The sequence below is a fragment of the Blautia sp. HCP3S3_H10_2 genome, from assembly GCF_052122375.1.
Classification (GTDB): Bacteria; Bacillota; Clostridia; order Lachnospirales; family Lachnospiraceae; genus Blautia_A.
The window spans coordinates 1-57,671 of record NZ_JBQKCL010000016.1 but is presented as its reverse complement, the minus strand read 5'-3'; the positions used below and the strand labels follow the sequence as shown (position 1 = coordinate 57,671).

Sequence of the window (57,671 nt, the reverse complement as noted above, 5' to 3'; positions counted from 1 at the left end):
CACAAAATGCTTTCTCATCTGCAACCGGTGATTTCACAAACAGATAGAATGCCCCCTGTGGTTTGATACATTCAAAACCAAGCTCTTTCAGACCATTATAAAGAGCCAGACGGTTCTTATCATATGCTGCCACATCCACCTCTGCATCCACGCAACGCGAAATTACTTTCTGGATCAGGGACGGTGCATTTACACAGCCGATGGTACGGTTTGCAATGGCTGCAGCCGCGATCAGCTCCTCGCTTCCATCCGCTTCATCCGGAATAACCAGATAACCGATACGCTCTCCTGGAAGAGAAAGTGATTTGCTGTAAGAATAACCTACAATTGTATTTGCATAATACTTTGTCAGATAAGGCACCTGCACACCATCATAAGCCAGTTCTCTGTAAGGCTCATCAGAAATCAGATAAATAACCGTTCCAAATTCTTTCTGCTTCGCTTCCAGAATTGCTGCAAGTTTTTTGATTGTTTCTTCTGAATAAACAACTCCAGTAGGATTGTGAGGAGTATTTACAATGACTGCTCGGGTCTTCGGTGTGATCTTCTCCTCAAATTCCTCCAGATTCGGCTGGAATGTAGTGGTATCCGGTGAGATTTCCACAAGCTTACCGTCATAATTGCGCACATATGCACCGTATTCCAGGAAATAAGGTGCAAAAACCACCACTTCTTCTCCTGGATTCAGGATTGTCTTAAATGCAACGTTCAACCCGCTTGCAGCGCCAACTGTCATGATCAGGTTCTTTGCTGCAAAAGAGGTTCCAAATCTGCGGTTCAAGGACTCTGCGATTGTCTGGCGTACATCTTCGAATCCAGCATTGCTCATATATCCGTGAAGAACCGTAGGTTCCTCCTCATTTACCAGATCAATAATAGCCTGCCGCACACAATCCGGTGCCGGAACACTTGGATTTCCAAGGCTGAAATCAAATACCTTCTCCGGTCCGTATATGGCACGAAGACGATTTCCCTCTTCAAACATCATACGGATTGCAGAATTATTTTTTACATAAGGTTTCATTTTTTCTGCTATCATTTCATTATTCCTCCAGGCTTCATTTTCATTGGAAACAAGAAAAAGGACCGGTTGACTCCGATCCTTTTTCTTGTTTCCCGGTACTTTATTGTACCGCCGCTGCACTTTTATGTCAACGTTTTTAAGTGTATCTTTAACTTTTCACACTAAGTCTCACCAGTGCCCTCTGCAGCTTGGCTTCCACGATCTTATACTCCTTATCGGAAAGCCCGCCCTGGGCCAGCTTCTCTTTGGCGCGTTCCTTCGCTTTTCCGGCACGTTCTGCATCGATGTCTTCCTGCCATTCCCAGGTTGTTGCAAGAAGACTGCAGCTTCCATCCATCACGGTAAGCATACCGCCAATACAGGCAGCACTGCGGCTGGTTCCATCCTCCAGTATCACATGGGCCTCGCCCATACCAAGAGCGGTACAGAAATTACAATGTCCTGCCAGTATTGCCAGATCTCCGGTAATACTCCGGCAGACTACCCGCTGTACCTCTCCCTCGAAAAGCAGACCGTCGGGGGTACCGATTCTAAGGGGAAATGTCCTCATAGGCAGCCTCCTTTACTGGTTCTGGTTATTCTTTGCTTTCTCAAATACATCATCAATAGTTCCGGCAAACAGGAAACAGCTCTCTGGAATGCTGTCGCACTCACCGTCCAGGATCATCTTGAATCCGCGGAGAGTCTCTTTCAGAGGCACATACTGTCCTGGCATACCGGTAAACTGCTCCGCAACAGAGAAGCTCTGTGACAGGAAACGCTGCACCTTACGGGCACGGCTTACGGTAAGCTTATCTTCCTCAGAAAGCTCATCCATACCCATGATAGCGATAATATCCTGTAACTCTTTATATCGCTGTAAAACCCTCTGTACTGCACGGGCAATTTCGTAATGCTCCTGTCCAACTACCTCCGGAGAAAGGATACGGCTGGTGGAATCAAGAGGATCCACTGCCGGATAAATGCCCTGGCTGGCAATCTCACGGGAAAGTACCGTGGTCGCATCCAGATGAGTAAATGTGGTAGCCGGAGCCGGGTCTGTAAGGTCATCGGCTGGCACATAAACAGCCTGAACAGATGTGATGGAACCTTTTCTGGTAGAAGTGATACGCTCCTGAAGAGCTCCCATCTCCGTAGCCAGTGTAGGCTGATAACCTACAGCCGACGGCATACGTCCAAGAAGTGCGGAAACCTCGGAACCAGCCTGTGTAAAACGGAAAATATTATCAATGAAGAGAAGCACATCCTGATTCTTCACATCACGGAAATACTCTGCCATAGTCAATCCGGAAAGGCCAACACGCATACGTGCTCCCGGCGGCTCATTCATCTGGCCGTAAACCAGTGCCGTCTTATCGATAACGCCGCTCTCCTTCATCTCATTATAAAGGTCATTACCCTCACGGGTACGTTCTCCAACACCGGTAAATACAGAAAGTCCGCCATGTGCCGTAGCAACATTGTGGATCAGCTCCATAATAAGAACTGTTTTACCAACACCTGCACCTCCGAACAGACCGATCTTACCACCCTTTGCATAAGGGCAGATCAGGTCAACAACCTTGATGCCGGTTTCCAGGATCTCTGTGGCAGGCATCTGCTCCTCATAAGATGGTGCCGGACGGTGGATTGCCCAGTGCTCCTTGGTCTTGGGCGCCGGAAGATTGTCTACCGGATCCCCCAGAAGGTTAAATACTCTTCCCAGACACTCTTCTCCAACCGGAACCTTGATGGGTTCACCGGTGTCTACAGCCTTGGTTCCTCTTACCAGACCGTCGGTGGAATTCATGGCGATACAACGTACCGTATTGTCACCGATCTGCTGGGCAACCTCTGCTGTGAGCTTAGTGCCTTCATGCTCAATTTCGATGGCATTGAGAAGTGCCGGCAGCTCGTCATGACCAAACCGGATGTCCAGTACCGGCCCGATTACCTGCACCACCTCGCCAATGTGTTTTTCGCTCATTTAGCAGTCTCCTTATATCGTAGAAGACAAGTTTTTGCCCTTATCTTCCTAAACTGACATGTCACCTGACAGTGACATTATTATTAAGAAAAGTCTTACGTAACAATCTCTGTACTCAGACTCCCTCTGCACCTCCAACAATTTCTGTGATCTCCTGCGTGATGCTTGCCTGACGCGCCCTGTTATAATGCAGGTTCAGCTTCTCGATCATTTCTTCTGCATTACTGGTCGCAGCTTCCATGGCTGTACGTCTCGCAGCCAGCTCGCTGGCAACACTTTCGCATACTGCACCATAGATCAGTCCGGCCAGATATTCCGGAACAATTGCCTCAAACACCTCAGACGCATCTGGTTCATATAGGATCAGATTCCGAATTCCCTTTGTATCCTGCTCCTTTGTCAGATCATTCAGCGGCAGTGCCGGAATCGCCGACGGCTGCTGGGAAAGCATGGAAACAAATCTGGTATAACACAGATCAATGTGCCCAAATTCTCCTTTCTGAAATGCCCCGCAGAGCAGGTTTGCCATTTCAAAACAATCTGCCACAGAAATATCTGCGATTTCAGCAAAGCTCTCTGTGACACAGGATAATCCGTTCCTCTTCGAATATTCCACAGCCTTTTTCCCAATGGGAAGAACCAGAAAATCCTGATCCTTAGAAGCTGCTTCCAGACATTTAAACAGGTTGGTATTATATCCGCCTGCCAGGCCACGGTCTCCGGCGATCAGCACATAACAGCGCTTCTCATTTCCCGATTCTCTGGCATATACAGAGGAAAAATCTGTATTCCCCTGTGCGATATCCGCCAGAGTCTGATGCATGGTCTCGAAATATGGCCGGCAGACCTCAGCCCTTTCTTTTGCTTTACGCAGTTTGGAGGATGCTACAAGTTCCATTGCCTTGGTAATCTGCATGGTGCTCTGAACACTCTTAATACGCAGCTTTACCGCTTTCATGTTTGCAGCCATAAAAAGATCCTCCTCGTCACAATTTATTTCTCAGGTCTTGTATTCACAAAATTCTCAGTGTACTGCTCCAGGGCGCTCTTAAGCTTGCCCTCTGTCTCTGCTGACAACGCGCCTGTAGAGCGGATTTCCTGCATCGCAGCAGCTCCCTGCGCATCGCTGTCAAGCCAGGTATAAAGTCCGGCTTCGTAGCTTCTTACATCCTCTGTGGCAACCTTGGAAAGGATTCCCTTGGTCACCGCATAGAGAATGGCAACCTGCTTCTCAACCGGAACCGGAGCATTCTGATTCTGCTTCAGGACTTCCACGATACGGGCGCCCTGCTCCAGTCTGGCCTTGGTATCCGCATCCAGATCGGAGCCGAACTGTGCGAAGCTCTGCAGCTCACGATACTGGGAGTAAATCAGCTTCAAAGTACCGGCAACTTTTTTCATTGCCTTAATCTGTGCATTACCACCAACTCGGGATACGGAAATACCAGGGTTTACAGCCGGCATAACACCGGAATGGAACAGCTCTGTCTCAAGGAAAATCTGTCCGTCTGTAATGGAAATAACGTTGGTCGGAATATATGCGGAAACGTCTCCTGCCTGTGTCTCAATGATCGGAAGGGCAGTCAGGGAACCACCTCCATGTGCCTCGTCCAGTCTTGCGGCACGCTCCAGAAGTCTGGAATGAAGGTAGAAAACATCTCCAGGATATGCCTCACGTCCCGGTGGACGGCGGATCAGCAGGGAAAGTGCACGGTAAGCAACCGCATGCTTACTCAGGTCATCATAAATGATCAGCACATCTTTGCCCTTGTACATAAAATATTCACCCATTGCACATCCGGAATACGGTGCAATGTACTGCAGCGGGCTGGCTTCTGACGCTGTAGCTGCAACTACAATGGTGTAATCCATAGCACCATTTCTGGTAAGAGTTTCAACCAGGGAAGAAACGGTAGATCTCTTCTGTCCAATTGCAACGTAAATACAGATTACATCTTTTCCTTTCTGATTGATAATGGTGTCCGCTGCCAGAGTGGTCTTACCAGTCTGACGGTCACCGATGATCAGCTCTCGCTGGCCCCTGCCAATGGGAACCATAGAGTCAATTGCCTTAATACCGGTCTGCAGAGGCTGGTTAACGCCCTGTCTCTCGCAGATACCTGGCGCCGGGCTCTCAATCGCCCGGTATTCACTTGTCACAACAGGTCCAGCACCGTCAATCGGCTGTCCAAGGGCATTTACAACTCGCCCGATCATCGCCTCGCCTACTGGAACAGATACAACCTTTCCAGTGCGCTTTACGGTCTGACCTTCGCCAATACCGGAATCATCACCAAATAATACGATAGATACGCTGTTCTCTTCCAGGTTCTGTGCCATACCGAAGCTTCCATCCTCAAATTCAAGAAGCTCACCTGCCATGCAGTTGATAAGTCCGCTGGCTCTGGCAATACCATCACCGACCATAAGAACCGTACCGGTCTCATTCTGTCTGATGGCGTTATCGTAATATTTGATCTGACTGCGGATGACTTTTGAAATTTCTTCAGGTTTAAGCTGCATTTTCTCTATCCATCCTTATACTATAAGCTCGTTTAATTTCCTGGAAAGACCATCCAGGCGGCTCTTTACCGTACCGTCCAGCTGTTTTCCCTCCAGCTCCACTTTAAGACCTGCCAGCACCGTAGGATCTGTTTTCTGGGTAAGGGCAATGGTCTTGCCGCTTAATTTCTCCAGCTTGTCCTTAAGTGCTGTCATCTGCTCCTCTGTCAGGGCAACCGCACTGGTCACTACTGCAGTGGCAATATTATGGTCCACATTGTACCGCCGTGTAAATTCTTCGCAGCACCCTGCATACTCTCCAAGGATTCCACGCTCACACAGCAGTTTGAGAAAATTCACAAGATACTGTTCTGCTTCTGCACCAAATGCAGCATCCAGAAGCTTCGTCCTCTCTTCTTTGGGAATGGAGGGCTCTGACAGCAATTTCACATAATCGGGATTTTCCCGGAAAAGCTGCCGGATCGTCTGCATCTGCTCCAATACAATATCTGTAAGCTGTTCTTCGGCAGCAAGGTCATACATGCTGCCGCCATACAATCTGGCAATCTGCGTCATGATGCCTCACCTACATTCGAAATAAACTCGTCGATCAGTTTCGCGTGATCCTCTTCTTTGATCTCACGCTCGATCACCTTGCAGGCAATCTCCATTGCCATGCCGCCGATCTCATTTTTCACTTCATTGACAGCTTTACGTTTCTCCTGGGCAATATCGCTCTCAGCCTTCTCCTTCATGGCACGGGCTTCCTGCGCTGCGCTCTTCAGGATCTCCTCACTCTGGAGGGATGCTGTCTTCTGTGCCTCTGTCACAATGTCACTGGCCTTCGCTTTGGCCTGCTGCATATTCTGCTCATACTCTGTCTTCATGGCAATTGCCTCTTCCTTTGCCTTCGTAGCGTCCTGAATCTGGGCATCTGCCATCGCTCTTCTCTTCTGAAGCATTTCATTGACAGGCTTGAACAGAAATCTTTTTATCAGATACATCTGGAGAAAAAGGTTGCAGATCTGTGCAACAAACGTCCACGGCACAATTCCTACAAGTTCCTGTACCTGCATGTTCTAACCTCCTGTTGTAACCCTCATTTATCAGCCAAGGAATTTCATAAAGGTACCAGGTGCCACGAAGATCAGAAGCAGACCAGTTACGAAACCATAAATACCGGTGGTCTCTGCGATTGCACAACCAAGAAGCATGGTAGAAGTAACATCACCTTTGCACTCCGGCTGACGTCCGATTGCTTCCAGAGCCTTCGCAACTGCGTTACCTTCTCCAATACCAGGTCCGATACCTGCGATCAGTGCAAGACCTGCACCAATTGCACAACCAGCCAGTGCGATACCTTTTGCCAATACTGTAAAATCCATAATCAAATCCTCCTGTTATTTATTATTTCTCTTTCTTTTTAATACAATTTCAGCTGACGGTTTCTAACAAAATTCTTTTACCATCAGAACAACCTGCCAGAAAAGTGAATTTCCTTTCAGGTTTTCCCTGCATTACTCTTCTGCTGCATTCGCAATATACATCACCGTCAGCATACAGAAAATAAACGCCTGCATGATTCCGGAGAACCAGTCAAAATAAACTGACAGAATTGCCGGAATACCAACATCCAGGAATGGGATCTTCGCCAATACATCGCCTACAATACCCGGAATCAGTCCGAACAGCTTGGAACTGGCCAGTGCCAGTGCCGCATAGATCAGACCATTGATAACCACACCGGAAAGGATATTTCCGAAATGTCGGCATGCCATACTGATCGGCGTTGCGATTTCAGAAAGAATATTAAACGGTGTCATGATCGGGATCGGGGTCGTAAATCCCTTCATATATCCACCAAGACCGTTTGTCTTGATCTTCTGTGCTGTGATCATGGTAAACACCACGATTGCCCATGCAGCCTCTGTGGAAAGATCTGCTGTGGGGCTTCGAAGTCCCACAAGACTGATCAGGTTGGATACCACACTTGTAGCAAACAATGCTGCCACAAAAGGAATCATATACCTGAATTTTTCGCCCATATTGCCAATAACAAATTTATCGGCTGTCTCCACCAGAAGCTCGGCTACCGCCTGCCTTTTGGATATCTTCTCCACCTTCAGGTCATGTGTCAGCCAGATGCAGAGCCCTGTGATCAGAAGCATGACCAGCCAGCTTACCACCAGTGTCTCCGTGATCTGAAATTTCCCCAGGATGGGAACCTCAAAGGGAAATGTATAGAATATCCTGCCACCGGTTATTTCTATGTCCATGTACTCTCACCTCCTGTCGCTATATATTTTGTTATCTGTTCAGAGCCAGCTTCCAAAATGCTACGCATTTCGTCGGTATGGCATATCTGCCAAATAGATTTCTATGCAGCCCGCTTTCCTCCGATTATTCCCACTGTCTTGATCACAATGTTCGGAAAAAGTAATGGAAGAAGGCCTGCCACAAACTGAAAGCAAGGAACTGCGATTGCCAGAATGCCCCAAAGGATCTGAAACGTCATTCTCTGGGTATAACTGGTCTTCATCTTCGCTGCTGCCTGCTTATCATCCTCCATGGATACCACCTTCTGTACAGTAAGTCCCATAAGGAAAAAATTCAGTACTGCTACGATGCCTCCCACAAAGCCTCCAAGAATCACTGTATAATCAAACGGAATCTGCTCCGGTGATATCAGATGTCCGATTCCAAATACAGCCCACATCAAAGCTACACATACAAATGTACCAATGGCAACCTTCCTGGTCTCTTTTTTCACCGCTGGCTGCACATCTGCAAACATTCTGCTCATATAAGTCTCCCTTCTAATGATGTCGGTTATCTCTTCTAATGATGCCGGTTAAATGAAACTTTATTCTTTTTTTTCTCCTTTTTCTGATGGCTGGTTACAGAAAGATAAAGTTTATAGGCTACTGTAAAGGAGCCACCCAGTCCGAAAAAAAAGCCAGGAAGGAAAATCCATTCCCCAATTCCCAGATTCGTGCTCATCCACCAGCAGATCAGAAGACACAGAAGAAGAGGAGTAATAAAAGACAGGCTAAATTGACTAAGGAGCGTCAAATTCTTGATGATATCTCCCCATTTTTTCATAAATCCCTCCTATCTAAAGTCTCATTTTATAGACAGATTTTAACACAATTTGCCGTGGATAGCAACTTTTATTGTGAAAATTGTTTAAAAACCAGTGTGGTTTTTATAGCATATCGTCAATTTTTTCACATTTTCAAAAACAACTTTATGCTAACAGATTTCTCTTTTTTTGTCTTTATACAATATTTTCGAATTGACTAAAATTTAGGCATTTTATGTTGCTTTGTCTAGAATCTGGTTAAAAAAGGTTCTAAATGACAAACAAAAAATTCTTATAAAAAAACTGCTCTGTATCAGCATTCCCATTCTTTGGTAAAATCATGCCATACAAAGCAGTTTCTCTTTTGTAAATTATCAATTCTAATACGAGTCAGCAGTCGACTAGTTTTTATCTGTTAACCTTTTTGCATTAGAGTCTGTTTAAAAAAAACATTCCTGCAATCTGCACACTCTAGTTCGCATACAGATAAGCGCTATATGCCGGATCATCAATGGTGGAAGCATCAATCCAGGCTGGATCAATCCGCACATTTCTGGTAATCTCCACACTTTTCTTCGGTGCAGTCGCCATAAGTGCAGTCCAGATGGTCTGATATCCCATAGCATAAGGCTGCTGGGAAACCACGCCTACCTCTTTATTATTGCGGATAGCTTCCTGCTGTTTCGCAGTCCCGTCAACACCAACCATCACAATCGGATCCTTGGTCTCATCTTTCGCCATATCCAGATACAGATCAGAAATATCTGCATTGGTGCAGAACACACCGTCCAGCTGTGGATTCTTATCAAGTACTTCCTGCATTGCCGCTACCATATCATCTACCTGATCCTGGTAAATTATGTCAACCACCTCAATATCCGGGTAATTGGCGATGTAATCTGTAAAGCCCTCTACACGCTCCTGCACACTCTGGGTTTTCTCCTGAGCGGAAAAGACAGCAACTTTCCCCATTTTTCCAATGGCAGATGCCAGCCTGTATGCTGCGATTTCTCCTACTCTTGTATTGTCTGTTCCTCGAAAAGCGCGGATCATCTTACTGTCACTTACGCCGGAATCAAAGGCTACAACCGGGATTCCATTTTCTTTGGCAGCTTCCAGCTGTGCCTGAAGGGAATCCATGTCACTTGCTGAAACACACAGAACATCCGGATTCTCTGCAATTACAGCATCCAGGGTATTTACCTGGCTCTCCACGTCCTTCTCATCGCTGGCTCCTTCGAAGGTCATTGTCACCTGATCGTCCTTCTCGAAACCATATGCCTGATTTACATCTGCAATCGCCTGCTCCATTCCCTGTCTTACCAGATTCCAGAATTCTCCGCTGGTGCTCTTGCTCACAACTGCCACACGGGCTCCTGTCTGGATTTCTACAGATGTATCAATTTCAGGAATAATGGGATCCTTTTCTTCCTGTGCTTCCTCTGTGGATTCTGTAGTCTGTTCATCTGCAACCAATGGTGCGATTACTTTCTCCACCTCTTCCTTCTTACATCCGGTCATCGTGCATAATGCAGCCAGAAGAACAACAGGTATCACTGCTACTTTTTTCATTTCATTCACTCCTCATCTGAATGCTTAAAGGCATTCTGCTCTCAAATACCTATACCAAACAATTTTCGCAGTCTTAATCTCAGTTTAATCTTGCTTTTACATTATACACATTTTCCGCTCCGCGTCCATAGTTTTCATTATTTTTTAACAAAATGATGTCAGAGCGTGTTTGAAAAAGTCAGCAAATTCAGCTCCTTCAGGTCTGGTTTCAAACTTCATCTCCTTACCGGTAACCGGATGGGAAAAGGTCAGGCTTGCTGCACACAAAGCCAGACCACCAGCCCCAATTGCCCCGTCGGTTCCGGCGCCGTACTTCCGGTCACCAGCCAGTGGCATTCCTGCATGAGCCATCTGCACCCGTATCTGGTGGTGGCGTCCTGTGTCCAGATGAATCCTCAATAACCATTTCTTGCTATCCGTTATTCTATCCCGGGCTTCATCCAGAACCTCATAGGAAAGCCGGGCACATTTCGCTCCTGGCGTATTTTTATCAACTACGGCAGAAGTATTGGATTTTCCGTCTTTTTTCAGATAATTTTCCAGAACCGTACAGTCATCTCCCAATGCTGGCGGCATCCCATAAGTTACCGCCAGATAAATCTTTTCCATTTTTCCCGCAGTAATCTGTGCACTTAATCCCTTTGCGGCTTTCGGCGTTTTGCCAAATACCAGTATTCCCTCTACCGGCTGATCCAGTCTGTGGATTACCGCAAGATAGGGAATACTCCTTCCCCCTGCTTTCACCGCCAGATAATTCTTAAGGCAGCTTTCCATATCCATTGCACCGATTCTGGCATTCTGTACTGCCAGTCCTGCTGGTTTCCGGCAGACAATAATATCTTTATCTTCAAAAAGAATATAATCTTCTATCTTTCCACTGAACATATCAATAACCTTTCTGTTCCTTCTAATTATTATGAGTGTTCCATGAATGAAAGCCTGAGCAATATCCATAAATCCGCCATGCAAGCATAGTGAATTCATGGCTGCCGCACAGGACTTTCATAGTAATTATAGAGGATGCCTTCTTTTTTTACAACAGAAAAAGACGGTCATCATTCTACTTATCTTCAAATGATGACCGTCCTAAAACTCTTCAGTATCCAATGGTCTCTACCTCGTTTTTCAAATTGTTTTCAATTTAATATTTACGTGGTCTATATTCAGTTGTTCTATATTTAGTTGTTGATTTTATTTAAAATATCTTATCTTATTCCCTGCTCATAAACGATATGATGTTTATCATTCGGTTTATTTAGAAGTTCTATAGATGGAAATTACAATTTCACTTATTATAATCTCATTTGCAGAAATACCGAATACACTTCTTAATGCCCTGAATCATTGATATAAACAATTTCAAACTTAAGATATTAAATCCAAAACCACTTACTGGTTCATCTGCTCTCTCATATATGATATATGATAAAAAGTATGGGCGGAAGTTCCTGATATATTTCTGACTGGAATATCAGATCTGATATTCATCTAATGCAAAGCTTCGATTCATATTCTAAAGGTTCAATATGGATCTCAAAATATCGTTCTTATCTAAGATAAGGGTTATATTCTCTGAAGAAATGTTTCTTTACACAAGTTTCAGATCTTTGTATTAGTGGTGGACAGTTATTCAATATAAGTAATCGCTTCTATATACCTTTGATACGTTTCTTAAGTATCAGCTGAATCAAGTGATACTTGCATTTATAGGAATCGAATCTTCGTATCAGGTCTTCTTGCAGGAAACGCGATTCCTGTCTCTCTTATATTGATTAGGAAAATTCTATGTTCCCATCGGAATCACTAAGCTCCTTTCTTTATGAAGTTGTTTGGTTTTTCTCTTGTTTTCTTTTGATGTGTTTATATTACCATTTCGCTTTCAATTTGTCAATGCTTTTCTGTGCATTTTTCATTTTATTTCTGTTTTATTTTCTATTCATGCGTATTAATTCTGTTTTTTGTATTAATTATTTTAATTATTCAGAATATTTATTTTATCTTAATTCGCACAGACATTGCACATTTTTGAAAAAAGTATGACGTAAGTAACGCAATACAAGAAAGAATCCTGCTTTGCAGGATTCTCTGCCTGCGGCGGGTCGCTCCATGCGACATCTACCGCTCCGCCGCAGTGCGATCCTGCCCGGCAGGGCTTTTTGTGTAATAGGAGATTCCAACGGAATTTCCTATTACATAAAAAATCAGGCCACTCTTTTTTGAAAGAATGACCTGACCTTAATTTTCTTATTCTGTTATATTATTTTCTGTTATAGTTGATAAGGCAACCCTTCAGAATGATTTCCCGCTCATCATCTGTCAGTTCCCCAAGTGTTACAGTAAATGGTACCATTCCACTCTCTTTCACCACATAGCCGGTAATGCTGTCAGCTTTTTCCTCAACGGCCTTGCGTATTTCCGGGAAAAACAGGTAATCACCGTTTGCAAACGGAAGGTCGCCTGACGGGATCAGGAATGGAAGCATTCCCCAGTTGATCAGGTTGGAGCGGTAACGTTTGGTAGCGTACTCATTGGCAATGTTTGCCCATCCGCCAAGTACCTTCTGACAGGAAGCAGCCTGTTCACGGGCGGAACCATCCCCTGGCTTCACGGCAAAAATCGTACTTCCTATGCCAAGATTTCCCTTTCCAACCTCAGGGTAATCCTTATGTACAATTTCCATAACTGGCTTTAACTCTGGAACTGCTTCTACCGGACATTCCCCATTCTCAATAGCATGCTCGGCCTTCTGAATCTCCTTAGCGCGTCCAACATAAGCCGGATCCTTTCTGGACAAAGTAAACTCAGCCAGACCAAGCGGATTGGAGCGGTAAGAAGAAGTCTCACCTGATGGGATCAGTTCATCTGTAGTCGTTACCGGATCATGAATCTCAGAAACTACTTTCAGCACCAGATTCTCAGCAAGTGCCGGCATCTTCGGCCAGTCCTTGATATTCGGGCCAAACTGGATCTCAACAGACGGATCTGCCACACCTTTGCTGTCAAATACACGGTTTGCGTAGATTGTTTTGTCAAAGAAATATTTCTGGCCTGTGTATTCACCGGTAAAATTCTCCGCAGATGTAAGGAAGCCTTTGTTTGCCGCAGTAGCTGCAATAGAACGGGCATCCATAAGCGCAACAGAGGAAATCTGTCCATTCTGAATCTTAGAGCCCTCACGGTTCGGGAAGTTTCTTGTGGTATGGCGGATACTGAATGCATTATTTGCAGGAGTATCACCTGCACCGAAGCACGGTCCGCAAAATGCAGTCTTCACAACAGCACCTGTAGCCAGCAGATCTGCCAGGACACCATTCTTAGCCAGTTCCATATAGATCGGAGTACTTGCCGGATATACACTTAATGTAAACGCATCTGCTCCGATACTGCTGCCGCGGAGAATGTCAGCAGCTGCACAGATATTTTCAAAGCCGCCGCCTGCACATCCTGCAATGATTCCCTGATCCACATAAAGTTTTCCATCTATTACTTTATTCCGGAGAGTAAACGGAATCTTGCCATCCAGACTTACCTGGGCTCTCTTCTCAACATCCGCAAGAATGTCGTCCAGATTTGCATTCAGCTCATCGATCGTATAGGTGTTGCTTGGATGGAACGGCATTGCGATCATTGGCTTGATCTCGCTAAGGTCAATTTCCACACATCCATCGTAATATGCCACATCGCCAGGCTTCAGCTCTTTATAGCTCTCTGCCCTTCCATGAATCTCATAGAACTCCTGAATCTTCTCATCCGTCTGCCAGATAGAAGAAAGGCAGGTTGTCTCAGTGGTCATAACGTCAATGCCAATACGGAAATCCGCACTTAAATTGGCAACGCCAGGTCCTACGAACTCCATTACTTTATTCTTCACATAGCCGTTTGCAAATACCTTGCCAATGATCGCAAGGGCAACGTCCTGTGGACCAACGCCCGGGCGTGGTGTACCTTTCAGGTAAATGGCAACAACCCCTGGCATATTAATATCATAAGTCTGGGAAAGCAGCTGTTTCACCAGCTCCGGTCCGCCTTCACCCATAGCCATGGTTCCAAGAGCACCATAACGTGTATGACTGTCCGAGCCAAGGATCATCTTGCCGCATTCTGCAAGCATTTCACGGGCAAACTGATGGATAACAGCCTGATGAGGCGGAACATATACCCCACCATATTTCTTCGCACAGGTAAGTCCAAACATATGGTCATCTTCATTGATGGTTCCGCCTACTGCACAAAGGGAATTGTGGCAGTTTGTCAGAACATATGGCACTGGGAAACGCTCCAGTCCTGAAGCACGTGCAGTCTGGATGATTCCTACAAAAGTGATATCATGAGATGTCAGCTTATCAAATTTAATCTGAAGCTTTTCCATATTGCCGGAAGTATTATGGGCACTCAAAATAGAATACGCAATGGTGTTTTTCGCTGCTTCTTCTTTCGAAACTGGAAAATTGGCATCAGCTTCAGGAATGATGGTCTGTCCGTTCTGCAGATACACACCGGTATCATATAATTTCATAACAAAAGATCCTCCTCATCTAAACGTAATTTATAAGTGACAAATATTACCGTTAATTATAGTAGATTTCTATGGAAGAATCAAGCTAAAACGCTTTAGTGTGCTAAAAACTGTTGCAACTTTTCCCAATCAGTGTTAAGGTAAACTTTACCAACAGCCACAATAAGAGGAGGTGTTCTAAAATGTTTCGACTTTGGGGCCGGATCTGGAAAGATAACCATATGCTAAAAGATACCGTAGTCTGTGATGACCGCCAGGAAACCAGGACTCATAAAATTTTTTACTGCCTGGAGCAGATCTGTTATGAACTGGATCTTGGAAATCCCATCTGGCTGGACACTACAGTCCGGGATTTTAAGAAACACAGCAAAACACGGTTTTACCAGGATAATTTCATTGAAGAAATTGACTTTGATTATCTGGAAATACAGGTACTTGAAGAAGATTAAATACTTTATTTTCCCCTTCTCTTACTATAGTTTCAAAAAGCTCCCGGAATCCCTTTACAGGATTCCGAGAGCTTTTTTTGCGAGCTGGTCAGCCATATCATTGTATTTATCATTGGAATGGCCTTTCACTTTTACGAAATGTACCTTTATTTTTTTTATTGCATCCTGGTAAAAAGACTGGTAGCCCTGGGTTCCCGCTTTATTTGCTTTCCATGCACCAGTACACCACTTGGCAATCCCCTCATAATCATGGTAGATCACGATCTCCGGGATATTATGATCCAGGGCATACTGCATAGCCGCTTCAGAGCCTTTGATCTCCCCGGCCACATTGTGCATCTGTGCCAGTTCCTTATCTGTCATTTTCTGGCCAAAGCAATGCTCCTCGCCATTTTGAAGGATTACCATTCCATAAGAGAATTCCCCGGTGTCAGAACGGTAACTGCCATCCACATAAGCGATCACATTTGCAGCTTCGGGCACAGTCCCCGAAGCGGGAGCTTCTTTACTGTTTTGATCTTCTGGTGCAAAAGTCTCTGTGCCAGTGCCAGAAAAAGCCCGGGCTTCTTCCATGGTAGGAAAGCTTTTAAACTCTGCCCCGGAAAATCCGGTCACCTGTTTCTGACATTCTGCCCAGGTCAGAAATACTCCTGTTTTTCTTCCTTTTCGTACTGCATAGTATTTTTTTGCCATGTAGTCTCCTCTTTATCTTATTCTTGCGAGACAGTCCGTCCCGGCTGATATCCCTATAAGGAGAAGTCCGTCTATCTGCGGCTTTCCACACTCTGCCGACTGTATCTGTAATCCTGGGTAATACTGGCTATCGCCTTTAATATACCCTGTTTACAGAATCTCCCTTTTGGAAACGCTGAATATTTTTCACCACCTCGTCTACCACACGGAACCGGGTTTCTTTCGCAGCCCAGGCAATATGAGGGGTAATGATCAGCTTGTTACTGTCCTGAATCTTAAGCAAAGGATTATCCTGATCCATCGGTTCTTTGCACAGAACATCCAGACCTGCACCAGCAATAGAGCCCTCTGTAAGAGCCGTATACAGATCCGCTTCATTTACAATGGCGCCTCTTGCAAGATTCAGAAAAATAGCTGTTCTCTTCATCTTACGGAATTTATCCAATGTCATCAGGTTCTCCGTATATTCATTCAATGGTGCATGCACGGACAGAATATCGGAACGTGAAAGAAGCTCATCCATACTTACCTGCTCATATTCTGTATCATATTTCTTTCCAGAAGCAGAATAGCAGATGATTTTACAGCCAAAAGCCTGCGCGATCTGGGCTACCTTGCGCCCAATCGCACCAAGGCCGATAATTCCCCAGGTCTTTCCATCCAGTTCAAAGAAATTCTGCCCAAAATGGGAAAAGCAGTTTCCTCTTGCATATTCTCCTGATTTTACATAATTATCGTAATAATTCAGTTTTTCCAGAACATAGAAAAGAAGGGCAAATGTATGCTGGGCTACTCCATTTGTGGAATATCCGGCAACATTGTAGGCTGCAATCCCACGTTTTTTCAGATAGTCACCATCCAGGTTGTTAAAACCGGTTGCAGTCAGGCACACCAGCTTCAGATTCCGGGCTTTTCCAATGGTGGACTCGCAGATCGGAACTTTATTCGCTACGATCACATCTGCATCCTTTGTCTTCTCTTCCATTTCTTCCGCAGTCGTAGTACGGTAGATCACAACCTCTCCAAGTGCTTCAAATGGTGTAAATACCATATCCTGGCCAAGACTGTCAGCCTCCAGAATTACAATCTTCATAATGTTCTCCTCGCTTTCTTCTGTGCCATTTCCCCCATCATGCCATAAATTCCCGGATGATCTCCCGCATGATTTTCTCTTCCTCAGGTGTAAGCATTTTACTAAAATGACTTCCTGCTGCAGCGGTCTGCCGGATACTGCTGGTGATCTTGTCCACCACTTCCTCCTGCAGGACCGGATCCGTTTTCTTAGATACCGGAATTTCTTCCACCCATGTCCGCATCTGCTCCACATAATCTGCCAGAGTATCCATAATCAGTTCCTCTTTGTAGGAAAAATCCAGCACCTGACGCAGCAGCAGAAGAGCTACCGGAACAGCTGTCCCTACATACAGATATGTCAGTGGAAGCCCTTCTTCCATTCTCAGAACTACAGAAAAATAGATAGCGCATCCCAGAAGCACCGTGGACAAAAGTGCCGGATACCACACCAGTCTGTTCATCCTGTGAAGAAGCCTGTCCCTTGTTTTCCACAGGTTCAGCCATTTTTCTTTCAGGTTGACTTTTGGGCTGCCTGTCCCTTTATTGATCTTGGTGCCGGTTATCTTACTTCCAGTACTTTTCAGCATTCTTCTGTAGGTGAGGTGTGTGGCTAGCATTCCAATTGCTCCCAAGGCCCCAAGGCCCGCCATACTGTAGAGCAATATATGCAGGTTCATGATTTTCTCCAGCATAATGTCCTCCCATATTTCTGAACTTTTACTATGAAAGTCCTGTGCAGCAGCCATGAATCCAGCATGCTTGCATGTTGGATTTATGGATATTGCACAGGCTAGACTGTATGAGTAAGTGGGGCGATAGCCCGGATTACGAATACAGTCGGCGATTGTGGGAGCGCCATAGGCGCGGAGCAATCGACTTTCATTTACGCGAGCAACGAGCCAAAGTTCGTGCTTGCACGAAACCTTGGCGACTGCCGCGATAATCATAAGAAACTCGCAATGCGTGTTTCTTATGATTTATGGTGATGTCTGCGTAAGCAGACATGTCCGTTTAAGAACATTATACTGCGGTATTATCTTATAGGAAACAGAAATCGTTCGTCAAATTCTTACATCTCCTGCAGCTTTGCAACAACCTTCTCAAACTGCATAAAATGAGATGCCTTTACCAGAATCGTATCTCCTGTCCGGACATAAGAATCCAGATGCGCCAGAAGACTGTCACGGTCTGGTTCTTCTATAACGGTAAGCTCTGGATTCTTTCTTGCCATCTTCGCTATATTGGCAGAAAGTGTGCCTGTGCAGATACATACATCAATTCCACATCCGGCAGCATGCTCTCCAACCTCTTCGTGAAGCTGTACTTCATTTTCGCCAAGTTCGCCCATGTCTCCCAGGATTGCAACTCTTCTGCCAGCACCATCCTTCAATACATCAAGTGAAGCTTTCATAGACATTGGATTGGCATTGTAGCAGTCATCTACGATAAGGAAACGGTCCGTTTCGATCATATGAAATCTTCCGCTGATTGCCTCCAGTGTCTCAATTCCGTGACGGATCTGCTCCAGAGTAAGACCATAAATACGTCCCACAGCAGTAGCGGCCAGGGCATTGTACACCATGTGTCGGCCAGGCATTGGGATATCAACGGTAAAAGAGTCCCCGCCCGCATGAATACGGCAGGTCATTCCTTTTAAGCCTCTGCTTACGATCTCATCTGCATAAATATCCTGATTCTCTTCCATGCCGAAAAAGACAGGCTTAATGCCTTCATATTCTTTTACGGTACAAAGTTTGTCGTCGTCTCCGTTTAATACAATGTGTCCATCTTTTTTCAGATACTTAAAGATCTCTGTTTTGGCCTTCAGCACCCCATCCCTGTCTCCCAGATTTTCCAGATGGCAGGTACCGATATTGGTGATCACACAGGTATCTGGTCTTGCGATCTTCGCCAGACGGGTCATTTCGCCGAAATCACTGATTCCCATTTCCAGAACTGCAATTTCGTCCTCATCCCGAAGGCGGAAAACGGTAAGCGGTAGTCCCAGCTCATTATTAAAGTTCCCCTGTGTCTTCAAAGTACGGTATTTTTCTTTTAGGACAGAGGCAATTACCTCTTTTGTACTTGTTTTTCCAACACTTCCGGTAATTCCCACAACCGGAATCTGAAGCTGCTGAAGATAAAACTCCGCGATGTCTTTCACCGCCTGAAGGGAAGACTCCACTTTGATATATGGGAAATCTGCATTCTCCAATGTACGCTCAGATAAAGTTGCCAATGCTCCTGCTTCCATTACCTGCGGGATAAATTTGTGTGCATCTACACGTTCACCCACAATGGGAACAAACAAGGTTCCTGCTTCTGCTTTCCGGCTGTCCGTTGTAATAGATGCGATTTCCTGATTCAGTTTCTCAGATGGTCCAAAATAAACACCACCACATGCCTTGGTCAGGTTTTCCAGAGTCAGATTTTTCATTTTTATTTTATGATCCTTTTACTATTTTTTATTTCTAACTTGTGGCACGGATTGTTCCGCAGCTACGCTGCTCCCACAATCCTTCAAACATTCGGAATCTGCTGATTTACTATGTAAATCGCTGCTTCCTCATATTTGGCGGGTTCCAAGGTCAAAAGCCTTATCGTGCAGGCACGAACAGCTTTCTGACCTTTTAACCCTGGCATTATTCATATTTTTTAAGGGAAATACGGATCAGTTCCTCACAAAGTGTAGGGTAATCCATTCCCAATACCTTGGCTTCCTGTGGAATCAGGCTGGTAGGCGTCATTCCTGGAAGGGTATTCGCCTCCAGACAGTACATGTCACCATTTTCCTTCATCATGAAGTCCAGACGGCTGTAGCCGGTAAGTCCCAGTGCTCTTGCCGCTTTTACTGCATTTTCCTGCATTTTCGCGGTAAGCTCAGGAGAGATCTCTGCCGGACAGGTTTCTACAGTAGAACCTGCCTGGTATTTGTTCTTATAATCATAAAAGCCCTGAATCGGCGCGATCTCAATGATCGGATATGCTTTGTCATCTACTACTGCAACGGAAAACTCCCGTCCTTTAATATATTCTTCCACTACAATATCTGCACCATACTGGCACGCATCAGCAAGGGCATCCTCATATTCCTTCTGGTCATTTACAATGTATACGCCTACACTGGAACCTCCACAGCTGGTTTTTACAACTACGGGGAACAAAAGACCATGGCTGGTAATATCCTTCTCCAGATTCTCTCTTGTCATCGTAAAACCGCCTGGTGTAGGGACATGGTTCATCAGGAAAACTTCCTTTGTGATACGCTTATCCATAGCCATGGCACTGCTGAGATAACCGGTTCCTGTGTAACGGATTCCCATCAGGTCAAATGCAGCCTGCACCTTGCCATCCTCACCGTTCGCACCATGGAGTCCAAGAAATACGATATCACATTTCTCACACAATTCCAGCACATTAGGACCGAAAAAGCTTCTTCTGGTCTTCTCCATCTCTTTGATCTGTGGATTAAAGCTCTTCATATACTCTGCTGCTTTCTCTACATCATACTCAGCAGGAAATGGGTTCTCCCAGTCAACATTCTCTACTCCGCAAAAAATATCTACCAGTATCGCCTCATGGCCCCTCTGCCGCAATGCGCCACAGATTCCTGTACCGGATACAATGGAAATCTCTCTCTCCGTACTGGTTCCTCCAGCCAAAACTACTATTTTCATAATTTTATCTCTCCTTGCTGCGCTAGAGCCTGCCCCCAAAATCATTCCTGCAATCTGCACGCCCCACTTTGCGGGATATTTTGCTGAAAGCCTTTTTCAAACACACTCTAAGCACGTTTTTTCTATGTTAATATTTTTATACACTTGCAACAATTCAGTCTGTGTGAATCCATCACACTGACAAAATGCCAGGCACTTTGGATGCTTCCTCTGGCCTCCTATTCGTATACAACAACCGGCATGCCAACCTCTATGTTCGCATAAATAGCCGCAGCCTTGTCATATGGAACATTTACACATCCGTGAGACCCTTCCCACAGATAAAGATTCCCGCCAAACTCGGAACGCCAGGAAGCGTCATGGATTCCCACATTTCCGGCAAAAGGCATCCAGTAAGTCACATTTGCCTCATAATCTTCCCCAGTAAGAACTGCCGGGGATTCCTTTGCATCCAGCGCATAGCACCCGGTTGGTGTGCCGCAGCCCTCTATATCCGGATTGCCGCTTACAATAGGGGTATCCACAATAGGAGTTCCTTTCTGGTAAAAAACAAGTCGCTGGTTTGTCAGATCTATCTCCACATAAGTGGAGCCAATATCATTGGTACCACGGCTGTAGCCTGAATACAGATAAACAGGCTCACGTACCTGGGTAACACCACTTTCAATGGCACTGATCAGGGCTTTTATTTCCTCATCCTGATCAATTACCCAGCCGTAATCGCCGCCTTTGATTTCCACTTCACGATTGTCATAGGTCAGAAACGTTCTTGTCTGTCCCATGGTATCATATTTCAGCCCAAGGTCTGCCACATACTGGCGTACCAGATTTTCATCCAGGATCACATTTCCATCCTCATCATAGCCGAACCAGTTCTTGATCACAGTCCGGTCTACTGTCTCTGTACGGTCTGCAAAGTCATAGGTTATGATCACCTTGCAAAGCTGATTCATTTTTTCACAATTGGATTTCAGCTGTTCATCCGTGCTGTATACAGTCGGCTTCCGGTAACAGCTCTCATCCTCCAGATTTACGGAAGTTCTTCCACGGAGCATTGCTGCCCCGATCACTTCTTCAGTCTTCGTACGATCCAGGGCATTTCCCACCACTTCCGGAATGATCTCAAAGGAATCTCCTGTATCCTGGATCTGTGCATCTACAGGCTGGACAATATTCTCTGCCTGCATACATTTCAGATCATCTACTGCCTGCTGCAGCATCTCCACGTTATAGCTGAGGGATTCTGAAATATCATAATTCTTTTCCTGGTTAAAAGCAAGAAACCAGGTAAAACGGTCCTGATCCTTGATCAGCTTTTTTACAATGCCTGTGGACACGTAGGAAAGATCCACATCCGCTGCAGAAATGGCTTCCTGTCCATTTTTCATAGTCTCCACAGCAAGAACATAAGCTCCCACACGCTGATTCAGAAGATCCTCTGTATCCTCAGACGTCATATAGGAACAATTGAAACCATTTACCATGGAGCCAGGAAGAAAATGTGCAGAAAAATAATAAACACCATACCCATATGCTCCTGCTGTAAGGAGCAGCAGCAAAACAACCAGCGAAATAACGATAATCCTTCCTGCACCTGCTTTTTCTTTATTTTTTGCCATAGATTCCTCCCTGCTTCTGCTGATTTCCTGTGGTTAGCGGTACAATACACCTCTGACTTCCTGTTATTTTTGCAACAAACGGGTAAAAACAACAAAAAGCAGATGTACTCTGCCTCTTTTTATATATGCCAGGTCAGAAAACGCCTGACCTGGCATGATTCCATTTTATGCTGGATTCCCGCTGTTATTGAACGGAAATCATAATACTTCATCCAGACAGTAACTGTACCGGTCTGATAAAGTACCAGCCTTTAGCCGAGAAGTTTTTCTACACTGACAAGCTTTACACAAAGTACGAATACCTGTGCTGCCTTGCCAAGGTCCTCAAGTGTAGGGAATGAAGGTGCAATACGGATGTTGGAGTCTTTCGGATCTTTTCCATATGGATAAGTAGCACCGGCTCCTGTCAGTACAACACCTGCCTCTTTTGCCCTGGCCACAATTGCTTTCGCGCAGCCTTCCATGGAATCAAAAGAGATAAAGTATCCGCCGTGAGGCTTTGTCCACTCGCCAATTCCCAGTCCGGAAAGTTCTTTATCCAGAGTATCCAGTACAAGTTCAAATTTCGGACGAAGGATATCTGCATGTTTTCTCATGTGTGCGTGAAGTCCGTCAAGATCCTTGAAGAATCTTACATGGCGCAGCTGATTCAGTTTATCATGTCCAATTGTCTGAATCTGCATGTATTTGCGGAAATCATCCAGGTTCGCCTTGGAAGCTGCTACTGCTGCAATACCAGAACCTGGGAAGCTTACCTTGGAAGTAGATGTGAATTTATAAACCAGATCCGGGTTGCCGGCTTTCGCACATTCACCAAGGATCTCAACCAGGAAGTCCTGATTATCATCATAAAGGTGATGGATACTATATGCATTATCCCAGTAAATACGGAAATCCGGTGCCGCTGGTTTCAGTCTCGCAAAGCGCTCTACAGTCTCCTGGGAATAAGTATATCCCTGTGGATTGGAATATTTCGGTACACACCAGATACCCTTAATAGCAGCATCTTCACTTACCAGCTTCTCTACCATATCCATATCCGGTCCTTGTGGAGTCATAGGAACATTGATCATCTCAATTCCGAAAAATTCCGTAATCTTAAAGTGACGGTCATATCCCGGTACCGGACAGAGGAATTTCACCTTATCAAGCTTGCACCACGGAGTATTTCCCATTACTCCCTGAGTCATGGAGCGTGCGATACTGTCAAACATAACATTCAGGCTTGAGTTTCCATAGATAATAATGTGTTCCGGATCTACCTCAGACATTTCCCCAAGAAGGCGCTTGGCTTCCGGAATACCATCGATCACACCGTAATTACGACAATCTACGCCAGTTTCACATTTCAGATCAGAATCTCCATTCAGGACATCCATCATTTCCATGGACAGATCCAGCTGTGCTGCACTTGGCTTTCCTCTTGACATATCAAGTGCAAGTCCCTGTGCCTTAATTTCTTCAAATTCTTTATCCAGCTCTTTTTTCAGCGCCAGAAGCTCTTCATGATTCATTTCGGTATATTTTTTCATAAGTTCCTCCTTTGGCTTGTGCCTTTTTGGTGTATCCTCCTCGTATATCTTTTCCATTTTAGTATGCTAAAGTGCAGGTTGTCAAGTGTTTGACTGTATTTTACTTATTTACTTTTCTTTTGTTATTTGTTCTGTTATTTATTCTGTTATTTCTAATGCCTTTATTGTGCATAACATCCCTGCAAATGTCAAGCAGGATAAAGACAAAATTGACGTGATTACTGTTTTCTGCTATCATAAGAATATATGGCTGCTCAAAGCCAGAGCCCTGACCTTCCGGCTCTGAATGGCCACCTAATATTATTCTGTATTTTTAATATATCAGAGCTAACTATCCTACAACATTTACATTACAAATACTATAAAACGAGGTTAATATTACTATGTGGATTGCAAATGGCTGGAAAGAATACGAAGTAATTGACACTTCCTGTGGCGAGAAGCTGGAAAGATGGGGGAAATATCTCCTTGTCCGTCCAGATCCGCAGGTTATCTGGGATACCCCCAAAACAGAGCCGGGATGGCGTAAGATGAATGCGCATTACCACCGCAGTTCCAGAGGCGGCGGTGAATGGGAATTCTTTGATCTCCCGCAGCAATGGGATCTTCATTATAAAGAACTTACCTTTCATCTGAAACCATTCAGCTTTAAGCACACCGGTCTTTTCCCTGAACAGGCAGTAAACTGGGACTGGTTCAGTGACAAGATCAAAAAGGCTGGAAGACCAATTAAAGTGCTGAATCTCTTTGCCTATACCGGAGGCGCCACACTTGCAGCCGCAGCTGCCGGTGCTTCTGTGACACACGTAGATGCTTCCAAGGGCATGGTTACCTGGGCAAAGGAAAACGCTGCTGCCAGTGGTCTCTCCGATGCTCCGATCCGCTGGCTTGTAGATGACTGCGTAAAATTTGTAGAACGTGAGATCCGTCGTGGCAATCACTATGATGCCATCATCATGGATCCTCCCTCCTACGGCCGCGGTCCCAAAGGTGAAATCTGGAAAATCGAGGATGCGATTCATCCACTGATCAAACTTTGTACCCAGATTCTCAGTGATAACCCTTTATTTTTCCTGATCAATTCCTATACTACAGGGCTCGCACCTGCTGTACTTACTTACATGCTCTCAACAGAGCTTAAGAACTATAAAGGACATGTAGATTCCCAGGAAATCGGACTTCCGGTGAAATCCAACGGACTTGTACTTCCCTGCGGTGCTTCCGGAAGATGGGAAGCTGATTAACAAGCAAAATAGCTAAAAATCGCCCCTGCTTTTTTCAGATATTTCCCATTGAACCATATATTTTTTCGCATTATAATCACATTAAAAAGGAGCGTGATCTTAATGTCTGAAAAAAAAGCTGATAACAAGCTTCCTTATACCTGCACCTCCGCCTATGACCGTGAAGCCTGTAAAGGGTGCGTCTGTTCCACCTGTTACGAGCAGGAATTCTGTGATCGCTGCAGTACCTGCGATAACCAGTCCAGGCGCAAAGAGCGTTGCAATGCTTATGAAGGAGCTTACAACTACTAATTTCTATTGCAAAAAACGAGCTGGGCATGCACTGATTTCGTGCATGTCCAGCTCGTTTTCTTATAACCTGTTCTATTTTACGATCAACAGCCCGCTTTCGCAGCCTTCTCTTTCAACCTCTCATCCCACAGCTGATCTGCTCTTTCTTTCCAGCAGGCAGCATACTTATCACATTTGCCGCAAAGATGATCTGCACTCTCAGGTGACTGCAGGTCTGTAGATTTCGCGCCAGTTTCTTCTACCAGTCTGCGGAGGATTTCCGGATTTTCCAGCATTGGACATGGACGGAACATATTTTCATTGAATGGCTGATTGTCATGGTATGCCTGGAAAATCGGGCTCTTCAGTGCATCCAGAAGAGAAGTATCCTTAATGTTGCAGTTTGAATAATGGATAAATACACAAGGCTCCACATCACCGTTTGCATTGATATGCAGATAATGTCTTCCACCTGCAATACATCCATGTACAAACTCCGCATCATTCTGGAAATCAAGTGTGAAAATTGCTTTGGAGCTTCTGTACTGGCGGATCGCACGATACATTTTCTCACGCTGGTCTGGTGTCAGAAGCAGTTCCGGAGAAGCATCGTTTCCAACTGGCATGTAATGGAAGAACCATGCAAATAATGCACCACAGTCAACCAGCTTGTCGAAATACTCCTCGCTGCTTACACTGTCCACATTTACGCCTGTGTAACAGGTAGAAACACCAAATGGAAGACCTCTGTCTTTTAACAGCTTCATAGCGTGCATAACTTTCTGGTAGATTCCCTCACCACGACGTCCGTCATTGGCTTCCTCTGAGCCTTCCAGACTAAATGCAGGAACGAAGTTCTTTACTCTTAAAATCTCATCACAGAATTCCTCATCAAAAAGGGTTCCGTTTGAGAAAGAAAGGAACTCGCAATCCGGATGCATTTCGCAAAGCTTGATCAGGTCTTTCTTACGGACAGTTGGTTCACCGCCTGTATAAATATACATATAAACACCAAGCTCTTTACCCTGTCTGATAATGGAGTCGATGGTCTCCAGATCCAGATTCAGTTTGTGGCCATATTCTGCTGCCCAGCAGCCTGTACAGTGAAGGTTACATGCACTTGTAGGATCCAGAAGGATTGCCCACGGAACATTGCAGTTATTTTCAGCTGAAACCTCTTCCTGTCTTGCGCTGCCCTTCAGGCTTGCATTTACGATAAAGTTCTGGAAAAAGGTTTTACGTACACCCGGATCCAGTCTGTAAAGATTCATGATCAACTGATACCAGTTGCTGTTTTTATCCTGAATCGCATTACGAATCGCATCCCTCTGACTCTTATACCAGTCCTCTGGAGTGAATTTATCAACCAGCTCCATCAGCTTCGGAATGTTTGTCTCCGGATCTTTCTCCAGATATTCTAATGCTTTTGTTACTGCACCTTCCATAGCGGCCTGTTTTGCCTTGTCAATCAGTTTCATAATGCTCCTCCTTTGTTTAAGCTATGATACAAATCCCATGAAGATGTTTCTTTTACATGGAATCTATTTCCTTATATTTTTTATGATGATTATCTTTTCTCACACTTCTCTATATTCATCCTCACAGACAACACTGCTATTCTCCCGGATCTTAACCGTATAAATCGCTACACACAGTTTCAGGATTCCCTCCAGAAGGAAACCGATTCCGGTGAATATTACAGTCAGCTTCGCACCGCCTGCCGGATCGATGAGAAGAATCATCCCGAAGATTCCGGTTGCAATTGCAACAATAAGAATTGCCCACCAGAGATTTAAACCAAATTTTCTTGCCTCTACCGACATCTGAATCCGAAGCAATGCATCTGCCAGAATCAGCAGTCCAAAGATTACAAAGATCAGCCTGAGAATGGATTCCCTTTTTACCAGGATCAGAATTCCCATAGCGATCATAAGAATTCCAAAGCCCAGATCAAACTGAAACGCCAGACAATAGAAATCCCTCGAAAAATATCCGATTATCTTTATGATTCCATCTGCTATAAATAACAATCCGGCGATTACGCAGATTACTTTCATCGCCCCAGCCGGATCTGCCATCAGGAAAATGCCTAGTCCGCAAAAGATAACAGCCATTACGATATAGCCGTTTCGTGCGATTTTCAAAGCTGTTGACGCATTCATACAGATTCTCCCTTCTGTCTTACCTCGCCTTTTCATGTTCTATATTATAATGAGAAAAATTACCAAAAGGAACGGACAAAAAAAGGACTGTGTCCAAAATTCAGACACAATCCATAATTTGTCTAAATGCTGTCAGCATTCATCCTTATCCGGTTCCATTACATTCCAGAGTCTGTCACAGCTCACATCAGCTTCAGTGTTGCCGGCTTTTCACCGGCTGCCTTCTCCAAAGCCTTCTCAAAGGAATTTCCGTGGAGATCACGAAGCTTATTGGCATATTCGGTAAGATCATAGGACATTCTATGATCCATCCAGTCCAGAATGATTCCTGTCATCACACATTTATAAAAATGCATGAGAATCTTCATCTCTTCTTTTTCCAGGATTCCTTTGTCGAAATTATGCTCTACATACTGCCGCACAATGTAATCACACATTTTATCCAGTGCATTGGTAAAAACATCTCTTTGCACGGAGCAATATATATGAAGCATGGCTTTCTTATTCTCTCCCATAAGATTCACCAGGACTTCCAGACCTTCCAGCACAGAGCCAACATCTACCTGGCTTTCAAAAACATGGTCTACTTCCCGCAGCAGGGCATATTCCACAACATCTGAAATATCCCGGAAATGATAATAGAACGTATTCCGGTTCACACCACACCGCTCTACGATATCTTTTACTGTGATCTTCCCAAGAGCCTTCTCATTCAGCAGTTCAAATAATGTTTTGATAATAATTTCTTTTGTAAAACCAGACATCTTCTCACCTGTTGTCATTTGCGACTTGTTAAGTTATTATCACAGATTATGCCACAAACTATTTTAAAATGCAAGAGCTGAAACCGCCCCCTGCTAAACACTACCAGGAAGCAGTCATTCATACCGGAATAACACAGTCTCTCTATTTTTCTTCATTCCGGCAATTCATCATTCTCTGGAACTGATTCATCTCATGGGTCATATCCCTGACCGCGCCATAAAACGTCTTATGCCCATCCTGCTCCCTCAGGAAAAAGGCCTTGATCTTGATCCACATATATTGGCCATCTTTTCTTTTGCGGCGCACAGTCCCCTCTGCTCCCTCTGCCAGTCTTTGGAACGAACGTCGGAAAATATCCTGCATCTTCTTCCTGTCCTCTGGATGTATTTCCTCCAGCACCTGGACATTTTCTGCAAGGTCTACTGGATCCTGTCCGATCAGAAGACAATACTTGTCATTCACCTGAACCAGTTCCACATTATCATTATATACATCGTAAATAGCGATCGGTCCAAGAATATTATTCAGGATTCCATCGCTTGCCAATTCGGACTGGAACAACTCCTTGAAACGGACATGTTCGATCTTTCTTGCCTGAATGCCACGGTAATCCACATTATTTTCATCCAGAAGAAGTTCCTTTACCTCCTCTATGGGAAGTGGTTTATAAAAGAAATAACCCTGGCCATAGATACAGCCCATATTCAACAGGTAATTAATCTGATCCTCCGTCTCAACTCCCTCAGCGATCATACGAATTCCCATAATATTAGCCATTCTGGTAACTGCCTCCAGAATTCCCATACCCTTTCCCATGGTATTTTCATCCATCTTCAGGAACTTCATATCAATCTTCAGAACATCCACATTCACATCCTTCAGCATATTCAGGGAGGAATATCCACTTCCAAAATCGTCCATCAAAACGGTAAAACCTGCATTACGAAGCTCCTCAGCGACACCAGTGATCACCTTATATTCTTCCACATAAGCACTTTCTGTGATCTCAAGCTCCACATATTCAGGCGGAAGCCCGTATTTGTGTACCAGCTTCTTAAAATAGTCCACTACGTCGATTGCATAAATATCCACGCTGGAAACATTTACAGAAATAGGAATCACCTTATGCCCTGTCCGGATCCACTCCTGGAGCGTCTGACAGACCTGCTCCCAGACCTTCTTATCCAGTTCTGTAACCAGACCGTTACTTTCCATGATCGGAATAAAATAGCCAGGTGCTACGATTCCTTTAGTAGGATGTTTCCAGCGGACCAGTGATTCCAGTCCTACGATCTTGCCTGTATTTAAATTGCACTTGGGCTGAAGGTAATAGATAAATTCATCCCTCTCAAGACCTGCCTGCACCTGCGCCAGCAATACATGATTATTCTCCAGTCTGGTCTTCATATCAGAACTGTAATAAGCAGAACGGACTGCATAATTTCCCTTCACAGTCTCCTGGGCAAGGATGGCCCTATCATACATCTGCGAAGCACTAAGCCAGATATCATCGATCACATAGAAACCAAATGCTGGTAAAAATCCGGTATGTCCTCCATATGCACGCACAAAACCAGTGATCTGGTGCTTCATGCTCTCAAGCATTTCCTTATCATTTGGAAGAACGATCACGAAATCATCTCCGCCCATGTAACCTGCAATTCCCCCGGATTCCTGACGCAGCCTGGTAAGGTGGGAACCAATTTCCCCCAGCAGCCTGTCTCCAGCCTTCTGTCCATACCATTCATTAAAAAGTTTAAAATGCTCAATATCAATGGCTACCAGGCAATATTCTCCTCCCTGGATTCCATTTATCCTGAGAAAAGCTTCTGTCTGTCTGAAAAATGGCTCTCTTGCAAACAATCCCGTAAGCTTATCCGTCTCAACAGCTGTACAATTCCGCTTCTCCAGAATTTCTTTTTTCATATTTACAAAGCGGCACATTTCATCCAGATCATGCTCACTGATATCTCTTGTAAGAATCACGTGGCAATTCTCGGCTCCTGGCCACTGGATCTCGCCTGCATTGATTTTCAGCCAGGTCTGCTCATCCTCATTATAGAACATATCTGTCTTACGATTCTTATGCAGCAACGGACAATTACGGCATGGCAACTCTCTTTTACGGAACTTCTCATAGCAGGTGTCTCCTATTTTTATCTCGGGAAACAATCGGGTCAGCCCCTGGCTGATATACTGAAGTCTGTATGCCCCATCAACTATGTATGTATTTGTCTCAGTACTCTTTTCCTGTTTCATATGCACTCTCTTCCGTTTCTAAGTGTAAAAATCCCCATTTAAAATCATTATAATTCATTTTTATTCAATCCGCAACATTTCAATATGCGAAAGTTTTTTCTGTTTTTTTGGTGATTGTGTTGCATTTGTCCAGCCTTTCTTTTACACTCATAAAGATAATAAACCATAAGAATTTCTTAAGATTTTCCCCCTTTCATCTTAAAAATTCTCTGATACCTTATTAAATAGATGCCAGAGACAAACGTTCTTTTTGCCCTGCATCTTAAATACAAGGAGGTGAAAAAGAAAATGGCCACAATTCTGGTTTGTGATGACGACAAAGATATCGTAGAGGCAATCGGCATTTATCTGGAGCAGGAAGGGTACCAATTCTTGAAAGCCTATGACGGGCAGATGGCACTTTCCATTATGGAAAAAGAAAAAGTGGATCTGCTGATCATAGATATCATGATGCCAAAACTTGACGGCATACGCGCAACTTTAAAAATACGGGAAGAGCATGCCCTTCCGATCATCATTCTTTCTGCAAAATCAGAAGATGCAGATAAGATTCTGGGATTAAACGTAGGTGCAGATGATTATGTCACTAAGCCCTTCAGTCCACTTGAACTGATTGCAAGAGTACGCTCCCAGCTTCGCAGGTATACACAGCTTGGCGCGGCTGTTTCCAAGGAAAGCCTGCATATTTATACAACCGGCGGGCTTCTGGTAAATGATGACCAAAAAGAAGTTCAGGTGGACGGTGAAATTGTAAAACTTACACCAATTGAATACAATATTCTGCTCCTTCTCATAAAAAACCAGGGACGGGTATTTTCTATCAATCAGATTTATGAAAGTATCTGGAATGAAGAAGCAATTGCAGCAGATAATACAATTGCCGTACATATCCGGCATATCCGGGAAAAAATTGAGATCACTCCCAAAGAGCCCAGATATTTAAAAGTAGTCTGGGGACTTGGATATAAACTGGAAAAAATATAAAATCACTGCATATTGGAGCCTGTCTGAAAAGGGCTCTGGAAAGGGGTTAAAATGAAAAAGAAAAAATGGCAGCGCAGCACTGGGATAAAAGGGCTTCTGCTTATCCTGCAATATCTTCTTCTGGGAACCGGTATCTTCCTGGGTTTATTTTTGCTTACTTTGTGTACTCACGGTCTGAGGCTTTCCGATTCTGGAAAAGATTACCTGGATTCCAAAGCTTTCGCAAACACATTTTATGACGCAACTTATGATGTCACACATGCGATCTCATGCACATTCCCATATACAGATTCCCTAAAGGAGGATATCCCTGGAACTGTCATCGATCTGAATGAAATCGCAACAGACGAAAAGATTTCCTTTCATAACACATCTGGTCTGGCCTATTCTCTTTCCGATCTGGAAAAATGGGCAAAGGATTTCGATACTTCCAGTGGAAATCCCATTGTAATCTGCCACCTTGCGTCTTCTGATGCAACAGACTCTCTTTTCTGGTGCTATTACTATGTGGATGATTTTCTGAAAAGAATCGACAACGGGGAATTCACTTTCTCCGTGAATCCGGATTATTATGGATATGATTCTGAAGTCTTTTCCACCGACGAGGCATCCACAGAAGAAACAGGTACTAACCAGATTATTTCACAGATCAGAGAAGACCTGCATTATGGAGTTGCCGATGATCTCTCCGGTATTCAGATAGAAGCTTCAGATGGAAAAGTGCTTTTTGATTCCATTTCCCTTTATCAGGGATATTATGAACCTACAGAAGCTTATTCTCCCCAAGGCGCAGACAGTGTCCTGGCTGTATTAAACTCAGATAGCCGTTGGAACAGCCGCATTGAAGAGGCTTTTGAATCCCTTTATAATCTTCTGTGCCAGGTGGAATTTTATACCCAGCAGAAGCAGGTACTGGAAAGCTATTCTCAGGGACATTCCAACATGAGTTACGTTTACATCAATGAAGAGACCGGACAGGTTCTTTCCAATGACAGCAAACTGGCGGACAGATTAGAGAATGATTCGATTTCCAAGGATACTGTCTCCAACAGACTATCCGGAAAATCCCCCTACATTCTTATTCAATCGGGATCTGATGACTTTACCAGCAATCTTAACGGACTGGACAATCAGAACACTTTCCCTGGAAATGATATCACCTATAGTTCCTGGAAAGAATCAGTCGGCTCCATGCTGTCTGGAATCAATGGCAATTTTGTTTTTGCAGCCTGTGTAGATCAGACCTTTCCTGTTTCTGACACCTTTTCTACCGGCAAAACATTTTTTGACAGCTATTCCAGATATCCGCAGCCTGTATTCTTCTTATTTCTGCTATGCATTTTGCTTTTCCTTGCTTCCTTTGTGTGGCTTACAACCGTTGCCGGAAGAAAAAGCACAGACGAAGAACTGCACCTTTGCTTTTTTGATTGCTGGCCTACCGAACTAGCTGCCGGATTTGTCCTATTTTCCTGCTTTTCTGTTGCCAGTCTGTTTTTACGATGCCTTTCTTTTGCTGACTATCAGATTGCCAAACTACAGGCATCCCTTGTGGATGCATCTCTGCTGTTTACGCTTTTGTTGCTCGGACTTCACACTCTGTTCTGGTTCCAGATCGGCTACCTGAGCCTGGTACGGCGGATAAAGGCAAAACAGCTTTGGAAAAACAGCTGCCTGAGATGGCTTCTTCGCCTGCTTGTTAAAATAACCCGCAAAACCAGTCACAAGCTCCACTCTCTGGCTGATTTTTATTCCAGAAACACAGCTGCCAGACTGAAGGTAACCTTTGCCTTTCTTGGCTTTGTTTTCTTCAAATATGTGATCTTTGGTCTTTTCCTTGGTAATATACAGTTGTTCTTTTTGTTCAGCTTCTGCGCAGACCTATTGCTTCTGTTTTTCTGCATAACAAAGGCCTATCACAGGGAACAGATCATAAAAGGGTTAAAGGAAATTTCTGATGGAAACCTTCAGTATAAAATTTCTCTGGAAAGGCTTTCCGGTGATGATAAGCGCATGGCTGAATACATCAATAATATAGGAAGCGGACTTGATGCAGCTGTGGAAAACAGTGTAAAAAATGAGAGGATGAAGACGGAACTGATCACCAACGTTTCCCATGATCTGAAAACCCCCCTAACCTCCATTATCAGCTACATTGATCTTCTGAAGCGGGAAAATTTCACAGATCCGAAAGTATTGGAATATCTGGATATCCTGGAAGCAAAAGCCTCACGGCTGAAAATTCTCACAGAAGATGTCGTGGAAGCATCCAAAGCCAGTACTGGTAATCTTACACTGAACATGACCAATATTGATTTCGCAGAAATGCTTCACCAGGTAATCGGGGAATTTGAAGAATGTTTGGAAGCTCACCATCTGAACATGATGGTACAGTTTCCAGATGAACCTTCCATAATCTATGCAGACGGTCAACGTCTGTGGCGTGTACTGGAAAATATCTTCGGCAACGTAACAAAATACGCCATGGAAGACACCCGGGTCTACGCCGAAGTAAGAAACTCCCGTGATCATGTAATCTTCACCTTAAAGAACATCTCTTCCCAGCCTTTAAATTTCGCAGCCGAAGAACTTACCGAACGCTTTGTCCGCGGTGACGTGGCCCGCAACACAGAAGGCAGCGGACTTGGGCTTAGCATTGCAAAAAGTCTCACAGAACTCCAGGGTGGCAAATTCCAGCTTTACCTGGACGGCGATTTATTCAAGGTAACCATCACGTTTCAGGCGCAGTCCACCAGAAAAGCTGACGGGAAAGTGCCTGCACAGCCAGAGCCAGAAGTGCGATAACCAAGGCTTCCATGGCAGGCTTCGGGAAGATACGATAAAGTTTTATATATGCATATAAAAACAGCAACAGAAGTAAGCAATTTGTTTACTTCTGCTGCTATTTTGCAAAGCCGCCCAGAGCGTGTTTGAAAAAAGCTCTAGTATTCCAGCTTCGGCATATTCTTAAATTTCTCAAACTCCGCATCTGTGCATTTTACATAATGTGTACCGCCAATATGATGATAAGTTCCTTCATTATAATTGATTCCGGAAGTTTTATAATCATAGGTCTCCGCTACACGGTTCTTCTCCACTGCCGGGTTCGGCGACGGGATCGCGGAAAGAAGGCTTCGTGTATATGGATGCATCGGATTCTCGAAGATTTCCTCTGTAGTACCGGTCTCAAGCAGATGGCCCAGATGGAGAACACCAATACGGTCAGAGATATATTTTACCATGGAAAGATCATGGGCGATAAACAGATATGCAGTTCCTGTCTCCTGCTGGATATCCTTCATCAGATTGACTACCTGTGCCTGGATGGACACGTCAAGAGCAGAGATACATTCATCTGCAATGATCAGCTTCGGATTCATGATCAGCGCACGGGCAATTCCAACACGCTGTCTCTGTCCACCGGAAAACTGGTGGGGATATCTTGCCGCATGCTCCGGAGCCAATCCAACCTTCGCCAGAATGGCTTTGATCTTCTCCTCACGTTCTTCTTTCGTCTTATACATATGATGAATGTCCAGGCCCTCACCAAGGATATCCCTTACCTTTTTACGGGGATTCAGGGATGCCATAGGGTCCTGGAATATCATCTGCATCTGTATCCTCAGAGCCTTATTCGTCTCTTTATTCATCTTGCCGCTGATATCCATACCATTAAACTTAATAGTTCCTGCGGTAGGATCATAAAGACGGATCACGCTTCGTCCGATGGTGGATTTACCGGAACCGGATTCTCCAACCAGTCCGTAGGTTTCCCCAGGGTAGATTTTGAAGGAAACATCTTCTACTGCATGTACGGTAAAGCTGCTGCTCACCTTAAAGTACTGTTTTAATCCATCCACAGTAAGGATCGGCTCGGCATCATAATTTACAGCCATGTTCTTCTGCCTCCTTCTTCATTCTTTCGATTCGGTTCTTTAACTCTTCCGGCATTTCCACCTTCGGAGCTCTTGGATCCAGAAGCCAGGTTGCAGCGAAGTGATCCTTTGTAATCTGGAACATTGGCGGCTCCAGCTTATCATCGATCTCAAGTGCATAGCGGTTACGAGGTGCAAAAGCATCTCCTGGCTTCTCATGAAGCAGGTTTGGCGGGGATCCCGGAATGGTATACAGTCTCTCATCATCTGTATCAAGATCCGGCATGGAGGAAAGAAGTCCCCAGGTATATGGATGACGCGGATCATAGAAGATTTCGTTTGTAGTTCCTCTCTCCACGATTTTTCCAGCATACATAACATTAATAAAATCAGCAACTTTGGCAACTACGCCAAGGTCATGTGTAATATAGATAACAGAAATTCCACGTTCCTTCTGGACCTTTTTGATCAGCTCAATGATCTTTGCCTGGATGGTAACGTCAAGGGCTGTAGTCGGCTCATCACAGATCAGAAGATCCGGGTTGCAGGCAAGAGCAATGGCAATGACAACACGCTGGCGCATACCACCTGAAAGCTGGTGTGGATAGTTCTTCATACGCTTTTCAGCATCTTCGATTCCAACCTCTTTCAGAAGCTCAACTGCACGGTTCCAGGCTTCTTTCTTCGGGGTTTTGAAGTGCCAGCGCATCCCTTCCATGATCTGTTTTCCAATTGTCATGGTAGGATCCAGACTGGTCATTGGATCCTGGAATACCATGGCGATTCTTTTTCCATTAATATGTCTGCGGATCCATTTTTTATCTTTTTTCAGGATATCTACCGTCTCCGGTGTGCCATCTGCATGATGATAGCTGAACTCAATAGTACCTTTCTCCACCTTTGCGTTGGAAGCCAGGATTCCCATTGCAGCTTTCATGGTAACAGATTTACCGGAACCGGACTCTCCTACGATAGCAACGGTCTCCCCTTTGTAAAGATCAATGTTGATACCGCGGATAGCATGTACCGTTCCTGCAGTTGTGGAAAAGGTGATATCCAGGTCTTTGATATTAAGAATTTTTTCATCTGACATTGAAAATCACCTCACATTTCTTTCAATTTCGGGTCGAGAGCCTCACGAAGGCCGTCAGCCACCAGGTTAAAGCTAAGCATCAAAAGCGCCATAACAACGATCGGCGGAATGATCTGATACGGATGAGTGGTAAAGAAGTTAAATCCTTCGGAAATCAATGATCCAAGAGAGCACTGCGGTACCGGAATACCAAGACCTACGAAGCTTAAGAATGCCTCTGTAAAAATAGCGGTCGGAATGGAGAACATAACCTGTGTGATGATCGGTCCGATAATATTCGGAAGGACTTCTTTGAAAATAATGAAGAAGCTGCCTGCACCAAGTGTTCTGGAAGCGAGCACGAACTCCTGCTCTTTTAATTTCAGCATTTCAGCACGGGCAATACGGCTCATACCGATCCATTCCGTCAGCATCAGGGCAATGACGATAGTTACCATACCAGGTTTCAGGACCAGAAGAAGCAGTGTTACGATAACAAGTCTTGGGATACCGTTTGCTACCTCCAGGATACGCTGCATGATCATATCTACTTTTCCGCCGAAATAACCGGAGATCAGACCATAGCTCATACCGATGAGCATATCAATGATCGCTGCTGCAATGGCAATGATCAGGGAAACACGGGCACCTGACCAGGTTCTTGTCCAGATGTCACGTCCCAGGTTATCACTTCCGAACCAGTAGTATACATCAGTAAGACCTTTGTCCTCATAATTGTTTATGGTCTTGGAGCCTCTTGATGTCTTGAAATTTTCACTTCCATCAAAGATACCGAATTTCTCTAAAGCTTTTACACGAGGTGCAAAGTTCTTTTCACTTAAGTTCTGACCGGAATAGGTGTAATCATTCATGCCAGGACCGATTGCTGCCATTATGGTGATCAGGATGATCAGAACCAGACCAACGATGGCACTTGTTTTTTTCACGAAGCGGAGCAGGACATCTTTCCAGAAGCTCTGTGCCGCAAAGTTGGAATCAATGCCGATCTCTTCTGCATTGTTTTTCAGGCGGAAATCAGACTCTACCGGAACGTATGCCGGTGCTGTCTCCACCACTGCTGCGGTGCTTTTTTTCATGATGTCAGTCTCCTTTCTTTGCCAGTCGGATTCTCGGGTCGATCACACCATAGAGAATATCTACAACCAGCATGATTACAATATACATTGCGGAATAAATAAAGCTTAAAGCGATTACTACATTATAGTCATTGGACTGAATGGCATTGACCAGAAGACTTCCAACACCTGGGATAGCGAAAATTTTCTCTACTACCAGAGAACCAGTCATCAGGTCTACGATCAATGGTGCCAGAACAGTGATGATCGGGATCAGGGCATTACGAAGTGCGTGACGGAAAATCAATGCAGATCCGGAAATACCTTTACTCTCTGCCAGAAGCATGTAATCACTGCCAAGTACCTCCAGCATCTCGCTTCGGGTAAAACGGGCGATGGATGCCATGGTAAACATGGAAAGGGCGATACTTGGGAGCACACTGGACATTCCTGCATTGTTCGCTTTGTACAGCATTGGGAACCACTGGAGACGGAAACCAAGACTGTAGCTGAGCCCAAGGGCAAATACATAGGACGGCACCGACACACCGATAACCGATATGACCGTGGCCAGCGAATCCCATATGGTGTTATGCTTCAATGCAGCCAATAGTCCCAGAAGCAGCCCGACTATGGCTCCAATGGTAACGGCAAGGCCTCCGATTCCAATAGAAATAGGAAGTCTGGTCTGAATCATCTGGGAAATGGGGGTATTCTTGGAAATATTGTAGCTGACACCAAGATCACCTTTTAACATGTTCTTTGCATAATTTGCGAACTGGACAACTACCGGTTGGTCCAGACCATATTTCACATACAGCGCAGCACGCTGGTCATCATTTAACTTCTCATCATTGAACGGGGAACCCGGCATGAGCTGCATCAGGATAAACAGCACCAGCAGAATTACCAGCAATGTAAAGAAAGAAGTCAAAACTCGTTTTAACGTATACTTCTTCACAACAGTTCCTCCTTGGACATTCGTCCGCTGCTATCCACAGAACGAACAGCAATATTACAGCTTTGTTACTGTACCTCTGGTGTACGGCAACGTTGTTGTGCGTTCTGTAGGCAGCAACGGCAGTATGATCTGTCACTGGACAGCCAGCAAACAGTAATTATTACTTCAAAAGCCGCACCGGGTAAAACCCTGGTGCGGCTGAAGTTATTCAATTCTGTAACCGCTTCCTGCTTTCGCTTCACAGTTACCAATCAGAACTTATTCAGATTTTACTGCATTTTTGTATACACGGTTCAGTGCGCATGGATGGAAGTCAACGCCTGTTACTGCGCTGGACATCATCTCTGCATTTGCCTGTGTGTAAAGTGGGAAGATTACAGCGTCATCCATAACAAGTTTCTCTGCGTCATACATTCTAGCCCAACGTCCCTCAGCATCTGTGCAAAGGTCACCAGTTGTGCACTCTGCGATGATGGAGTCATAATCTGCGTTGCTCCACAGACCATAGTTGTTGGAGTTATCTGTAATCCACATTCCAAGGTATGTCATCGGGTCTGCGTAGTCTGGTCCCCAACGGGTAAGAGCTACCTCGAAGGTTCCGTTCTGCATATCCTCAACACGCTGTTTCTTAGGCTCTACAGTAAGATTTACAGTTAATCCCGGAAGAGCTGTCTCCCACTGCTCTTTCAGAACCTGTGCAACCTTCTGTGGTGCATCATCAGCGTCAACGATCATATCAAGCTCGATTTCTGTCTCACCAAGCTCCTCAAGACCTTTTGCCCAGTAATCAGCAGCTTTCTCAGTGTCATATGCGCATACATCTGAGAATTTCGTCTGGTCTTCAGAGAAATCGGATCCGTCAGGACCTGCAGCGAACTGCATCGGAACTGCGGTATAAGTCGGAAGGGAACCATCTTTCAGTACATCTGTTGTGATGGCTTCACGATCGATTGCCATTGTCATTGCAAGACGGATATTTAAATTTGCAAGCTCTGGAACAGCTGAGATATTAGGGCTTACATACCACAGATATCCGGCACCGATTGTCATGAATTCCGGATCATCAGCAACCTGGTCAACCTGCTCACCATTTACCAGTGTAAGGTCAAGGTCACCTGTCTGATAGCTCATAAGAGCCTGCTGGGAATCCTGGATAACCTGATAGTTAAGTCCCGGAAGGGAAATATTGTCTGCATCATAGTAGTCAGCGTTCTTTGTAAGATGAATCTCTGTAGCAGCCGGCTCGTATGTATCAAGCACGAATGCACCATTGGAAAGTGTAGTCTCAGGACTGGTACCGAAGGTATCTGCACAGGACTCAAAGAATGCTTCGTTAACAGGATAGAATGTCGGGAAATACATCAGTGACAGGAAGTAGGATACCGGAACATTCAGCTTAACTTCCAGTGTCTTGTCGTCAACTGCTGTAACACCAAGCTCGGATTTGTCTTTCTCACCGGCGATGATCTCTGCTGCATTCTCAACCTGGCCGATATCGCTTAACATGTAAGCATACTCAGAAGCTACATCCGGGTCAACTGCTCTCTGCCATCCGAATACGAAATCGGAAGCGGTTACAGGATCACCGTTGCTCCACTGTGCGTCACGAAGATGGAAAGTATAGGTAAGTCCATCATCTGATAAATCATAGCTTTCTGCAAGTGCCGGAATCGCCTGTCCGTCGGAATCCATCTGCATAAGACCGTCGGTATAGTCTGCGATTACCTCAAAAGATGTTCCATCAGTAGCCTGCTGTGGGTCAAGGGACTGTACCGGAGTTTCCAGCATAACATTCAGGTCAGAGGTGCTTTCTTCTGCTGCATATGCAACAGTTCCAGTGCTCATAAGACCAACTGTCATTGCGGAAGCTGTCAAAAGGGAAATTACTGCTTTTGACTTTTTCATAATCATTTCCTCCTCTTTTTAAAATTGGTGCAAGAACTCCATTAGCTGTACGTCCTTGCACCTGCTTTTAATAGAATAGCACATCAATGTTGTAAAGTAAAGAACTTTTTGTATAAATTGTGAACTTTTTCTGTATAATGTGTGCACTTGTATTTTATTCGCGGACATATAGTTGCTATTTAATGTGTTGGGTGTCGATTGCCAAACCGCTGGTTATCGACAACTGGTTAGAAACGAGATTTTTCAGCACATTAAATCTTATAGCTACTCTGTAACTAATCAATATTATCAGCAATCTCCCAGTGACCATTAGATCCTCGACCAACATAATGAATAATTTTCAGCTCTTTGATATGACGCTTTACAGTCTTTGAGCTTATTCCTAACACCATTGCCATTTTATCTGTACTTATTTTCTTATCCTTTTTTATCATATTCACAATCTGCACATCTATCGGAGCAGAACTATCTTCCTGAGGGACATCCTGAGGGACATTCCGAGGGACATCCTGAGGGACATTCCGAGGGACATCCTGAGGGACATCCTGAGGGACATTGTAATTCAAATTTGGCATCACAACTGTAAACTGATACCGATCTGATCGAAAAGATGGCTTTTTACTTTCGTCATAGCAATGTATACTCAAAGAATTTATGCAAAAAAACAAGACACTACATGTTTTCCCATCATGCAATGTCCTGTTTCTTAATTGCTAAGCCTGCAAAAATATATGCAATCATTACCTCTGATATCATCATTTCAGCCTTTGCCAGCAATACTTTAGATTACATAATCATCCGCACTCGCAGCCTGCCAGTCCAGAAGATCTCCCAGTGTGATATTGTCTACTACCTCATTGATGGCGTCGTCAATCTTCTTCCAGAGAATACGGGTAACACAGGCATCGCCTTTCTCACAGCCGCCTCCGTCTGATGCTACACAATCCACAGGGGACAGACAGCCTTCTGTCAGTCTGAGAATCATACCTACGGTGTATTCTTCCGGTCTGCGCTGTAAGGAATAACCTCCCTGCGGGCCGCGGACGCTCTTCACATATCCGGCTTTATTCAGCACGGAAATGATCTGCTCCAGATATTTCTCGGAAATCTCCTGTCTCTTCGCTACATCCTTCAACCTGATTGGCTCTCCATTGTCATTAGTCGCCAGATCAAGCATTAATTTTATTGCATATCTACCCTTCGTGGATATTCTCATCTTCATTCCTCCTGCTCTGTGATTCTGCAAACCTTCTTACCAATACCTCAAAAGTCATTTCCAACAATATTCCAATACTGACGTAGATGGCTATTTCAGTAAATCGCTTTGCAGAATCCCTATACAGAAGATTATAGCGTTTAATTCCTATTATTTCAATAGGAATTTACCTTTTACTGCAATTCGTAGGGAATTACCTTTTTACTGCAATTCTGGATTTCCAATTTCATTCTCCGCATTATGGGTACAGTTTTCAATTTTCACACTGTAACCTTCTACGCAGGAACAATCCCCAAGGATTCCGCCAAGACTGGACTTCCAGAGAACATCTGCATACTTTTCCTTAAATTCCTCTGATACTCCCTCCCCTGTTTCTGGTTTCTGGGATGTCAGATTTCCAGTACTTTCACAATCGGAGATGGTTACAAGAGCATCTTCTAATCCGATCATTGATTTATCCGGCTTATCGGCGTCTGTGCTAAGTAAAAGTGACTGTCCTACCCGGCCTACAATACCGCCTCCTGTGACGGATAAAGTGAATGCATTTTTATTCTCCACAGTTTCTTTCTCATCTTTTCCAACTGTCAGATTTCCCTCGAAAGTAATATCTCCGGAATTCTTACAGCCTGTGATCTGGGTTCTGGTAAGCATCAGGCCATCGGCAGCTACGATTCCACCTATGTAGCCATTGATCTCGGAAGTAGAAAGGTTTCCGCTGTTTTCGCAATCTGTAACTGTAAATGTGGTGTTCTGATCCTGGGTTGCAGGGAAATATGTAAAGCAGACAATTCCACCGGCATGGAGAGAAGACTGGATATCTCCTGTATTCACACAGCGTTCTACTGTAAGATTCCAGTTTGCCCCCATGTTTGTTACATAAGCAAGAATTCCGGCCGCATCCTGTCCCTCTGTGGAAATGGCACCGTAATTCACATCATCCTTAAGTACCATATTTCCATTGTTTGAAAGAGATGCATGATGAACGATACCAGCCCCTTCTCCTTCTGTGAAATCCTGCTGGTTGGTACATCCTGAGATTGTCAGCACACCGTCTTTTCCGTTTACATATGTGTCACCAACGATTCCGGCATAGTAATATCCAGGTGCAGACACCATTCCTTCATTTACACAATCACTGATTTCCACCTGGAAACGGCTGTCCATCACATGTGCCACTCCTGCAATTCCTCCGGCATTACCGCCCTGACAGGTAACGCTTCCCTTATTGGTACAACTGCTGATATTATTTCCTGACAAATATCCTATAATTCCTCCTGCATTTGCACTTCCGGATTTATCTTCATCGCTTCCTTCCACCGTACCTTCATTGACACAGTTTATGATATTTCCATCTCCGCTTCCTACAATTCCTCCCACATGAGAATTAATAGAGGCTGCATCTTCCAGGCTTATGGTTCCCTTGTTCACACAAGCCTGGATTACGAAAGAACCATAATCCAATTCTTCGTTAAAGGAGTAATCATATCCCTCGCTGCTCATATAATAACCGGCGATTCCTCCCAAAGTTACCTGGCTTTCTTTTCCAGCAGCGGTCACCGTCCCGTTAAATTCACAGTTCGTTATGCCACAATCTGAAGCGTTTCCGACCACTCCACCGCAATGCCCGTCATATCCATTCACAGTTCCATTTATCGTACAGTCAGTTACATTTCCTTCCTTTGACAGACCTCCTGCAAGGATTCCGATATCAACAGGATACCCCGAAACTTCCACATAAGCATTTTCCACACTCAGATTCTTAATGGTTCCAAAGGAATTGGCAAACAGGCCATATTCCGTGTTCTTTCCATCGTCCTCTGTTTTTTCCGCATTTATGTATAGACCACTGATCGTATGGCCATTTCCGTCAAATACTCCCGTGAAATTGCACTCCCGGCCAATGGGACGCCAGTCGTATTCCGGACGTTTTTCCTTCCAGCTTTCATATGAAGAAACATCATTCAGGCTGATATCTGCGGTAAGGATGTAATTTTTCTGTCCATATTCTGTAGTACGGTCATCCGGGTTTCCTAAAAGGTCGGACAGAAGCTGTAATTCCTGTGCAGAGCTGATTTCATAAGGAGACTCTTCGCTTCCGTCTCCGCCGGAAAATTCAGTGGCAGCGCTTTGATACACCGGTTCTCCCAGATTGCGGAAAATGTGCTCTGCGCTTACCAGGCTTGTACTGCCCAGAAGCATTGTGCCCGCAAGAATAGATGCTACAAGTAATTTTTTCATACTTTCCTTTTCCTCCTATATAGATGTGATTACAGGACTGCGATTTATAGCAACCTTGTTATAATTCTTTTATGCATGATCCTTTTATGCTTTATTCTTTCGTGAACCTTCACACGTTAAAACTCTTTTTCATTACATAGACAGGCCATATAAATACAGCAAAGCAGCCTGCAACTAACGCAATATCCGGAATGTTTTCCCACGCTTCAAACACCAAGGCCAATATCATTATATCTGCAATCACATCAGCTGCGAATTTCCAGATATAAATAAACATAGCAAATTCTGCAGTTTTATCACTTCTAAAAACACTATAACTAAAAAATACAATTTCACCAGCTAAACCAGCGATTGTCATATACCAGCCGGCAGTTTCAAATCTGTATTGGCCAAATGTGTACATACACCATCCAATCGCAATCACTGCAACCGCCATCCAGATAGTTCCAAAAATTGAAAGTTCCCTTTCCTTTTTCGTGCTTTCCTCTTTCGGAGCCTGGGCAACCGTCTTTTCCACTGTTGTTTTCTCTTCTTTTTTTGGCGTTTTCTGTTTGGAGGCTGAGTCTGCGCCTACTGTTTTTTGATTGTATTGGTTCTCTTTCCCTTTACTGCTGCCTGCAGAGTATGAGCCAGCAGACTTCGACGCACCAGCGTTTCCTATTGTGCCTTTCGTATCCTGCCATCCATTCGTACCAAAGGAAGTCTGGTCTCTGGAAGCCCCCCAACTGCTGCCTGTGCTCTGGCTTCCTGATGCATCCCAATTGTTGTTCATGCTTCGGGAACCTGACGTACCCTGGCTGTAACTACTGCTTCCTCCGTATGTTCTATTTCCACCACTGGTTCTGCTTCCGCCACTGGTTCTGCTTTCACCATAGCTTCTGCTTCCGCTGCTGGTTCTGTTTTCACTGTAAACTCCGCTTTCTGTATCTGGATTTCCACCACGTTCCGCAATTTCCAGTGCTTTATACATCATCTTTGCACTATGATAACGATTTTCAGCTTTGAACTCGCAGGCTTTTAATACAACTTTCTTTAAAGCAGGACTTCCATATTTGGGCTCTGGAATTTTTGCACCGTGATAGCGTCTTGAAATAGCATTCATCACGTCATCCACAACTGGAACCTGATCTGCACCAACAAAAGGCATTTTCTTATTATTTAAAAGAATGTACAACACCATGCCAAGAGAATAGATATCTGCCTCTTTGCCATATTTTTGGAAGTTCATTACCTCCGGTGCCCAAAATCCGGGAGTTCCGGTTGCCGTGCCCATGGTCGTATGATCCATGATCTTCGCCTGGCCGAAATCTCCCAATTCATAGTCTCCAAACTGGGAGATCATAATATTGTCCGGTTTGATGTCACGGTGTACAATATTTCTTTCCTCACAAAGCATTAAAGCCTTGCAGATATCTTTTCCTACCTTGATTACTTCCTTCTCTGACAGCATTTCATTCCGAATGCGCTTATTAAGGGGAGTCAGAAGCTCCATACGGATGTAAATATCCCAGCCAATTCCGTCTTTGTGCCGTTCCACTGCAATATCATCACAGCTGACAATATTGGTCTGTCCCTTCATTGCCATCAGCATTTTATACTCACCGACGCATTTTTCCAGAAGGTCTGTATATTTTCGGGAAACAGTCTGCTCCGTGTAACCATTGTTGTAATCTCTCTCCAGTTCCTCTTCCGTTGGTCTGGAAATGATCTTAAGAGCAGCCTTCTCTTTCATTCCTGCCAGATCTCTTTCGATCTCATAAACGCTTCCAAAACCGCCCTGTCCCAACTTTTTTACCACTTTCCAATTGGGCCAGGGAATTAAAATATTTGTACTGCTATCCACTTTTTTCTCCTTATTTCAAAGTATATTAACGTCCGTTTTCCGCAAAATTCCCGAATGACATTTCCTACCTGACTTTACACACAATCGCTGTAATATTATCCACGCCGCCCCCTGCAAGCGCAGCCTCTATCAGTTTCTGCACACACCTGGCAGGATCTTTTTCCCCTGTCAGAATGTTACAGATTTCCTGCTCACTTACCATATCGGTAACGCCGTCGCTGCATACCAGATAACAGTCACCAGACTTTATATATCTGCTTTTTATATAAGGTTCGATGCGCATTGACTGGGGATCTACTCCCAGGTACTGGGTCAGCCAGGGCTTCCGGTTCAGGCCCTGCTCTTTCACATACCAGGCATCTGTGTGCTCCTTGGAAATCAACATCATTTTTCCATCTCTTATAAGATAAGCCGGACTGTCGCCCAGGTTGCAGAGCCATACCTGACCTGCATGAAAATACAGCCCCACCAGAGTAGAACCTACCCGGTCTGAGCCTCTGTCTGCCCCGGCCTGAAACACACTGGTATTCAGCCGCTGGCACAGTTCCATAAGGGATGGCGTGATATCACAGGGGTTCACGTTTTCTTCCACTGCCAGAAATTCCTTGGTTACCTTGGCAGCTGTATAAGAGGCTACTTCCCCATAATCCATTCCACCCATTCCATCAAAAACAACGAAAAGTCCATCCTCGTCCAGTTCCTTCCTGGCTGTTAAGATTTCATCCAGGCCGTGGTTGTCACTTTGCATGTATTTTCCATCGAAATAGAAATTATCCTCATTGTTTTTCCGCTTCAATCCCTGATTACAGCCACAGGCAATTATAATTCCTGTAGGTTGTTCTTCTGAAGATTCCCGGATTCCTCCAAGACCACCAAGCTTCTCTCCAAGGCCTCCAAGTCTATCTCCAAAACTTCCAAACATATCTCCAAGCCCCATACGATTCTCCTGTTCTATTCTCCTGTCCCGGCGTGGTCAGAGTTTGCAAGAATAGCCGGAACCTTTTCCAGTTTTTCAAGAAACTGATCCGCTTTTTCGTCTCTATAGCCCTCGAATATAACTTTTCCAATCTGCTCTGCATTGAACAGAATCGCACCTGGGCCTGTGGTAATTCCAAATGACGCATTTACTGCCATATAAGTAAATACCTCTCCTGTTTCCTTATTCTGTGGAAAATAACCTGTAATGGTATATTCCAGAGGATTTTCATTGAATTTAACCACCGTTCCGATCGGATATAATTTTTCCATTAAGCTTTACCTCCTGCACCAGCTGCCAGGTTTCTTTCTATTTCTTTTTCCAGTTCTTTTTGTGCATTTTCCATTTCTCTTTGGAAACCAGCTGCATCTGTCATATTTGCCGCGATTTCCAGCATATCCATATATTTGGTATATGCCCCTGCGAGGGCGCCATGATAGCCTTCAAAAAAAGGCTCCACATTTTTTGCCTCTATTACATGAAGACTATCTTTTCCGGTATACCCTGCAGGGTATGGAACTACCAGATACTTTTTCACCATTTTATTGGCAGCTTCTTCAAAGGTGCATCCAATTACCATGGCTTTTCCATTTCCATATTTAACTAAAGAACCAACCCGTAATGTTCTATTTTCCATTTTTTCTCTTCTCCACTATAACCTACATCGCATTCAGGAACAGATTTCCCACATTATCAAAGAAATTTCCAGCTGCCTGGACTCCACTCTGGATTGCCTCACCTGCAACCGGCACATTTGTAATCAGGCTTGACATTGAACTAACCGTTTTTACAGCCTTCGCCCCGCCACTTTTAATGGCATAACCAGCCATATTGGTCAGGGTATCTCCAAACGCATAAGCAAATCTGCCAGTCTCCGCGCCTATCATTTTCGTAGCTCCCAGAATGGTTCCACCCACATCACCTTTTTTCATTGCCGCAGCGGCTTCATTCTCTGCATTTGCATAAGCCTGGTTAAAGTATGCATTATCCCTGGCATTATAGCCTGCCTCAACTGCCGACCGGATGACATTTCCCTTTATACCGGATTTCGTCACATAGGCAGCACCTTTTTCCAGGGTGTCCATATCCGCTTCTCCTGTAAGTACATCCTTTGTAATGGAAATAAGCGTTTTTTCGTCTGAAGAAAATGAGGACTCTATTTCCTTTTTGCAGGAATCCGGCAGATTGTCATAATTACTTGACAGCCACTTAGTAAAATTCTTAGACTGGGATGCCGCATCTCTCATTTCCGGGGGAAGCATATTGATCACATCCTGCTTTTCCTTGTCTGTAAGAATTGAAGAGTTACTTTTCAGCTTAATTCCATCCTTTTCAAACAGCTTTTTCAGGGAATCCGGTATTGCCCCGGCAAGGCCTCCGCCTGCAGTTGCCAGAATTCCCAAAAGATTCTCCGGTTCACTGAAAGTAGATGCACTTTTGCTTGCTACAAGTGCACCATTTCCCAGCATATTGGTCACACTTGTAAAGGTTTTCTGGGCTGCAGTGATCTTTCCGGCAAAATTACTTGCCAGATTTTCGCTCCAGCTGTCATTCATCCCCTCCAATGCAGTGGATACCTGGCCAAATAAGGATTCAAACTCACCCTGAAGGGATGTCATTTCCTGTGCCTGGGCCATCAGCTCTTCAGGCGTTAATTTAATGTCTGCCATAATTTATTTTTCCACTCCCTTCGCAAGTCCAGAAAAAGCTGACATACAGATTGGCGTTGCACCTGTAACTCCTTGGGTTACCTCCTGTATGGCACCTGGCACCACATTTGTGATCCTGCCAATTGGTTCATCCACAGTATTGGTTCTCTGACGCATTTCCTGCTCTGCGGCATCGAAACGGGCGGAGGCATTTTTGACTGCGCTATAAAAGGAAGACGCATATCCCTCAATCTTCTGTGCGGTTTCACGGTTCTCTATGGTATAGCTGTTGATCTGGTTACGCTCACTGCATACCCAGTCATTATGTACTACCACCTGATTCAGTAAAGTAGCTGCATCTGAGATCAGGTCGTTGGTTCTTTCTGCTACAGAAACTGAGCTTCTGAGCAGGTCCGTATCTACATTTAAAAAAGCCATTTTGGTCCTCCCTATAATCGTTTTGCATTATCCGACTTATTCAATTTCTGTAACTTAGAACGAATTATTTATCATATTTGCACATTCCTGATCCACACTCTGGAATGTATTTACTGCATCCCCTGCATAGCTCTGCATCAGATCCAGAATCTCTTTCAGGGATTTTCCCTGCTGGATGTATTTCTCCATCAGCTCCAGAAATGCTTTGCTGGCATTTCCCTCCCATCCGGCTGTCATCTGGCTGGAAAGATTGCTCATCCGCCCTACCAAAGCTTCATATGCTGCGGAAAGATTTTTTAAGGTAGCGGCCTGTTGTGTCAGACCGTCGTAATCGATTTTAATTGCCATGTCCACTTCCCCCTTTTTTGATCTAATATGAAAATCCTAATTGTCAATTCAATTTAAAGCATGCTCCTAAATCACTCTATCTGGCCCCTCAAAAACAACCTATTTCTTACAAATGGGCTGATTTTTTAATGTTTAGAGAAATCCACGGATCTGGCCTGCAAGACCTGCGTCCTGTTCTTTATATTTTGCCACTGTTTTACTGATCAACTGTGCTGCCTGATTCAGATTCGTGATCAGATCATCCACCTGCCTTGACAGGCTCTGGCTTTTGTCTGCAATAGCGCTTCCCGTCATTCCAGTCATGGTTTCTGCATTTGCCTTAAGCATTTTCATACTGTTCTGTGCCTCCTGAAGCTTGGCAATGGCAGATCTGATTTTCTGGATATCTGCATTTGCCGCTGCCTCATCAATGGTAATCTGTCCCTGGTCGTTGGTCATATTAAGCCTCTCCCTTCAATAATGAAATCGCTAATTTTCTGGAACTGCTGTCCATCAGCTGTTCCTTTGTAAAAAATCCATTTTTCTGTCCAGTGTGTACATTCGCACAGGAAATCACGATCTCCTCAATTTCATCTTTTTCCCAAAGTTCGTTCAACTGGGAATCTTTTGTGATCTCTCTTAAGCTGATTTCGTTGTCCTCCAGGGTTGTCATAATCATTTTTCCCTGATAGATATGAAAACGGAAAACCGGTCCGTTTTTTATTTCCATACGGCTTTCTGTCTCCCCGAAGAATACCGGCAAAAGAAGTTCCTTCGCATCCTCATCAAATTCCGCATTGTCATAAAAGTCCATCTCTACCACACCGTCTTCTTCCAGCTTCTCCAAAGCTTCCTGTTCACGGAGATCGTGGTTGATCTGGATATCCGGCATTGCGGCAAAATAGTCGTAATCAATGTATTTTGCATTTAGCAGCTTTCCGCAGAAAAAAAGCTCTACGGGTGTTAATTTCAGTTCTTCGCTCATGCTCATTCCTTTCCTCCTCATATAATTAAGTATTGTAATTATTCAGCCTCTCCCCTATCTCTTTATCTGAACAATATCACCCTGCCAGATTCCTTCTTTTGCGAAGGTAGAGTCCGGGGAAATTATTTTTCCTGTACGTTTATTCAAAAGGCGGCACCCGGTCATTGGCATCACCTCTTTTTTATGGTAATAATTCAGCACCTCTGCGATATTCGCGGTCACCTGGGTCACAGGAATATCTGTGGGAATCTCCATATCATAAGAAAACTTTCCTACTTCATCCTGCACTGAGACAATGATAAATGGTCGCATTTTCCTCTCCTTCCTAGAGTGTGTTTAAAAAGGCTTTCACTTTTATTTTTTACTCCCACCGGATCAATCTGACTTTGCCCTTATGGACAACTGCAATCTCTTCCTCATCCAGGTCTGCATCCATCTGTGGCAGATATTCTTTGCAGGAAAAAGCATGGTACTCAATGGGATTTCCGTTTAGAACTGCCACATTTTCCGCTTCTATTGCAGCTTTCGTAACAATATCTATTTTTTCAGGATCTTCACACTGCTCTTTCGTGATTCCGGCAATCAGAATAATTCCCAGCTCTTTTGATTTCGCCAGAACTTTCCGCAGCTGTTTGTTCTCATCTGGGGAAAATCCTTTCGCCAGTTCAGGGAGATTTTCAATCAGAACACAGATCTGCTGATAGGATTGCAGCCATTTCTCCTGGTCAAAACCGGCCTCTTTTTTGTGGCTGTTCCGGTTTTTCAGTCGGCTCTGAAGGTTTTCCACAAGACTTGCCAGCTGCGTGACAGGTTCTCCACCATTTGCACCTTCCACGCCTGCTGATTCACTTTTCTTTATCCGGAGGATCTGATTATCATTCTTTTGCTTCAGCAGCTGCTCCAGGTGATTCAAAAATACACTACCTGTATTCTGATCTTCGGAAGCCAATAAAAGAATGGCTTCCTCTGAGAAGTCAAAATATGCAGGCTCCAGGTCATCTGCATAAATTCCGGCTGGAATACGGCTGCGTTCGTTATACTTACTGGAGTAATCTCCCATTTTTCCCTGTCCACCGTCCGCTTTCTCATATCCGTTTTCCCTGGCAGCACCTTTCCGGTCATTTTCCATAGCCTGATAAGTGCTATTCCCGCCATTTTCCTGGTATTGGCCCTTTACTCCCATGTCGGGACTTGCCTGCCCACGGACACTTTCTGATTTCCAACCTGCTTTTTCGTAATCGTTTCCGAATTCTAATCCTGTTTTTCCAGAAAAGCCTCCAAATTTTGGTCCTTGTCCATCATCCTCGGGAAATTCCTTTGCCATTCCATTTTTCTTAATATTTTCCCAGGCATCCGCCATCTTCTTCGTAAGCTCTACTATCCGTTTATGCCGTTCCTGGTCATTCTGGGCATTTTCATACACTGCGATCTGGAAAGCCACCGGCGGATTTCCTGCCAGAATTGCCTGACCGGCTGTTACCGGCATGCTGATTCCATCCATGGCGCCCACATAACTGCGGTAATCTCCTTTGTCAGCAAGACGCAGGGCTATGGTTCCCTTGATCAGCTGCAGGAATTTCATGCTCAGTCCTAAAGTAGAGGTTGCGGTAAATACCAGATAAATTCCATAAGTCATACCGTTTGCTGCAATTTCCTCCAGGCAGGCCATTACCTCCGGACTGATATCAAACCAGCCTTTTATATGATCCACAAGGACAACGATTGCCGGGGTATCCGGCGCAACACTTTCCCGGTAAGCGCCAAGGGAGTTGACTGCATGCTTGTTAAACGCTACTCTTCTTGATGCAATTTCACCAAGAAGCCTTGCCGCTGCTTTTTTGATCTGCCCTTCCTCAGACTGGCTGGTGATTACTTCCTTCACATGTGGCATACCTGCAAATTCAGGAAGGCTTAAGCTTCCTGCATCAAAAATGGTAATGGAAACATCCTTTGGTGTATAGAGAAGTCCCATACTCACCAGCATGGTTTTCAGGAAAAATGTTTTTCCGGTAGCCGGAGTTCCAAAAATACCAAAATGCCCCTGCCCGGAAAGATCCAATACCTGCACGCCCTGTGCCTGAATCTGCGGCATATCGTATTTTCCAACAGGAACCACAAGCTCGTTTCTTCGTACCGGCCATTTATCTCCGTCGAAAATATCTGTAAGGCCCAACTCTTCCAGCGGCAGCCAGGTAGGAAGCTCTGGAAGCCAGGGGCCTGCCATTTTTTCAATTTTCTGTTCTTTACATACTTTATTGATATATCCGATAATTGCAGTCAATTCATCCACTTCACTGTCTTTCTTTTTCTTCTTTGGAAGTGGATTGATCCGGCTGCCTGTCACACTTACAATCCGGACCTGGTTTTCCTTTTTCCCTTTGTGCTCTGCTTTTCCTGTATATTCTGCGGAGCTGTAATAAGACTGGAAAAGCTCAAAAAGCTCGTCTTCGCCAACACGTACATAAGCACGTCCAGCCTGCGTGATCCTGGCTGCATCTGGTCTTTTCAGCATTTCCCGGCTGTCTGCCACATCCTGTACTTTCATACAGATACGGAAACGGGAGTTGGCGCTGATCTGGTCTGTGACCACACCTGCCGGCTTCTGGGTAGCGAGAAACAGATGGATTCCCAGGGAACGGCCTACTGTTGCAAAAGAATTTAATTTTGTCAGGAATTCCGGCTGTTCTTTTTTCAGCTCTGCAAATTCGTCTGTCACAATGATCAGATGGGGAAGACGGATCTTCACTTCCCCTTTCCGGTACGCTTTCCGGTACTGGCTGATGTTCTTCACACCAGCCTGGGAAAACAGGCTCTCACGACGTTTCATCTCGCTTTCCAGAGAAACCAGGGATCTGAAAATATTCCGGTCAATATTGGTTATTTTTCCCACCACATGTGGAAGGGGCTCCAGAAGATCAGACATTCCGCCGCCTTTATAATCGATAATAACAAAATTCACATCATGGGGATGGTAATTCACAGCCATGGAAAGGATCCAGGTCTGAAGCAGCTCACTTTTACCAGATCCGGTGGTACCTGCCAGAAGTCCATGAGGACCATGTGCATTGTCCCCATCCAGAATATTCAGGCAGAACGTTTTTCCACCTGCCATGATGCCAAGAGGCGTGGAAAGGGTCTGGTGCGGTTCGCTTCTTTCCCAGCGTTTGAGAACTTCCAGCTGTTCCACGACCTGTACCCGGAACCCCTCCAGAAAGGTAATGGATCCAGGCAGGGACGCCTCGGATTTCTTTTCCTTTAATTCAATTGCCGCCATCTGCCTGGAAAATGCCTCCAGCTGTACCTGATGCACCGTCTCATCCCGTGTAAAATAAACCCGTTCGTCATATCTTTCCCGTTCATAGGCATAAGGCTTACTGGTAAGATCTATGATATACTGACAGGTCTGGGGCTGATTATACAGATCCTGGGATAAAATGATGGTTGTGATTCCATATGCCGGATTGTTGGAAATCAGCTGGTCATACAGCATCTCTTCCTGCAAAATCTGCTCGTTTTCTGCCAGAATAACAAAGTGCGGCAATGGGGGCGTTCCTTTTTTCCCCATTTCGCTGCGGGCTTCCTTATTCCTCTGGCGAATTACATCTCCTATCAGCTCGCAGACAACATGCCTGCTTTTTTCATCAAAAGCAAGAAACCTTGCCTGGCCGCTTTCATCCCAGATATGGGGCAGCCATCTGAGTACGCCCCAGTATTTACGGGACTCTGACTCAAATAAACCGATAATCCGTACATCCTTATAGCTGTGCTCACTGGCAAGTTCTACTAAGAGACTGCGAAGTTCATGGTAGGTTGCTTCTTTGCTTCCCACCATTCCTATGGTCTGGTTTCTCAATAAGGAAACCCTCACCGGGACATTGTCCACATATCTGGTTTCCTCTATGATCTGACCTGCCAGCTCTTCCAGTTCGTCATCCACCATGGTAAACCCGTCGGTATTGGCCCGGCTTTTTACCTCTACGCAGAGCTTATCTTTTCCCATTCCAAGGCGCAGGGTAAGAAAATCGGAATCTGTGGGCATCCTTTCCCAAAGGTTTCGTTTCAATTTTTTTACACTTTCCATGCAATCGGCAGGTTTGGGATTCTCTGCGGTGATAATTCTTCTTTGTACATCCGCAACCTTGGAAATCCTTGCTTTCTGGGAATCAATGTAGGCCTGGTAGCGCTCCTGGCGCATTTTTTCATATTCTTCCAGGGCTTTCTGCTCTTCCTTGCTCATCTTATTGTACATAGCCATATTGGCAAGCGGGGAAATCAGTCCCACCGCGCGCATAAGCAGGGCTGCAGGTGAAAGCATGCCTGAAGCAAGGCTGGCTGCCATCATTGCTCCCGAACTGATCAAGTAAGCGAGATTATTTCTTCTCCCTCCCATAGAACCACCTTTTCCAGGAGCCCCGGACAAAATAATGGGTTCACTGGGAAGCTGTTCCCGTATTCTGGGAGAAAGCTGATATCTTGGATAGAGAGCGTCATTAACAGAAGCTCGGCCGGAATCTGAGCGGACTTTTTGCGGGTCTGGGTTCACTCTTTGTACTCCAGGTGCTTTTTGGTAGACTCTTTGTGCTTCCTGGTGTACTCGTTGACCTTCAAGGTGTACTCGTTGCCTTTCCTGATATACTTTCTTCCCTTCTGGGTTGGACATTTTCACTTCTTCAGCGCCCGGTGGCCTGTCCATCTGGGCAATGCGGCTTGAAATATGAATCGAACTTCCTATATTTTCGAAATAAAGAGTTCCATTCTGTAAAATAAAACGAAATGTAAAAATAGAAAGCACATCTCCTGATTTCATAAGTGCCTTGGAAATGCGCCTGCCATTTAGATATAATCCATGGGTGCTTCCAAGATCCTCTACGTGTACAGAACCCGCTTCCACAAAAAACTGAAAATGATGTCTGGAGATAATGGGATAGGTCAGGATAATATCGTTGTCCTTTTCCCTTCCCACTGTAATTCTTCCATTATAGGGAAGTTCCACTGATTTGGATAATTTTCCTGTTGCTTTCGACACATACAGACTCACGACTGGTTCCCTGCACAGCATAGCAATCTGGTTACATTCCAAAACAGACTTCGCCGTGCGAAGGGGTAGTTCTACCCCAATCTGTACCTCATCTGAGCTTCCTCTTAACATCATAAGGTGCTCTTTCGCGTCTGGAATCTGGACGTTGTCCTTCTTATGACTTCCATAGGTCAGCTCTTCCCCATTGGAAATCAGGTTATAATATTCACGGTCTTTATATCGTAGGGTAATTGCCAATGCCATATTGCACGCCCTCCCTGTGTCCTATATTTTGTATTTATTCAAGCCCAAGCAGATTTTATATAGAAATCCATCTAACGGATCCCATCTTTTATTGTTAAAAAGTACCAATAACTGTAGCTGAATTTATACTATCATAACCATTTTTTCAGAACAACCAGGGTGAGGGACTTTGCTATTTTTGTGCACAAACTTGCGTTTTTTATGCACTAAAGTGTTTTTTTATTCATATCTGTCATGAATCTTGTGGGTGTTCAGAGATACCTCGCAGAACGTTCCGGATAAAAAAATACCCCAGCCAATTTCGAGCTGGAGTATTTTTCGTTTGTATTTCATTTTTCTGTTTACTTTTTCGTTTGGTTTTTCATTCACTTTTTATCTGCTTTTTGCCCAAAAATCTTATTTTCAAATGTAACTGTTCAGATTACGGTATATTCACGATTGTTTTTCCTGATATCCTGCAAATGGAGCATCTCCTTCTATATTATAAAGTACATAACTGGTCAAGAACTCCGGGTTCTGGTCACTGTATGTAATCATGCTCCATCCTTCCGGCAATTCAATGGGAAGGTCTGATTTCGTTACCTCTGGTACATACAGATAAAACTCCGATCCTGGTACCAGGCCATAAGGCTCTGAATATACTTTCAGACAATCATCCACTATTTCCTGGGTTCCACTTTCCTGGCTGGTCTGAATATCGGCCAGTTCCATAGAATATACATGGTCATTCAGCTTTTTCAGATTCGTAAAGCTTCCTGTAAAATCATTGCAATAAACGGTGTAGCTATATCCATCCCCACCTGTCATGTCGCTATCGGAAAAGGATCCACTAAAGCTTCCATCTTTATTTAAAGTAAGAGAAGTACTCCATGCACCTGCACCGCTGGAAAAAATAAAATCTGAAGGAGTTCCGTCCGGAAGTGCGTCCACGGCACTCCACTGCTCATTTTCTACAGTTTTCAGATAATCCAGTATTCCGGAAATGGTCATGGTCTGCGCATGAGCTGCTGCGCGGACGGATAAGCCGGTTCGCAGCGTAAATTTCTTCTCCTTCTCCGGGGTTCCCTCGTAAATCACCGGAACTGCTGTGTCACCAAAGGTCTTAACCACCAGAATATCCGTATCTCCATCTCCATTATAATCGGTAAAGCTTACTGCATCCAGACTGGTGAAGTCATTCTCCAGGACTGGCGGTGTCGCAAGGCTGTCCAGCATTTCCACCACCTGGTCGTTCTGGATGATCTTAAACGTAACATCCTTTTCCCCGTCGATTGGCGCATAGGATGCAAACCAGGTGTCGCCGTCATACTCGGAGAAAGTAGTCTGGAAGGTCTGGTCCTCGATGATTCCGGTACGCCAGTTAGCATTCTCAGTTGATTCCGCCATGTTTGCTTTATCATGATCAGTCACTGTTTCTGCCATAATTTCCTGTGAAAATACCAATTGTAAAATCGCACATGCCATAACAGCAGTCCCTAAAATTTTGATTTTTTTCATATTCTTTTCCTCTACATGATTTTATAAACACACTTAAGCGTCTTATTTTTCTATTATAAAAGATTATAAGAAAAAAACTGTAAAATAACCCTTTCTAAGACTCCAGCATTTTCACCAGACATTCCTTTTTATAAAATGCAATTCCATAGCAAAAGATATCTTTATACCTGCACTTGTAATCCTCTGCATACTTTCTCTCTTTCATCTGCGCCAATGCTTTATCACAATCTTTATTTAACTGTTTCATGCTTTGCGAATATTTTACTTCGAAAATCGCTACCTTGCCATTGGCTTTATCAATAATCACAAGATCTGGCTGTCAGCAAACCATTTCATTACCGTAGTTTCAAAAATTTCTCTTATTTCCGCATTTGCTGGTAATATCCTTTGCTGCTGGCTTTTGCTATAGGAACGTCATATTCATCTATAAGCAAAATCACCTGCTTATGGTAATAATTCTCGAGCAGACGCATAAGCAGACTAAGAAATCTGATAACCAAAATTTTGCTTCCCTCACCAGATTTCAGAAGTTTAAAACGCTTACGATCTTCTTCATCAATCTCTTCGCTTTCCAGCAAAAATGAAACCACTTTTATCAATATAATAGTTATTATTCTCACGTATCTCTTTAAAATCAGAGATACCTACTGGAATATTAGGATTTCCCATATGCCCTTCCTAAACGGATATTTTTTATATAAACATGATAACACAGCAGTATAGTTTCAGCAAATAAAAAAAACGATAACCAACCGGCTACCGTCTTAATCTCTGTACCTTCAAAACTACATACATGCTACATCCTAACGGAATCATTCTTTCAACCTTGCGATTGTTGGTCAAGCCCTCACCCTATTAGTAACAGTCAGCTCCGTGCATTACTGCACTTCCACCCCTGCCCTATCTACCTCGTCGTCTTCAAGGGGGTTTACTTCTTTCGAATGG

The 57,671-nt window shown here is 44.4% G+C and carries 53 protein-coding genes, 1 rRNA gene and 1 pseudogene (1 of these 55 running past the window's edge); 5 read left to right on the top strand and 50 right to left on the bottom strand.

Features of this window, described 5'->3' with window-relative positions; genetic code table 11:
- The 14 genes from ACTQWB_RS15540 to ACTQWB_RS15475 all read right to left on the bottom strand — a co-directional run.
- On the bottom strand, positions 1–1,039 hold the 5' portion of the coding sequence (locus ACTQWB_RS15540; RefSeq protein ID WP_441502346.1) for a pyridoxal phosphate-dependent aminotransferase. Its footprint begins 155 nt before the window's first position; the window shows 1,039 of its 1,194 coding nt (coding positions 1–1,039); it begins with the start codon at positions 1,037–1,039; its stop codon lies off the left edge, out of view.
- A gap of 133 nt (positions 1,040–1,172) precedes the next feature.
- Positions 1,173–1,574 carry an ATP synthase F1 subunit epsilon gene (atpC, locus tag ACTQWB_RS15535; RefSeq protein WP_441502347.1) on the bottom strand — a complete coding sequence of 134 codons (402 nt, stop codon included), beginning with the start codon at positions 1,572–1,574 and terminating at the stop codon, positions 1,173–1,175.
- A gap of 12 nt (positions 1,575–1,586) precedes the next feature.
- A complete protein-coding gene (gene atpD / locus ACTQWB_RS15530; RefSeq protein WP_441502348.1) occupies positions 1,587–2,990 on the bottom strand; it encodes a F0F1 ATP synthase subunit beta in 1,404 nt (467 codons plus the stop codon).
- Positions 2,991–3,105: 115 nt separating this feature from the next.
- A complete protein-coding gene (gene atpG / locus ACTQWB_RS15525; protein WP_441502349.1) occupies positions 3,106–3,960 on the bottom strand; it encodes an ATP synthase F1 subunit gamma in 855 nt (284 codons plus the stop codon).
- Positions 3,961–3,983: 23 nt separating this feature from the next.
- Positions 3,984–5,513 (bottom strand): F0F1 ATP synthase subunit alpha, encoded by a 1,530-nt coding sequence (atpA, locus tag ACTQWB_RS15520; RefSeq protein WP_441502350.1) that lies wholly within the window; start codon positions 5,511–5,513, stop codon positions 3,984–3,986.
- A 15-nt stretch (positions 5,514–5,528) separates the two neighbouring features.
- Complete coding sequence (atpH, locus tag ACTQWB_RS15515) at positions 5,529–6,068, bottom strand: ATP synthase F1 subunit delta (RefSeq protein ID WP_441502351.1); 540 nt, start codon at positions 6,066–6,068, stop codon at positions 5,529–5,531.
- Positions 6,065–6,568 carry a F0F1 ATP synthase subunit B gene (atpF, locus tag ACTQWB_RS15510; RefSeq protein WP_441502352.1) on the bottom strand — a complete coding sequence of 168 codons (504 nt, stop codon included), beginning with the start codon at positions 6,566–6,568 and terminating at the stop codon, positions 6,065–6,067. Before atpF ends, atpH begins: the two co-directional genes overlap by 4 nt.
- Positions 6,569–6,598: 30 nt before the next feature.
- On the bottom strand, positions 6,599–6,877 hold the full coding sequence (gene atpE / locus ACTQWB_RS15505; protein ID WP_179962564.1) for an ATP synthase F0 subunit C: 279 nt from the start codon (positions 6,875–6,877) through the stop codon (positions 6,599–6,601).
- A 132-nt stretch (positions 6,878–7,009) separates the two neighbouring features.
- Complete coding sequence (locus tag ACTQWB_RS15500) at positions 7,010–7,768, bottom strand: F0F1 ATP synthase subunit A (protein ID WP_441502353.1); 759 nt, start codon at positions 7,766–7,768, stop codon at positions 7,010–7,012.
- 101 nt (positions 7,769–7,869) lie between these two features.
- Positions 7,870–8,295 (bottom strand): ATP synthase subunit I, encoded by a 426-nt coding sequence (locus ACTQWB_RS15495; RefSeq protein WP_441502354.1) that lies wholly within the window; start codon positions 8,293–8,295, stop codon positions 7,870–7,872.
- 35 nt (positions 8,296–8,330) lie between these two features.
- Positions 8,331–8,594, bottom strand: a complete 264-nt coding sequence (locus ACTQWB_RS15490; protein ID WP_441502355.1) for an AtpZ/AtpI family protein — start codon at positions 8,592–8,594, stop codon at positions 8,331–8,333.
- Positions 8,595–9,045: 451 nt separating this feature from the next.
- On the bottom strand, positions 9,046–10,146 hold the full coding sequence (locus tag ACTQWB_RS15485) for a substrate-binding domain-containing protein (RefSeq protein WP_441502356.1): 1,101 nt from the start codon (positions 10,144–10,146) through the stop codon (positions 9,046–9,048).
- Positions 10,147–10,290: 144 nt separating this feature from the next.
- Positions 10,291–11,031 carry an RluA family pseudouridine synthase gene (locus ACTQWB_RS15480; RefSeq protein ID WP_441502357.1) on the bottom strand — a complete coding sequence of 247 codons (741 nt, stop codon included), beginning with the start codon at positions 11,029–11,031 and terminating at the stop codon, positions 10,291–10,293.
- Between the two features lie 1,372 nt (positions 11,032–12,403).
- Complete coding sequence (locus ACTQWB_RS15475) at positions 12,404–14,662, bottom strand: hydratase (RefSeq protein WP_441502358.1); 2,259 nt, start codon at positions 14,660–14,662, stop codon at positions 12,404–12,406.
- A gap of 182 nt (positions 14,663–14,844) precedes the next feature.
- On the opposite strand from ACTQWB_RS15475, the gene ACTQWB_RS15470 reads away from it, so the two are divergent.
- Positions 14,845–15,111 (top strand): hypothetical protein, encoded by a 267-nt coding sequence (locus ACTQWB_RS15470; RefSeq protein WP_441502359.1) that lies wholly within the window; start codon positions 14,845–14,847, stop codon positions 15,109–15,111.
- A 54-nt stretch (positions 15,112–15,165) separates the two neighbouring features.
- On the opposite strand, the gene ACTQWB_RS15465 is transcribed toward ACTQWB_RS15470, so the two are convergent.
- From ACTQWB_RS15465 to ACTQWB_RS15430, 8 genes and pseudogenes are all read right to left on the bottom strand, one after another.
- The gene (locus tag ACTQWB_RS15465) at positions 15,166–15,804 is read right to left on the bottom strand and encodes a ribonuclease H1 domain-containing protein (RefSeq protein ID WP_441502360.1); all 639 of its coding nucleotides are present in this window, start codon (positions 15,802–15,804) and stop codon (positions 15,166–15,168) included.
- Positions 15,805–15,940: 136 nt separating this feature from the next.
- On the bottom strand, positions 15,941–16,897 hold the full coding sequence (locus ACTQWB_RS15460; RefSeq protein WP_441502361.1) for a D-2-hydroxyacid dehydrogenase: 957 nt from the start codon (positions 16,895–16,897) through the stop codon (positions 15,941–15,943).
- A 37-nt stretch (positions 16,898–16,934) separates the two neighbouring features.
- A complete protein-coding gene (locus tag ACTQWB_RS15455) occupies positions 16,935–17,570 on the bottom strand; it encodes a hypothetical protein (protein ID WP_441502362.1) in 636 nt (211 codons plus the stop codon).
- 377 nt (positions 17,571–17,947) lie between these two features.
- On the bottom strand, positions 17,948–19,315 hold the full coding sequence (locus tag ACTQWB_RS15450) for a UDP-N-acetylmuramoyl-tripeptide--D-alanyl-D-alanine ligase (protein WP_441502363.1): 1,368 nt from the start codon (positions 19,313–19,315) through the stop codon (positions 17,948–17,950).
- A 205-nt stretch (positions 19,316–19,520) separates the two neighbouring features.
- Positions 19,521–20,555, bottom strand: coding sequence for a D-alanine--D-alanine ligase family protein (locus ACTQWB_RS15445; RefSeq protein WP_441502364.1), 1,035 nt, complete (start codon positions 20,553–20,555; stop codon positions 19,521–19,523).
- 24 nt (positions 20,556–20,579) lie between these two features.
- Positions 20,580–20,636, bottom strand: a pseudogene (locus ACTQWB_RS15440) (DUF6783 domain-containing protein); the annotation flags it as partial.
- Between the two features lie 137 nt (positions 20,637–20,773).
- A complete protein-coding gene (locus tag ACTQWB_RS15435) occupies positions 20,774–22,174 on the bottom strand; it encodes a peptidoglycan binding domain-containing protein (RefSeq protein WP_441502365.1) in 1,401 nt (466 codons plus the stop codon).
- Positions 22,175–22,425: 251 nt separating this feature from the next.
- Positions 22,426–23,706 carry an aminotransferase gene (locus ACTQWB_RS15430; protein WP_441502366.1) on the bottom strand — a complete coding sequence of 427 codons (1,281 nt, stop codon included), beginning with the start codon at positions 23,704–23,706 and terminating at the stop codon, positions 22,426–22,428.
- Between the two features lie 383 nt (positions 23,707–24,089).
- Here ACTQWB_RS15430 and ACTQWB_RS15425 point away from each other — a divergent pair, with 383 nt between their 5' ends.
- Both ACTQWB_RS15425 and ACTQWB_RS15420 read left to right on the top strand, forming a co-directional pair.
- Complete coding sequence (locus ACTQWB_RS15425; RefSeq protein ID WP_441502367.1) at positions 24,090–24,950, top strand: class I SAM-dependent methyltransferase; 861 nt, start codon at positions 24,090–24,092, stop codon at positions 24,948–24,950.
- A 102-nt stretch (positions 24,951–25,052) separates the two neighbouring features.
- Positions 25,053–25,241 carry a hypothetical protein gene (locus tag ACTQWB_RS15420; protein WP_441502368.1) on the top strand — a complete coding sequence of 63 codons (189 nt, stop codon included), beginning with the start codon at positions 25,053–25,055 and terminating at the stop codon, positions 25,239–25,241.
- A gap of 83 nt (positions 25,242–25,324) precedes the next feature.
- Here ACTQWB_RS15420 and ACTQWB_RS15415 read toward each other — a convergent pair whose 3' ends face one another.
- The 4 genes from ACTQWB_RS15415 to ACTQWB_RS15400 all read right to left on the bottom strand — a co-directional run bounded on the left by ACTQWB_RS15415 (position 25,325) and on the right by ACTQWB_RS15400 (position 30,406).
- Positions 25,325–26,698 (bottom strand): radical SAM protein, encoded by a 1,374-nt coding sequence (locus tag ACTQWB_RS15415; protein WP_441502369.1) that lies wholly within the window; start codon positions 26,696–26,698, stop codon positions 25,325–25,327.
- 99 nt (positions 26,699–26,797) lie between these two features.
- Positions 26,798–27,382 carry an HdeD family acid-resistance protein gene (locus ACTQWB_RS15410; RefSeq protein WP_441502370.1) on the bottom strand — a complete coding sequence of 195 codons (585 nt, stop codon included), beginning with the start codon at positions 27,380–27,382 and terminating at the stop codon, positions 26,798–26,800.
- Positions 27,383–27,564: 182 nt separating this feature from the next.
- Positions 27,565–28,146, bottom strand: coding sequence for a TetR/AcrR family transcriptional regulator (locus ACTQWB_RS15405; protein WP_441502371.1), 582 nt, complete (start codon positions 28,144–28,146; stop codon positions 27,565–27,567).
- Between the two features lie 142 nt (positions 28,147–28,288).
- Positions 28,289–30,406: an EAL domain-containing protein gene (locus ACTQWB_RS15400; protein ID WP_441502372.1), complete on the bottom strand. Its 2,118-nt coding sequence runs from the start codon at positions 30,404–30,406 to the stop codon at positions 28,289–28,291.
- 288 nt (positions 30,407–30,694) lie between these two features.
- Between ACTQWB_RS15400 and ACTQWB_RS15395 the strand changes: the two genes are divergently transcribed.
- Both ACTQWB_RS15395 and ACTQWB_RS15390 read left to right on the top strand, forming a co-directional pair.
- Positions 30,695–31,390 (top strand): response regulator transcription factor, encoded by a 696-nt coding sequence (locus tag ACTQWB_RS15395; RefSeq protein ID WP_441502373.1) that lies wholly within the window; start codon positions 30,695–30,697, stop codon positions 31,388–31,390.
- Between the two features lie 51 nt (positions 31,391–31,441).
- Entirely contained in the window at positions 31,442–34,192 is a 2,751-nt protein-coding gene (locus ACTQWB_RS15390) for a sensor histidine kinase (RefSeq protein WP_441502374.1), read from the top strand.
- 137 nt (positions 34,193–34,329) lie between these two features.
- Here ACTQWB_RS15390 and ACTQWB_RS15385 read toward each other — a convergent pair whose 3' ends face one another.
- The 24 genes from ACTQWB_RS15385 to ACTQWB_RS15270 form a co-directional block, all read right to left on the bottom strand.
- Positions 34,330–35,283, bottom strand: coding sequence for an ABC transporter ATP-binding protein (locus ACTQWB_RS15385; RefSeq protein WP_441502375.1), 954 nt, complete (start codon positions 35,281–35,283; stop codon positions 34,330–34,332).
- Positions 35,267–36,355, bottom strand: a complete 1,089-nt coding sequence (locus ACTQWB_RS15380) for an ABC transporter ATP-binding protein (RefSeq protein WP_441502376.1) — start codon at positions 36,353–36,355, stop codon at positions 35,267–35,269. The genes ACTQWB_RS15385 and ACTQWB_RS15380 overlap by 17 nt, the downstream gene beginning before the upstream one ends.
- 11 nt (positions 36,356–36,366) lie before the next feature.
- Positions 36,367–37,431, bottom strand: a complete 1,065-nt coding sequence (locus tag ACTQWB_RS15375) for an ABC transporter permease (RefSeq protein ID WP_441502377.1) — start codon at positions 37,429–37,431, stop codon at positions 36,367–36,369.
- A gap of 4 nt (positions 37,432–37,435) precedes the next feature.
- Positions 37,436–38,371, bottom strand: a complete 936-nt coding sequence (locus ACTQWB_RS15370; protein WP_195587915.1) for an ABC transporter permease — start codon at positions 38,369–38,371, stop codon at positions 37,436–37,438.
- Positions 38,372–38,629: 258 nt separating this feature from the next.
- Positions 38,630–40,276 carry a peptide ABC transporter substrate-binding protein gene (locus ACTQWB_RS15365; RefSeq protein ID WP_441502378.1) on the bottom strand — a complete coding sequence of 549 codons (1,647 nt, stop codon included), beginning with the start codon at positions 40,274–40,276 and terminating at the stop codon, positions 38,630–38,632.
- Positions 40,277–40,551: 275 nt separating this feature from the next.
- On the bottom strand, positions 40,552–40,851 hold the full coding sequence (locus tag ACTQWB_RS15360; RefSeq protein WP_441502379.1) for a winged helix-turn-helix domain-containing protein: 300 nt from the start codon (positions 40,849–40,851) through the stop codon (positions 40,552–40,554).
- A 206-nt stretch (positions 40,852–41,057) separates the two neighbouring features.
- On the bottom strand, positions 41,058–41,492 hold the full coding sequence (locus tag ACTQWB_RS15355) for an RrF2 family transcriptional regulator (RefSeq protein ID WP_441502380.1): 435 nt from the start codon (positions 41,490–41,492) through the stop codon (positions 41,058–41,060).
- A 201-nt stretch (positions 41,493–41,693) separates the two neighbouring features.
- Positions 41,694–43,730 (bottom strand): hypothetical protein, encoded by a 2,037-nt coding sequence (locus ACTQWB_RS15350; protein ID WP_441502381.1) that lies wholly within the window; start codon positions 43,728–43,730, stop codon positions 41,694–41,696.
- 109 nt (positions 43,731–43,839) lie between these two features.
- Positions 43,840–45,573 carry a protein kinase domain-containing protein gene (locus tag ACTQWB_RS15345; protein WP_441502382.1) on the bottom strand — a complete coding sequence of 578 codons (1,734 nt, stop codon included), beginning with the start codon at positions 45,571–45,573 and terminating at the stop codon, positions 43,840–43,842.
- Between the two features lie 64 nt (positions 45,574–45,637).
- Complete coding sequence (locus ACTQWB_RS15340) at positions 45,638–46,510, bottom strand: PP2C family protein-serine/threonine phosphatase (RefSeq protein ID WP_441502383.1); 873 nt, start codon at positions 46,508–46,510, stop codon at positions 45,638–45,640.
- Between the two features lie 14 nt (positions 46,511–46,524).
- Positions 46,525–46,821 (bottom strand): DUF4176 domain-containing protein, encoded by a 297-nt coding sequence (locus ACTQWB_RS15335; protein WP_441502384.1) that lies wholly within the window; start codon positions 46,819–46,821, stop codon positions 46,525–46,527.
- Positions 46,821–47,186, bottom strand: coding sequence for a DUF4176 domain-containing protein (locus ACTQWB_RS15330; RefSeq protein WP_441502385.1), 366 nt, complete (start codon positions 47,184–47,186; stop codon positions 46,821–46,823). The genes ACTQWB_RS15335 and ACTQWB_RS15330 overlap by 1 nt, the downstream gene beginning before the upstream one ends.
- A gap of 22 nt (positions 47,187–47,208) precedes the next feature.
- The gene (locus ACTQWB_RS15325) at positions 47,209–48,219 is read right to left on the bottom strand and encodes a WXG100 family type VII secretion target (protein WP_441502386.1); all 1,011 of its coding nucleotides are present in this window, start codon (positions 48,217–48,219) and stop codon (positions 47,209–47,211) included.
- A 3-nt stretch (positions 48,220–48,222) separates the two neighbouring features.
- On the bottom strand, positions 48,223–48,636 hold the full coding sequence (locus tag ACTQWB_RS15320; protein WP_441502387.1) for a hypothetical protein: 414 nt from the start codon (positions 48,634–48,636) through the stop codon (positions 48,223–48,225).
- Positions 48,637–48,690: 54 nt separating this feature from the next.
- On the bottom strand, positions 48,691–48,984 hold the full coding sequence (locus ACTQWB_RS15315) for a WXG100 family type VII secretion target (protein WP_294668801.1): 294 nt from the start codon (positions 48,982–48,984) through the stop codon (positions 48,691–48,693).
- A 132-nt stretch (positions 48,985–49,116) separates the two neighbouring features.
- Positions 49,117–49,422, bottom strand: coding sequence for a hypothetical protein (locus ACTQWB_RS15310; RefSeq protein WP_441502388.1), 306 nt, complete (start codon positions 49,420–49,422; stop codon positions 49,117–49,119).
- 1 nt (position 49,423) lies between these two features.
- Positions 49,424–49,954 (bottom strand): hypothetical protein, encoded by a 531-nt coding sequence (locus tag ACTQWB_RS15305; protein WP_441502389.1) that lies wholly within the window; start codon positions 49,952–49,954, stop codon positions 49,424–49,426.
- 48 nt (positions 49,955–50,002) lie between these two features.
- Positions 50,003–50,260: an EsaB/YukD family protein gene (locus ACTQWB_RS15300; RefSeq protein ID WP_441502390.1), complete on the bottom strand. Its 258-nt coding sequence runs from the start codon at positions 50,258–50,260 to the stop codon at positions 50,003–50,005.
- A 49-nt stretch (positions 50,261–50,309) separates the two neighbouring features.
- A complete protein-coding gene (gene essC / locus ACTQWB_RS15295; protein ID WP_441502391.1) occupies positions 50,310–55,229 on the bottom strand; it encodes a type VII secretion protein EssC in 4,920 nt (1,639 codons plus the stop codon).
- A 432-nt stretch (positions 55,230–55,661) separates the two neighbouring features.
- Positions 55,662–56,726, bottom strand: a complete 1,065-nt coding sequence (locus ACTQWB_RS15290) for a hypothetical protein (protein WP_441502392.1) — start codon at positions 56,724–56,726, stop codon at positions 55,662–55,664.
- A 94-nt stretch (positions 56,727–56,820) separates the two neighbouring features.
- The gene (locus ACTQWB_RS15285; protein WP_441502393.1) at positions 56,821–57,033 is read right to left on the bottom strand and encodes a PD-(D/E)XK nuclease domain-containing protein; all 213 of its coding nucleotides are present in this window, start codon (positions 57,031–57,033) and stop codon (positions 56,821–56,823) included.
- Positions 57,034–57,085: 52 nt separating this feature from the next.
- Positions 57,086–57,304, bottom strand: a complete 219-nt coding sequence (locus tag ACTQWB_RS15280; protein ID WP_441502394.1) for an AAA family ATPase — start codon at positions 57,302–57,304, stop codon at positions 57,086–57,088.
- A complete protein-coding gene (locus tag ACTQWB_RS15275; protein ID WP_441502395.1) occupies positions 57,282–57,395 on the bottom strand; it encodes an AAA family ATPase in 114 nt (37 codons plus the stop codon). Before ACTQWB_RS15275 ends, ACTQWB_RS15280 begins: the two co-directional genes overlap by 23 nt.
- A 166-nt stretch (positions 57,396–57,561) precedes the next feature.
- Positions 57,562–57,671 (bottom strand): 23S ribosomal RNA (locus tag ACTQWB_RS15270); the annotation flags it as partial.

Bases quoted from the DNA above. Each gene is read 5' to 3' on its own strand.
- atpC (WP_441502347.1), bottom strand. From the start codon at position 1,574: ATGAGGACATTTCCCCTTAGAATCGGTACCCCCGACGGTCTGCTTTTC.
- atpD (WP_441502348.1), bottom strand. From the start codon at position 2,990: ATGAGCGAAAAACACATTGGCGAGGTGGTGCAGGTAATCGGGCCGGTA.
- atpG (WP_441502349.1), bottom strand. From the start codon at position 3,960: ATGGCTGCAAACATGAAAGCGGTAAAGCTGCGTATTAAGAGTGTTCAG.
- atpA (WP_441502350.1), bottom strand. From the start codon at position 5,513: ATGCAGCTTAAACCTGAAGAAATTTCAAAAGTCATCCGCAGTCAGATC.
- atpH (WP_441502351.1), bottom strand. From the start codon at position 6,068: ATGACGCAGATTGCCAGATTGTATGGCGGCAGCATGTATGACCTTGCT.
- atpF (WP_441502352.1), bottom strand. From the start codon at position 6,568: ATGCAGGTACAGGAACTTGTAGGAATTGTGCCGTGGACGTTTGTTGCA.
- atpE (WP_179962564.1), bottom strand. From the start codon at position 6,877: ATGGATTTTACAGTATTGGCAAAAGGTATCGCACTGGCTGGTTGTGCA.
- ACTQWB_RS15500 (WP_441502353.1), bottom strand. From the start codon at position 7,768: ATGGACATAGAAATAACCGGTGGCAGGATATTCTATACATTTCCCTTT.
- ACTQWB_RS15495 (WP_441502354.1), bottom strand. From the start codon at position 8,295: ATGAGCAGAATGTTTGCAGATGTGCAGCCAGCGGTGAAAAAAGAGACC.
- ACTQWB_RS15490 (WP_441502355.1), bottom strand. From the start codon at position 8,594: ATGAAAAAATGGGGAGATATCATCAAGAATTTGACGCTCCTTAGTCAA.
- ACTQWB_RS15485 (WP_441502356.1), bottom strand. From the start codon at position 10,146: ATGAAAAAAGTAGCAGTGATACCTGTTGTTCTTCTGGCTGCATTATGC.
- ACTQWB_RS15480 (WP_441502357.1), bottom strand. From the start codon at position 11,031: ATGTTCAGTGGAAAGATAGAAGATTATATTCTTTTTGAAGATAAAGAT.
- ACTQWB_RS15475 (WP_441502358.1), bottom strand. From the start codon at position 14,662: ATGAAATTATATGATACCGGTGTGTATCTGCAGAACGGACAGACCATC.
- ACTQWB_RS15470 (WP_441502359.1), top strand. From the start codon at position 14,845: ATGTTTCGACTTTGGGGCCGGATCTGGAAAGATAACCATATGCTAAAA.
- ACTQWB_RS15465 (WP_441502360.1), bottom strand. From the start codon at position 15,804: ATGGCAAAAAAATACTATGCAGTACGAAAAGGAAGAAAAACAGGAGTA.
- ACTQWB_RS15460 (WP_441502361.1), bottom strand. From the start codon at position 16,897: ATGAAGATTGTAATTCTGGAGGCTGACAGTCTTGGCCAGGATATGGTA.
- ACTQWB_RS15455 (WP_441502362.1), bottom strand. From the start codon at position 17,570: ATGCTGGAGAAAATCATGAACCTGCATATATTGCTCTACAGTATGGCG.
- ACTQWB_RS15450 (WP_441502363.1), bottom strand. From the start codon at position 19,315: ATGAAAAATCTGACTCTGGAAAACCTGACCAAGGCATGTGGTGGTGTT.
- ACTQWB_RS15445 (WP_441502364.1), bottom strand. From the start codon at position 20,555: ATGAAAATAGTAGTTTTGGCTGGAGGAACCAGTACGGAGAGAGAGATT.
- ACTQWB_RS15435 (WP_441502365.1), bottom strand. From the start codon at position 22,174: ATGGCAAAAAATAAAGAAAAAGCAGGTGCAGGAAGGATTATCGTTATT.
- ACTQWB_RS15430 (WP_441502366.1), bottom strand. From the start codon at position 23,706: ATGAAAAAATATACCGAAATGAATCATGAAGAGCTTCTGGCGCTGAAA.
- ACTQWB_RS15425 (WP_441502367.1), top strand. From the start codon at position 24,090: ATGTGGATTGCAAATGGCTGGAAAGAATACGAAGTAATTGACACTTCC.
- ACTQWB_RS15420 (WP_441502368.1), top strand. From the start codon at position 25,053: ATGTCTGAAAAAAAAGCTGATAACAAGCTTCCTTATACCTGCACCTCC.
- ACTQWB_RS15415 (WP_441502369.1), bottom strand. From the start codon at position 26,698: ATGAAACTGATTGACAAGGCAAAACAGGCCGCTATGGAAGGTGCAGTA.
- ACTQWB_RS15410 (WP_441502370.1), bottom strand. From the start codon at position 27,382: ATGAATGCGTCAACAGCTTTGAAAATCGCACGAAACGGCTATATCGTA.
- ACTQWB_RS15405 (WP_441502371.1), bottom strand. From the start codon at position 28,146: ATGTCTGGTTTTACAAAAGAAATTATTATCAAAACATTATTTGAACTG.
- ACTQWB_RS15400 (WP_441502372.1), bottom strand. From the start codon at position 30,406: ATGAAACAGGAAAAGAGTACTGAGACAAATACATACATAGTTGATGGG.
- ACTQWB_RS15395 (WP_441502373.1), top strand. From the start codon at position 30,695: ATGGCCACAATTCTGGTTTGTGATGACGACAAAGATATCGTAGAGGCA.
- ACTQWB_RS15390 (WP_441502374.1), top strand. From the start codon at position 31,442: ATGAAAAAGAAAAAATGGCAGCGCAGCACTGGGATAAAAGGGCTTCTG.
- ACTQWB_RS15385 (WP_441502375.1), bottom strand. From the start codon at position 35,283: ATGGCTGTAAATTATGATGCCGAGCCGATCCTTACTGTGGATGGATTA.
- ACTQWB_RS15380 (WP_441502376.1), bottom strand. From the start codon at position 36,355: ATGTCAGATGAAAAAATTCTTAATATCAAAGACCTGGATATCACCTTT.
- ACTQWB_RS15375 (WP_441502377.1), bottom strand. From the start codon at position 37,431: ATGAAAAAAAGCACCGCAGCAGTGGTGGAGACAGCACCGGCATACGTT.
- ACTQWB_RS15365 (WP_441502378.1), bottom strand. From the start codon at position 40,276: ATGAAAAAGTCAAAAGCAGTAATTTCCCTTTTGACAGCTTCCGCAATG.
- ACTQWB_RS15360 (WP_441502379.1), bottom strand. From the start codon at position 40,851: ATGCCAAATTTGAATTACAATGTCCCTCAGGATGTCCCTCAGGATGTC.
- ACTQWB_RS15355 (WP_441502380.1), bottom strand. From the start codon at position 41,492: ATGAGAATATCCACGAAGGGTAGATATGCAATAAAATTAATGCTTGAT.
- ACTQWB_RS15350 (WP_441502381.1), bottom strand. From the start codon at position 43,730: ATGAAAAAATTACTTGTAGCATCTATTCTTGCGGGCACAATGCTTCTG.
- ACTQWB_RS15340 (WP_441502383.1), bottom strand. From the start codon at position 46,510: ATGGGGCTTGGAGATATGTTTGGAAGTTTTGGAGATAGACTTGGAGGC.
- ACTQWB_RS15335 (WP_441502384.1), bottom strand. From the start codon at position 46,821: ATGGAAAAATTATATCCGATCGGAACGGTGGTTAAATTCAATGAAAAT.
- ACTQWB_RS15330 (WP_441502385.1), bottom strand. From the start codon at position 47,186: ATGGAAAATAGAACATTACGGGTTGGTTCTTTAGTTAAATATGGAAAT.
- ACTQWB_RS15325 (WP_441502386.1), bottom strand. From the start codon at position 48,219: ATGGCAGACATTAAATTAACGCCTGAAGAGCTGATGGCCCAGGCACAG.
- ACTQWB_RS15320 (WP_441502387.1), bottom strand. From the start codon at position 48,636: ATGGCTTTTTTAAATGTAGATACGGACCTGCTCAGAAGCTCAGTTTCT.
- ACTQWB_RS15315 (WP_294668801.1), bottom strand. From the start codon at position 48,984: ATGGCAATTAAAATCGATTACGACGGTCTGACACAACAGGCCGCTACC.
- ACTQWB_RS15310 (WP_441502388.1), bottom strand. From the start codon at position 49,422: ATGACCAACGACCAGGGACAGATTACCATTGATGAGGCAGCGGCAAAT.
- ACTQWB_RS15305 (WP_441502389.1), bottom strand. From the start codon at position 49,954: ATGAGCATGAGCGAAGAACTGAAATTAACACCCGTAGAGCTTTTTTTC.
- ACTQWB_RS15300 (WP_441502390.1), bottom strand. From the start codon at position 50,260: ATGCGACCATTTATCATTGTCTCAGTGCAGGATGAAGTAGGAAAGTTT.
- essC (WP_441502391.1), bottom strand. From the start codon at position 55,229: ATGGCATTGGCAATTACCCTACGATATAAAGACCGTGAATATTATAAC.
- ACTQWB_RS15290 (WP_441502392.1), bottom strand. From the start codon at position 56,726: ATGAAAAAAATCAAAATTTTAGGGACTGCTGTTATGGCATGTGCGATT.
- ACTQWB_RS15275 (WP_441502395.1), bottom strand. From the start codon at position 57,395: ATGGGAAATCCTAATATTCCAGTAGGTATCTCTGATTTTAAAGAGATA.